The sequence below is a fragment of the Maritimibacter sp. 55A14 genome, assembly GCF_003122205.1.
In the GTDB taxonomy this organism is placed as follows: Bacteria; Pseudomonadota; Alphaproteobacteria; order Rhodobacterales; family Rhodobacteraceae; genus QEYE01.
This window is the reverse complement of the sequence record NZ_QEYE01000007.1, coordinates 1-57,671: the sequence shown is the minus strand read 5'-3', so window position 1 is coordinate 57,671 and position 57,671 is coordinate 1. Positions and strand designations below refer to the sequence as shown.

47 protein-coding genes (1 of these 47 running past the window's edge) are annotated in these 57,671 nt (G+C 63.7%); 27 read left to right on the top strand and 20 right to left on the bottom strand.

What is annotated here, in order from left to right:
- The 4 genes from DDZ14_RS07535 to DDZ14_RS07520 all read left to right on the top strand — a co-directional run.
- On the top strand, positions 1-229 hold the 3' end of the coding sequence (locus DDZ14_RS07535; protein WP_109424347.1) for a lysylphosphatidylglycerol synthase transmembrane domain-containing protein. 746 nt of this gene lie to the left of the window's left edge; the window shows 229 of its 975 coding nt (coding positions 747-975); the start codon falls outside the window, past its left edge; its stop codon occupies positions 227-229.
- Complete coding sequence (locus tag DDZ14_RS07530) at positions 226-1,674, top strand: NAD(P)/FAD-dependent oxidoreductase (RefSeq protein ID WP_158275481.1); 1,449 nt, start codon at positions 226-228, stop codon at positions 1,672-1,674. Before DDZ14_RS07535 ends, DDZ14_RS07530 begins: the two co-directional genes overlap by 4 nt.
- A 3-nt stretch (positions 1,675-1,677) precedes the next feature.
- Positions 1,678-2,451 carry a polysaccharide deacetylase family protein gene (locus tag DDZ14_RS07525; protein WP_109424345.1) on the top strand — a complete coding sequence of 258 codons (774 nt, stop codon included), beginning with the start codon at positions 1,678-1,680 and terminating at the stop codon, positions 2,449-2,451.
- 187 nt (positions 2,452-2,638) lie between these two features.
- Positions 2,639-4,009: a nucleotide sugar dehydrogenase gene (locus DDZ14_RS07520; RefSeq protein ID WP_109424344.1), complete on the top strand. Its 1,371-nt coding sequence runs from the start codon at positions 2,639-2,641 to the stop codon at positions 4,007-4,009.
- Between the two features lie 4 nt (positions 4,010-4,013).
- On the opposite strand, the gene DDZ14_RS07515 is transcribed toward DDZ14_RS07520, so the two are convergent.
- The 6 genes from DDZ14_RS07515 to DDZ14_RS07490 all read right to left on the bottom strand — a co-directional run bounded on the left by DDZ14_RS07515 (position 4,014) and on the right by DDZ14_RS07490 (position 10,543).
- Entirely contained in the window at positions 4,014-4,916 is a 903-nt protein-coding gene (locus DDZ14_RS07515) for a sulfotransferase domain-containing protein (protein WP_109424343.1), read from the bottom strand.
- Positions 4,917-4,934: 18 nt separating this feature from the next.
- Positions 4,935-5,963, bottom strand: coding sequence for a glycosyltransferase family 2 protein (locus DDZ14_RS07510; protein ID WP_109424342.1), 1,029 nt, complete (start codon positions 5,961-5,963; stop codon positions 4,935-4,937).
- Entirely contained in the window at positions 5,960-7,435 is a 1,476-nt protein-coding gene (locus DDZ14_RS07505; protein ID WP_146193106.1) for a hypothetical protein, read from the bottom strand. The genes DDZ14_RS07510 and DDZ14_RS07505 overlap by 4 nt, the downstream gene beginning before the upstream one ends.
- Positions 7,436-7,478: 43 nt before the next feature.
- Positions 7,479-8,210 carry an FkbM family methyltransferase gene (locus DDZ14_RS07500; RefSeq protein WP_109424340.1) on the bottom strand — a complete coding sequence of 244 codons (732 nt, stop codon included), beginning with the start codon at positions 8,208-8,210 and terminating at the stop codon, positions 7,479-7,481.
- Between the two features lie 597 nt (positions 8,211-8,807).
- Positions 8,808-9,851, bottom strand: a complete 1,044-nt coding sequence (locus DDZ14_RS07495) for a UDP-glucuronic acid decarboxylase family protein (RefSeq protein WP_109424339.1) — start codon at positions 9,849-9,851, stop codon at positions 8,808-8,810.
- Positions 9,852-10,315: 464 nt separating this feature from the next.
- Positions 10,316-10,543, bottom strand: a complete 228-nt coding sequence (locus tag DDZ14_RS07490; RefSeq protein ID WP_109424338.1) for a hypothetical protein — start codon at positions 10,541-10,543, stop codon at positions 10,316-10,318.
- Positions 10,544-10,953: 410 nt separating this feature from the next.
- On the opposite strand from DDZ14_RS07490, the gene DDZ14_RS07485 reads away from it, so the two are divergent.
- Positions 10,954-11,907, top strand: coding sequence for a lysylphosphatidylglycerol synthase transmembrane domain-containing protein (locus tag DDZ14_RS07485; RefSeq protein ID WP_109424337.1), 954 nt, complete (start codon positions 10,954-10,956; stop codon positions 11,905-11,907).
- A 20-nt stretch (positions 11,908-11,927) separates the two neighbouring features.
- Here the strand turns inward: DDZ14_RS07485 and DDZ14_RS07480 are convergent, their stop codons facing one another.
- From DDZ14_RS07480 to DDZ14_RS07470, 3 genes are all read right to left on the bottom strand, one after another.
- On the bottom strand, positions 11,928-13,373 hold the full coding sequence (locus tag DDZ14_RS07480) for a UbiA family prenyltransferase (protein ID WP_109424336.1): 1,446 nt from the start codon (positions 13,371-13,373) through the stop codon (positions 11,928-11,930).
- A gap of 117 nt (positions 13,374-13,490) precedes the next feature.
- A complete protein-coding gene (locus DDZ14_RS07475; protein WP_158275480.1) occupies positions 13,491-14,792 on the bottom strand; it encodes an arylsulfotransferase family protein in 1,302 nt (433 codons plus the stop codon).
- A gap of 19 nt (positions 14,793-14,811) precedes the next feature.
- A complete protein-coding gene (locus DDZ14_RS07470) occupies positions 14,812-16,149 on the bottom strand; it encodes a glycosyltransferase 87 family protein (RefSeq protein ID WP_109424334.1) in 1,338 nt (445 codons plus the stop codon).
- A 344-nt stretch (positions 16,150-16,493) separates the two neighbouring features.
- On the opposite strand from DDZ14_RS07470, the gene DDZ14_RS19650 reads away from it, so the two are divergent.
- From DDZ14_RS19650 to DDZ14_RS07460, 3 genes are all read left to right on the top strand, one after another.
- Entirely contained in the window at positions 16,494-16,637 is a 144-nt protein-coding gene (locus DDZ14_RS19650; RefSeq protein WP_158275479.1) for a hypothetical protein, read from the top strand.
- Positions 16,637-17,932: a glycosyltransferase family 87 protein gene (locus DDZ14_RS07465; RefSeq protein ID WP_109424333.1), complete on the top strand. Its 1,296-nt coding sequence runs from the start codon at positions 16,637-16,639 to the stop codon at positions 17,930-17,932. The genes DDZ14_RS19650 and DDZ14_RS07465 overlap by 1 nt, the downstream gene beginning before the upstream one ends.
- A gap of 250 nt (positions 17,933-18,182) precedes the next feature.
- Positions 18,183-19,664, top strand: a complete 1,482-nt coding sequence (locus DDZ14_RS07460) for an NAD(P)/FAD-dependent oxidoreductase (RefSeq protein WP_109424332.1) — start codon at positions 18,183-18,185, stop codon at positions 19,662-19,664.
- 6 nt (positions 19,665-19,670) lie between these two features.
- Here the strand turns inward: DDZ14_RS07460 and DDZ14_RS20180 are convergent, their stop codons facing one another.
- From DDZ14_RS20180 to DDZ14_RS07445, 3 genes are all read right to left on the bottom strand, one after another.
- Positions 19,671-20,732 (bottom strand): helix-turn-helix domain-containing protein, encoded by a 1,062-nt coding sequence (locus tag DDZ14_RS20180; RefSeq protein WP_109424331.1) that lies wholly within the window; start codon positions 20,730-20,732, stop codon positions 19,671-19,673.
- A 135-nt stretch (positions 20,733-20,867) separates the two neighbouring features.
- Positions 20,868-21,269, bottom strand: a complete 402-nt coding sequence (locus tag DDZ14_RS07450; RefSeq protein ID WP_109424330.1) for a type II toxin-antitoxin system VapC family toxin — start codon at positions 21,267-21,269, stop codon at positions 20,868-20,870.
- Positions 21,266-21,520 carry a type II toxin-antitoxin system Phd/YefM family antitoxin gene (locus DDZ14_RS07445; RefSeq protein WP_109424445.1) on the bottom strand — a complete coding sequence of 85 codons (255 nt, stop codon included), beginning with the start codon at positions 21,518-21,520 and terminating at the stop codon, positions 21,266-21,268. Before DDZ14_RS07445 ends, DDZ14_RS07450 begins: the two co-directional genes overlap by 4 nt.
- A gap of 66 nt (positions 21,521-21,586) precedes the next feature.
- Here DDZ14_RS07445 and DDZ14_RS07440 point away from each other — a divergent pair, with 66 nt between their 5' ends.
- A complete protein-coding gene (locus DDZ14_RS07440; protein WP_109424329.1) occupies positions 21,587-22,633 on the top strand; it encodes a tyrosine-type recombinase/integrase in 1,047 nt (348 codons plus the stop codon).
- A 469-nt stretch (positions 22,634-23,102) separates the two neighbouring features.
- Here the strand turns inward: DDZ14_RS07440 and DDZ14_RS07435 are convergent, their stop codons facing one another.
- Positions 23,103-24,209, bottom strand: a complete 1,107-nt coding sequence (locus tag DDZ14_RS07435) for a ParB N-terminal domain-containing protein (RefSeq protein ID WP_109424328.1) — start codon at positions 24,207-24,209, stop codon at positions 23,103-23,105.
- On the bottom strand, positions 24,187-25,611 hold the full coding sequence (locus tag DDZ14_RS07430) for an AAA family ATPase (protein ID WP_109424327.1): 1,425 nt from the start codon (positions 25,609-25,611) through the stop codon (positions 24,187-24,189). Before DDZ14_RS07430 ends, DDZ14_RS07435 begins: the two co-directional genes overlap by 23 nt.
- Positions 25,612-26,208: 597 nt before the next feature.
- On the opposite strand from DDZ14_RS07430, the gene DDZ14_RS07425 reads away from it, so the two are divergent.
- The 3 genes from DDZ14_RS07425 (at position 26,209) to DDZ14_RS07415 (ending at position 30,680) form a co-directional block, all read left to right on the top strand.
- Positions 26,209-27,480, top strand: coding sequence for a replication initiation protein (locus DDZ14_RS07425; protein WP_109424444.1), 1,272 nt, complete (start codon positions 26,209-26,211; stop codon positions 27,478-27,480).
- 120 nt (positions 27,481-27,600) lie between these two features.
- On the top strand, positions 27,601-29,352 hold the full coding sequence (locus tag DDZ14_RS07420; protein WP_158275478.1) for a type I secretion system permease/ATPase: 1,752 nt from the start codon (positions 27,601-27,603) through the stop codon (positions 29,350-29,352).
- Positions 29,349-30,680, top strand: coding sequence for an HlyD family type I secretion periplasmic adaptor subunit (locus DDZ14_RS07415; RefSeq protein WP_109424325.1), 1,332 nt, complete (start codon positions 29,349-29,351; stop codon positions 30,678-30,680). Before DDZ14_RS07420 ends, DDZ14_RS07415 begins: the two co-directional genes overlap by 4 nt.
- Before the next feature lie 13 nt (positions 30,681-30,693).
- On the opposite strand, the gene DDZ14_RS07410 is transcribed toward DDZ14_RS07415, so the two are convergent.
- Entirely contained in the window at positions 30,694-31,317 is a 624-nt protein-coding gene (locus DDZ14_RS07410) for a sulfotransferase family protein (protein WP_158275477.1), read from the bottom strand.
- A gap of 185 nt (positions 31,318-31,502) precedes the next feature.
- On the opposite strand from DDZ14_RS07410, the gene DDZ14_RS07405 reads away from it, so the two are divergent.
- The 12 genes from DDZ14_RS07405 to DDZ14_RS07350 all read left to right on the top strand — a co-directional run bounded on the left by DDZ14_RS07405 (position 31,503) and on the right by DDZ14_RS07350 (position 49,767).
- Entirely contained in the window at positions 31,503-32,381 is an 879-nt protein-coding gene (locus DDZ14_RS07405) for a PHB depolymerase family esterase (RefSeq protein ID WP_109424324.1), read from the top strand.
- Between the two features lie 253 nt (positions 32,382-32,634).
- Positions 32,635-32,955 carry a hypothetical protein gene (locus DDZ14_RS07400; protein WP_199221306.1) on the top strand — a complete coding sequence of 107 codons (321 nt, stop codon included), beginning with the start codon at positions 32,635-32,637 and terminating at the stop codon, positions 32,953-32,955.
- A 196-nt stretch (positions 32,956-33,151) separates the two neighbouring features.
- On the top strand, positions 33,152-35,596 hold the full coding sequence (gene ligD, locus DDZ14_RS07395; protein ID WP_109424323.1) for a DNA ligase D: 2,445 nt from the start codon (positions 33,152-33,154) through the stop codon (positions 35,594-35,596).
- A 423-nt stretch (positions 35,597-36,019) separates the two neighbouring features.
- A complete protein-coding gene (locus tag DDZ14_RS07390) occupies positions 36,020-36,382 on the top strand; it encodes an STAS/SEC14 domain-containing protein (RefSeq protein ID WP_109424322.1) in 363 nt (120 codons plus the stop codon).
- Positions 36,383-36,496: 114 nt separating this feature from the next.
- Positions 36,497-36,820: a rhodanese-like domain-containing protein gene (locus DDZ14_RS07385; RefSeq protein ID WP_109424321.1), complete on the top strand. Its 324-nt coding sequence runs from the start codon at positions 36,497-36,499 to the stop codon at positions 36,818-36,820.
- 247 nt (positions 36,821-37,067) lie between these two features.
- Positions 37,068-39,317 (top strand): acyl-CoA dehydrogenase, encoded by a 2,250-nt coding sequence (locus DDZ14_RS07380; RefSeq protein ID WP_109424320.1) that lies wholly within the window; start codon positions 37,068-37,070, stop codon positions 39,315-39,317.
- Positions 39,314-40,597 carry an acetyl-CoA C-acetyltransferase gene (locus DDZ14_RS07375; protein WP_109424319.1) on the top strand — a complete coding sequence of 428 codons (1,284 nt, stop codon included), beginning with the start codon at positions 39,314-39,316 and terminating at the stop codon, positions 40,595-40,597. Before DDZ14_RS07380 ends, DDZ14_RS07375 begins: the two co-directional genes overlap by 4 nt.
- Positions 40,594-42,654: a 3-hydroxyacyl-CoA dehydrogenase NAD-binding domain-containing protein gene (locus tag DDZ14_RS07370; RefSeq protein ID WP_109424318.1), complete on the top strand. Its 2,061-nt coding sequence runs from the start codon at positions 40,594-40,596 to the stop codon at positions 42,652-42,654. The genes DDZ14_RS07375 and DDZ14_RS07370 overlap by 4 nt, the downstream gene beginning before the upstream one ends.
- The gene (locus DDZ14_RS07365; RefSeq protein WP_109424317.1) at positions 42,647-44,461 is read left to right on the top strand and encodes an acetyl-CoA hydrolase/transferase C-terminal domain-containing protein; all 1,815 of its coding nucleotides are present in this window, start codon (positions 42,647-42,649) and stop codon (positions 44,459-44,461) included. Before DDZ14_RS07370 ends, DDZ14_RS07365 begins: the two co-directional genes overlap by 8 nt.
- A 483-nt stretch (positions 44,462-44,944) precedes the next feature.
- Positions 44,945-46,303 carry an efflux transporter outer membrane subunit gene (locus tag DDZ14_RS07360; protein ID WP_158275476.1) on the top strand — a complete coding sequence of 453 codons (1,359 nt, stop codon included), beginning with the start codon at positions 44,945-44,947 and terminating at the stop codon, positions 46,301-46,303.
- Positions 46,304-46,588: 285 nt separating this feature from the next.
- Complete coding sequence (locus tag DDZ14_RS07355) at positions 46,589-48,784, top strand: right-handed parallel beta-helix repeat-containing protein (RefSeq protein WP_109424315.1); 2,196 nt, start codon at positions 46,589-46,591, stop codon at positions 48,782-48,784.
- Positions 48,785-48,975: 191 nt separating this feature from the next.
- Positions 48,976-49,767, top strand: coding sequence for a sulfotransferase family 2 domain-containing protein (locus tag DDZ14_RS07350; RefSeq protein WP_109424314.1), 792 nt, complete (start codon positions 48,976-48,978; stop codon positions 49,765-49,767).
- Positions 49,768-49,799: 32 nt separating this feature from the next.
- Here DDZ14_RS07350 and DDZ14_RS20250 read toward each other — a convergent pair whose 3' ends face one another.
- The gene (locus DDZ14_RS20250; protein ID WP_369914695.1) at positions 49,800-50,603 is read right to left on the bottom strand and encodes a capsular polysaccharide synthesis protein; all 804 of its coding nucleotides are present in this window, start codon (positions 50,601-50,603) and stop codon (positions 49,800-49,802) included.
- A gap of 276 nt (positions 50,604-50,879) precedes the next feature.
- Here DDZ14_RS20250 and DDZ14_RS07340 point away from each other — a divergent pair, with 276 nt between their 5' ends.
- The 3 genes from DDZ14_RS07340 (at position 50,880) to DDZ14_RS19645 (ending at position 54,080) form a co-directional block, all read left to right on the top strand.
- Positions 50,880-51,599 carry a sulfotransferase family 2 domain-containing protein gene (locus DDZ14_RS07340; RefSeq protein ID WP_109424312.1) on the top strand — a complete coding sequence of 240 codons (720 nt, stop codon included), beginning with the start codon at positions 50,880-50,882 and terminating at the stop codon, positions 51,597-51,599.
- 115 nt (positions 51,600-51,714) lie between these two features.
- On the top strand, positions 51,715-53,169 hold the full coding sequence (locus DDZ14_RS07335) for an O-antigen ligase (protein ID WP_109424311.1): 1,455 nt from the start codon (positions 51,715-51,717) through the stop codon (positions 53,167-53,169).
- Between the two features lie 5 nt (positions 53,170-53,174).
- Entirely contained in the window at positions 53,175-54,080 is a 906-nt protein-coding gene (locus DDZ14_RS19645) for a sulfotransferase domain-containing protein (protein WP_109424310.1), read from the top strand.
- Positions 54,081-54,155: 75 nt separating this feature from the next.
- On the opposite strand, the gene DDZ14_RS07325 is transcribed toward DDZ14_RS19645, so the two are convergent.
- From DDZ14_RS07325 to DDZ14_RS19640, 4 genes are all read right to left on the bottom strand, one after another.
- Positions 54,156-55,481 carry an arylsulfotransferase family protein gene (locus DDZ14_RS07325; RefSeq protein ID WP_109424309.1) on the bottom strand — a complete coding sequence of 442 codons (1,326 nt, stop codon included), beginning with the start codon at positions 55,479-55,481 and terminating at the stop codon, positions 54,156-54,158.
- 164 nt (positions 55,482-55,645) lie between these two features.
- Complete coding sequence (locus DDZ14_RS07320) at positions 55,646-56,311, bottom strand: polysaccharide deacetylase family protein (protein ID WP_109424308.1); 666 nt, start codon at positions 56,309-56,311, stop codon at positions 55,646-55,648.
- The gene (locus DDZ14_RS07315; protein WP_109424307.1) at positions 56,308-57,348 is read right to left on the bottom strand and encodes a lipid II:glycine glycyltransferase FemX; all 1,041 of its coding nucleotides are present in this window, start codon (positions 57,346-57,348) and stop codon (positions 56,308-56,310) included. The genes DDZ14_RS07320 and DDZ14_RS07315 overlap by 4 nt, the downstream gene beginning before the upstream one ends.
- Positions 57,345-57,671, bottom strand: a 327-nt coding sequence (locus tag DDZ14_RS19640) for a hypothetical protein (RefSeq protein ID WP_158275473.1), incomplete at its 5' end; no start/stop codon positions are given. The genes DDZ14_RS19640 and DDZ14_RS07315, both read right to left, overlap by 4 nt.

Sequence of the window (57,671 nt, the reverse complement as noted above, 5' to 3'; positions counted from 1 at the left end):
CAAGATCGTCGCCGTGCTGCCGGTCTCGCTCAACGGGCTGGGCCTGCGCGAGGCCACGCTCGCCGCGTTCCTCGCGCCCTTCGGCGCCGACCCGGCCGTGATCGTCGCCGCCGGGCTGGTCTGGCAGGCGGTGCTCTTTGCGGCGGGCGGCATCGGGGCGCTGGTGCTGGCGCTGTCGGGCAGGTTCGTGACCACCCCTCCGACCGACGGAAAGGAAACCGCCAAGTGACGCACGAGCCGGACAGCAAGACCGCAGGCGACGGGCCGCGCATCATCATCCTGGGCGCCGGTCCGGCGGGGCTCGCGGCGGCGCATGCGCTCTCGCGCGCGGGCTACGGGCGTATCTCGGTGGTGGAACGCGCGCCGGTGGCGGGCGGCAATTCGGGCTCCTTCGAGGTCGAAGGCGTGACTTGCGATTTCGGCTCGCACCGCTTCCACCCGGCGGCGGAACCCGCGGTTATGGCGGATGTGAAGGCGCTTCTGGGCGACGATCTGCTGCTGCGCCCCCGGCACGGGCGCATCCGGCTGGGCGGGCGCTGGATCCATTTCCCGCTGAAACTGGGCGACGCGATGCTGCGCCTGCCCAAAGGCTTCGCGGCCTCGCTGATCGCAGACAGCGCGCTGAAGCCCCTGCGTCGCAAGACAAACGGTCCGCGCTCCTTCTCCAGCGTGCTCTATGACGGGCTGGGCCCCACTATTTCGGAAAGTTTTTACTTTCCCTACGTGCGCAAGCTCTGGGGGCTCGACCCCGACAAGCTGGCCGTGACGCTGGCCGAACGCCGCGTCTCCAGCGGCTCGGTGGGCAAGATCCTGATGAAGATGCTGCGCCTGCTGCCGGGTCTTCGCAACGAGACGGCCGGGCGGTTCTACTACCCGCGCGGCGGCTTCGGGCAGGTCTCGCAGGCGATGCTGGACCGCGCACGCGAGACCGGCGTCGAGTTCCGCTTCGAGACCGAGATCACGCGGTTGGAACGCGATGGAGAGCGCATCACCGCGATCCACACGCGCGACGGCGCGGGCGAACGGCGGGAGGAGGCCGACCTGATCCTCTCGACCATCCCGCTGACCGCGCTGACCCGGCTGATCGACACGCCGCCGCAGGATGTCACCGAAGCCGCGCGCGCGATCCGCTTCCGCGGCATGATCCTGCTCTACCTGGTGCTGGAGACCGACCGTTTCACCGAGTTCGACGCGCATTACTTCCCCGAACCCTCGGTGCCGATCAGCCGCATGTCGGAGCCAAAGAACTACTCCGCCGCGACCGAGCCGCGCGGCGTCACCGTGCTCTGCGCCGAACTGCCCTGCGATCCGGGCGAGCCCTGGTGGGAGATGCCGGACGAGGAACTGGGCGAGCGGTTCCAGGGTTGGCTGGGCGATCTGGGCCTGCCCGTCACGGTGCCGGTGCGGCGCTGCGAGACGCGGCGCCTGGGCTATGCCTACCCGGTCTACGATCTTGACTATCAGGACCGGTTCGCGAAGATCGACGACTGGCTCCTGGGTCTCGACGGGCTGCTCGTCTTCGGGCGGCAGGGGCTCTTTGCCCATGACAACACCCACCACGCCTTCGCGATGGCATATGGCGCGGTGGATTGCATCGACGGCGAAGGCCGCGTGGACCGCGCAAAATGGGACCGCTACCGCGCGGAATTCGCAACCCATACGGTGGAGGACTAGAACGTGGCGCCCGGCACCATCGACATCCTGATGTATCACGCCATCGCGGACGCGCCCGGCCCGACCTCGATCGCGCCGGATGTCTTCGCCGCGCAGATGGAGGCGCTGGCCGAGGCACAGGTGCCGGTCATCAACATGGACGACCTGCCCAACCATCGCGGCGGCCCGTCGCCCCATGCCGTCGCGATCACCTTCGATGACGGATTCTGCGACTTTGCCGAGACCGCCTGGCCGGTGATGAAGGAATACGGCTTCCAGCCCATCGTCTATCTGCCCACCGCGCTGGTGGGCCGGCGCGAGGACTGGCGCGACTGCAACGATCCGCCCCGCCCGCTCATGGATTGGGGCACCATCGGCGAGCTGGCGGCCGAGGGCGTGCTTTTCGGCAGCCATTCCGTCAGCCACGCCGACCTGACGCTGCTGGACGACGATGCGCTGGAGGCCGAACTCACCCGCTCGCGTGCGGAGATCGAGGAACGCCTCGCCCGCCCGGTGCCGCATTTCGCCCCGCCCTACGGCGCCACAAACCCGGCGGTCCGCGCGCAGATCGCGCGCTATTACAAAACCTCCGTGGGCACGCGGCTGGGCATCGTCAGTGCGGGTTCCGACCTGCATGACCTGCCACGGCTGGAGATGTTCTATTTCACCGATATCGCCCGCTGGCGCGCCCATCTCGCCGGGCGCGGCGCCGCCTATTTCGCCGGGCGGCGGATGCTGCGCACGATCCGTCAGGGCGCCACGCGCGGGCTTGGCCGCATTTCGGGCGGGGGGAAGTGATGGCACCTGAATTCGTGAACAATACGTGCATTTTACCCCCGATTGTTGTGCTTTCGGCCACAACCGGGATGCCACCACGCCTCAATCACGCAAAACTTGCGGATGCGCGGAATTCCACCCCGATCATGCTGAACTCCCGCCAGAATTGGCCGCCAGACTAGAGCCACAGAACAAAGACCTTTTCCGGATGACCGAAGAGACCATGGACAGCATTCCCCAACACTATTCCGCGTTGCAGGACCGTATTGCCCGGTTTGAGGCGCGGGTCGCAGTCGTCGGGCTGGGCTATGTCGGCCTGCCGCTGGCGCTGACCGCCTGCGAGACCGGCTTCGACACGACCGGGGTCGATGTCGACGCCGGGCGCGTGGCGCGCATCAACGCCGCCGAACACGTCATCTCCTACATGCCGGGCGACCGGATCACCCGCGCCGTCGAAGGCGGGCGGTTCCGCGCCAGCAGCGATCCCGCCGACCTGACGGCGGCAGATATCGTGCTGATCTGCGTGCCGACGCCGCTCGACGCGCAGAACGCGCCGGACCTGTCCTTTGTCACCGCCGCCGCGCGGGAGATCGCCCGCCGGCTGCGCCCCGGTCAGCTCGTGGTGCTGGAAAGCACGGTCTGGCCCGGCGCCACCGCCCAGGTGCTGCGCCCGATCCTGGAGGAAAGCGGCCTGCGCGCGGGGCGGGACTTCTTCCTCGGCTTCTCGCCCGAACGCGAGGATCCCGGCAATCACGACTTCAACACCCAGACCATTCCCAAGGTGGTGGGCGCCGACGACCCGCAATCGCTGGCGCTGGTCGAACAGTTCTACAACGCCATCGTGGCGCGCGCCGTGCCGGTCAGCTCCAGCGCCTGCGCCGAGGCGGTGAAGCTGGTGGAGAACAGCTTCCGCACCGTGAATATCGCGCTCGTCAACGAGATGAAGGTCGCGCTCGACGCGATGGGGGTGGACATCTGGGAAGTGGTCGCCGCGGCCTCCACCAAGCCCTTCGGCTACATGCCCTTCTATCCGGGGCCGGGGATCGGCGGGGCCTGCATCCCGGTTTCGCCCGCCTATCTCTCGTGGCGGGCAGGCGACGTGGGCTCGGCCACGCCGATGATCGACCTGGCGCGCAGCAGCAACGACGCGGTGCCCGGCGACCTGGCCGCACGCACCTGCCGCGAGCTGGGGCTGGACGCGGAAGGCGCCGCGCCGCTTGCGGGACGGCGCATCCTGCTTATGGGCATCGCCTACAAGCGCGATGTGGAGGACACCCGCCGCAGCCCGGCGCTGGCGCTTCTCGACCGGCTGGAGGAGATGGGTGCCCAGGTGGACTATCACGACCCCTATTTCCCGCGCATGGCCGAGGGCGGCGAATACCCGCATCTGGCCGGCCGCATGTCCGCCGACCTGACCGAGGCCGCGCTGGCCGGCTATGACGCGGTGATCGTGACCACCGACCATTCCGCGCCGGATTACGCGCTGGTCGCGCGCGCCGCGCCGCTGGTGCTCGACAGCCGCAACGTCTTCGCGAAACTGGGCCTCACGGTGGCACCGGGGCGGCTGGTCAAGGTCTGACGGCTCAAACCTTCCAGACGCTCAGATCGCGCTCGATCAGCGTCTCCAGCCGGTCGATTTCGGGCAGCAGCCGGTCGCGCAGGATCTGCCGGGCCTCCGGCGGCATCGCGGGATCGCGCCGGATATTGAGACCCGACAGGCGGTCGCGGATCTTCAGCCGCATCTCCTGCGGCATGACCTTCGCGATCAGCCCGGTGACAGGGTTGGGCTTCATCAGGAAGTCCTGGAAAAACTTGCTGCGCGGCACCCCGCCCGCATTGGGCTGATAGGACATGTCGGGGCGGAACGAGGTATCGGCGCCGATGAAGCCGGTGATCTCGTCGATCAGATCGCCCGGCGCGGTCTGCAAATCCTCATAGGTGCGCACGAGGATCTGGTCGCGGTCGAAGAGCTTGAAATACCGCTCCAGTTGCGCGGCGTAGCGCGGGAAGCGCGAATAGCCGAAAAGCGGCTGCCAGCCATCGGCCAGCCGCTTGTCCTCGGCCTGGAGCGCGGCGGTGAAATCGTCGATGGGCTCGATCCGCTGTTTGAGCGCATAGTGGAAATGCGACAGCGCCTGGTCGATCGGGTTGCGCAGGATCGCCACCATCCGCACCTGCGGGACATGGGCGTGGATACGCTCCGGCGCACGCGGCGCGTAGAGGTAGAGCGGCGAGGCCTCGCCACTGACCGCCCCCTCCGGCGCCCCCGCGAAGAGTGCCTTATAGGCGTCGAGCCGGGTGATCGAGTTGTTGATGTAGTCGGCGCCGGGGCCTTTGTAATCCAGCGCCTCTCCCTCATAGGCGAAGAAATTCGGCTCCTTGGCGCGGGGCATGAAGATCGACGGGTTCTGCCGCAGGTAGGAATAGACGGCGGTCGTACCGGACCGCGCCGCGCCGATGATCAGGAAATCGGGCAGCCGGCCCATCAGCTTCGCCCCCCGGCGCTAATCGCGTGCAACGCGCAGTTTTTTCTTCCGGCCGAGCACATGGTATTCGAACAGACACCAGACATAGACTACCCCGCAATAGACAAAGAAGAGCTGGTGATAGAGCAGGCCCGGCACCGCCACACGCAGGCCGCCGTTTTCATATAGCACCCGCGCCAGGCCCAGATTGCCCGCCACCGCCAGCGCCAGCAGCGCCAGCACCGCGGGCCAGAACGCCCCCGGCGCGAAGGGAAATGCCAGAACCGACAGCAGCAGCAGCCCCGCCACCACGGCCTTCAGCCGTTCGGTCGCGGCGGCGTTGAGGTCGTCGGTCAACCCCTCGCGGGCGATCATCAGCCGCGACCAGGGCAGCGCCCGGCGGAAGATGTCGGTGAACATCCCGTTGCGGATCGTCCATATCTTCAGGTGCTTGCCCAGCAATTCCGGCTCCACCAGGATGCGCCTCCCGCTGCCGACGATGCGGTAGCCCAGTTCGATATCCTCGATCGAGGGCACTTCGTAGGTTTCCACGTCGAAGCCGCCGACCTCCAGGAAGACATCCTTACGCACCGCCCCGCAACCCGCCCAGAAGGTCACCGCCTCGCGCTTGGCGGTCTGGTGGTGATAGCGGTGCAGAAGGTTCTTGTAGCGGGTGAACCAGGTGGTGCCCGCGGGCTCGGCATCGTAGGAGCCGAAGACCGCGCCGACATTCGGCTCGGCAAAGGCCGCGCGCAGCCGCGCCGGGCCGTCGGGCCAGGCGATCACGTCGGAATCGACGAACCACAGCACCTCGCCCTTCGCATGGTCGGCGGCCAGGTTGCGCGCCAGGCCCGGCCCGCCATTCTGCGGCGTGGTCAGCACCGTCGCGCCCATCTCGCGCGCCAGATCGGCGGTGTTGTCGGTGGACCGGTCGTCCACCACCAGCACCTCGGTCACTTCCCCCGCCTTCAGCATCTCGATAAGCGGCGTCAGCACGCGCGGCAGAAGATGCGCGGCGTTGTAGGCCGGCATCACGACACTGATCGTCACAGGCGCGTCCGCTGTCATCGGGAGCCTCCGCTGAGATTTGGCGCGGCGTCGCGCGCGGCGTGGAAACACAAGGCCAGGAAGGCCGCGGCATAGGGCAGAAGCCAGATCACCCGCGCGCCGTAGCGGTCCGCGGGCTGCGAGACCGCGCCGCAGACAAAGGCGTTCACGCCGAGCCCCAGCAGCAGGAACACGCCGAAGGCGCGCACCGGGCCGGGCAGCCGGCCGGGCCAAAGCAGCAGCACCACGACCGCCGCGAAGGAGATCGCATAGACCACCGACTGCACCTGCATGACGCCCGAAATCCAGCCCCGGCTTTCGGCCAGCGCCCCGCCCTCCAGCCCCGGCATCCGGGTCTGGTTGCGCACGCTCTCCATCACGCCGTCGGTCGGGATCGTCATGCCGATATCGTAGAACAGGAATTGCAGCAGGGTGTTCTTCGCGAAGGCCAGCCCGATGTCGAAGGGCCGCGCCGCCAGCACATCGAAGAAGAATTCGCGCTGCGCCGCCGCGACACGCTGCCGGTCCTCAGGCGGAAGCAGCCGGAAGGATCCCAGCTCGGGCGAGGTCTCGAAGATGATATGCGAGACGGTCAAGCGATAGGGATCGTCCGACCAGGACAGCGCCTCGTACAGTCGGCAGGTGGCAAGCGCCGGGTCCGGGCAGTGATCCTCCAGATAGGCGTATCCCGGCCCGTCCACGATCAGCCGCGCGGTGATATGCGGAGTATAAGTCACCTCCTTGTGGGCCACGGTCTTGGCTGCGATCCGGAACACCTCGCGCTCCGCCACGCCGGCCAGGAAGACCAGCAGCACCAGGAGCGGCGGCAGCCACCAGCGACGGCGCGACTGTATGAGCGCCCCCAGCAGCACGAGCGGCACCATCAGCCCGGCGATCGCCAGATGCGAGGGATGCGTGACCACCGCCAGCGACCCCAATGCCAGCGCGGCGAGAATCTCCAGCGGCCCCATCTGGCGGCTCATCGCGGCCAGCGCGGCGAAGACGAGGATCAGCACCGGCGCGAAAATGTCCGGCATCACATAGGCGATGTAGAAGGGCAGCGCCCCAAGCGCCCCGGCCAGCAGCGGCACCGCGACCAGCGCCGCGCGCCCCGGCGGTGCCGCGAAATGGTGAGACGCGGCCCGCGCCGCCAGCCAGGCCGCCAGCAGCACCGCGCCCAGATGCAGGATCGCCAGGCCCGACAGCGCATCCAGCCGCCAGAGCGCCGCCACGATCAGCGCATAGACCATGGACCGTGAGCCGACCACCGTGTCGTCATCCTCGATCCGGCCGCCCGCGCCCGCGCCGGCCCCTTCGGCATGCTCCGCGGGCAGAATGAGCGACAGTGCCGCGTCGCCCTGCTTGAAGTAGCTGCCGGAGTCGAAATAGTAGAGCGGGCCGGAATTCACGATCAGCGCGCCCAGGCACACCAGGACCGCGACCGAAAGCAGCGCGGCGGTCCGGAACCAGCCGCGCCGCGGCGGCGATTTCATGTCGGCGCCTCCGCTCATTTCGTCTTTTTTGTCACTGTACAAATCATGTGCTTCGATGCGGTGGCTTGTATGACAGTGTATTTAACATTTTTTGCTCGCTAGATGAAACCGCAACATACATTCCCTTTAAACCCTCATACTCGATAGAATAAGGTGAGAAATCAACGCCTTTAGGAAACAACCTCCCAACCTTGTAGTCAAATGACTCAAGCAATTTATAAAAATCATAGAGGAATACCCGAGCATTGAATGCATGAAAATTATACTCAAATTGAAGAAGTCTAATATTCTTATTTGATAGCATATCAGAGAAACCCTTTAGTACGGCGAAATCTGCGCCCTCGGTATCAACCTTAAGAAAGTCCAGCGAGTCCAGCCCGGCGTCAGAGCAAAACTCATCACCGGTTACAAATTTTGCACTTCGCTCTTCATGTGAATACTTGTTTGGTCTTACCGCTGGATCATAAAACATGGTGGTACCACTATGATTCCCAGCGCTATTGAAAAAATACTCGAAGTTTCCGCGCCTATCACTAAGTCCAATATTAACAACGGTGACCCTATTCTCATCTATAAACCGCTCGTTGAGTTTTTCGGAAATTTCTGAATCCATTTCGAATGCAAAGATCCTTGTATCTGGAAGAGCTGCAAGCATTTCTCCCGCATGATCACCGTCGTTTGCCCCAACATCAAAAGCAGTTTTTATTTGAGAGCCTTGAAGGGATCTTAGAAGAAAGAACTCTCCGTTCACTTCAGGATCAAAGGACGCGTTCATGTATTGATTCCAGTACTTCTTTGATAGACGGAAGAAGAACCTAGACCCAGGGCCGTGCAATCTCGCATGGTTTCCAAGTTTTTGCGCTAAGATTCTCCTTATTCTCGACGTCAAGTTTTTTCCCTTCTTAAAGGCGACACTAGGCCTTCATCCAGAATGTGCCTAGCCATGATGCTCCTATTAGCATACCGTAGACAACATTTTCCAATTGGTACAGGTATTCGCTGTTCGTGCCGGCTTAGTATCCATTAACTCTCCCCCTGCTACTCGGGTCGTGTAATTCAAGCTCCCAAAAAGAGAGAGAAGCGTACTGAGGAGGCACTTCTGGCCAACGGACCAGCCGATTGAGAGGCTTCGACCGTACTTCCGTTAGTCCCGAGGGCCGTTGACCAGTGGATGCTGAGCGGGGGATTCGGAGCACGGGCACGCCGCCCGCCCCGGCCCCTTCGCCATGCCTGTAGTAGCTTCCAGAGTCGAAATAGTAGAGCGGCCCGGAATTCACGATCAACGCGCCCAGGCACATCAGGATCGCCGCCAGAACCAGCGCGGCGGGCAGGAGCCGGCTGCGGGACGACGGCTGCATGTCGGCCCGTCCGCTCATTTACCCGCGATGGCCGCGGCTTCCGCCTGCGCGGTGGTCTTGTGGTCCAGCCGCTCGTTCACGCGCCGGAAATAGGCGATCGTCGAGTCCAGCCCGTCGGCCAGCGCGATTTGCGGCGTCCAGCCCAGATAGGTCTGCGCCCGCGTGATATCGGGCTTGCGCTTGATCGGATCGTCCTGCGGAAGGTCGCGGAACACCAGCTCGGATTTCGATCCGGTCTTCTCGATGATCGCCTCCGCCAAGCCGCGGATGGTCAGCTCCACCGGGTTACCCAGGTTGATCGGCCCGGTCACCTCGGGCGGCGTTTCCATCAGCCGGATCAACCCGTCGATCAGGTCCGATACGAAGCAGAAGGACCGGGTCTGGCTGCCGTCGCCATAGATCGTGATCGGCGTGCCGGCCAGCGCCTGCATGATGAAATTAGACACCACGCGCCCGTCGTCGGGATGCATCCGCGGCCCGTAGGTGTTGAAGATCCGCGCCACCTTGATGGCCATGCCGTGCTGCCGGTAATAGTCGAAGAAGAGCGTCTCGGCACAGCGTTTGCCCTCGTCATAGCAGGACCGCTTGCCGATCGGGTTGACGTTGCCGACATAGTCCTCGGTCTGCGGATGCACCTGCGGGTCGCCATAAACCTCCGAGGTGGACGCCTGCAGGATGCGTGCGCCCAGCCGTTTCGCCAGCCCCAGCATGTTGATCGCGCCGTGTACCGCCGTCTTGGTCGTCTGCACCGGATCGTGCTGGTAGTGGAAGGGCGAGGCCGGACAGGCCAGGTTGTAGATCTCGTCCACCTCCACGTAGAGCGGGAAGGTCACGTCGTGGCGCATTACCTCGAAGCGCGGGTTGTCCAGCAGATGCCCGACATTGGCCCGCCGCCCGGTGAAGAAATTGTCGACGCAAAGCACCTCATGCCCGCGGTTGAGCAGCGTCTCGCACAGGTGCGAGCCGAGAAACCCCGCCCCGCCCGTCACCAGTACGCGCTTGGACAGCAGGCTCAGATCGTCGTTCCATTGGTCCTTGGGTAATTCGGGTTTGGTCATCGCGATGCCCCGTCGCCTCCTGATACGCGGAAGGTTGTCCCTTCCGGAATATCACATAGCCGTGAATTTGCGAGATTTGACGGCCCAACCCGGACTTCTCTATGGCACGGATGCGTCATCGGGTGGCCGCGTGACGCCCGACCCCCGTTTTCGGTTGGAAAGATGAAGCCCGGCGTTGCGGCCTCGCAGCCGGCGGCAGCCAAGGTTGCCAGAATCGTACCCGTTCCCAAAATACCCTCCCCTCCGGCCCCAATCCGGGGAGCAAGACCTCCCGACCATCCGGGGTGTCAGGACGGGTGCCGCATACTACCGTTGAGCAGCCTACACGGTTTTTCCGGGACCGCGAAGCGCCGTGCGGTCGGAAAACCGCATTTTTGGGCATAAACGGCCGCGCCGCGGTCTGCGGGCGTGGAATCGAGGCAGATTTGGGAAGTGGGAGGCGGCGCGCCGCAGCGCGGACGCGATCAGTGGTCGCGCAGGCCCTGCTCGCCCATCGGGCCGTAGCAGGCATCCTCGTCGCCGGAGTGGAGCGCCCAGAACGCGCAAGTTGCCATCAGGCCGAGGATCGCCGCGGCGCATCCGATGCCGGAGTAAAGCGCCAGCGCCGTCCAGAAGGAATATCCCTGGACAAGAGCGGTGATCGCGCCGGCGGCGCCGAGGATCATTCCGAAGATGACAATCACGATGTTCAACGCTCTCTCCTGAGATTCTCTGCGCCTGGACAACACAACCTTAACGCGAAACACTCCATAGGCAACACAGCTTTTGAGGAAACACTGCCCTTCGTTTTGGGCAACAATAGGGCAAAAAACGTACCCGATTGCCAAAGATCCCTTTTCGATCCTCCAAAATAGCGGAAATCCGCCGTTTCAACGGTTGCCGTCATAAAACCGCAACCCGCCGCCAAACCGGAAATCAAATCGGCGTTGGTGACGGCAAAGTGACCGGCTCTCAACCAGCACTGGCAGCTATCGGTTTACAATCGGTGAATTTTTCGCGCCGCACTCGACCTGCCCGCACGTCGGGGCTAACCTTGATCCGCCCGCGTGTGTCACATTTTGACGCAACCACGCATCACCGGCAGGAAGGAGAGACCCCGAGCATGTTCCGGCGCTATCGCGGTCTGCTCTCCACGCTCCTGCTGCTGATCCTCTTCGGCGCCGGGATGGCGGGGGCGATTCTCTCCACCGGATGGGTAGAGGCCGGCGCGGGCGTCGCCCGGCTGGGTCCGGGCAAGCTGGCCCTGCTCCTGGCCCTGACCTGCGGGCATTTCGCGGTGCGCGCGGCGCGCTGGCACATCCTGGCGCGCGCCGCCGGCCTGCCCACGGGACTGCGCCAGAACCTGCGCCACTTCTTCGGCGGCTTTGCGATGACGGCGACGCCGGGCCGGCTGGGCGAACTGGTGCGCCTGCGCTGGATCGGCCGCGAGACCGGCTGGAGCCTCGAGCGCGCCGCGCCCATCGCCTTCGCCGACCGCGCGGTGGAACTGGCCGGGATGGTGCTGCCGATCGCCGTTGCGGTGAGCTTCTCCAACCTGGGCACCGGCGCGGTCTGGCCGCTGCTGCTGATCACCGCGATCCTCATCTGGATCTCCTGCCGCCCGAAGCTCATGACCCGGATGGTGGAAACCGCCTGGCGCATCTTGGGCCGGGGCGGGCGCAGCTTCGTGCGGCTGCGCCGGATGACCCGCGGCATGGCCTCCTTCACCGGGCCGGGCGTGCTCTTGCCCACCACGGCCATCAGCGTGCTGGGATGGTGTCTGGAGGGGCTGGCCTTCTATCTGCTCCTGTCATGGCTGGGCACGCCGATCCCGCTTTCCGCCGCCATCGCCATCTTCCTGACCGCGGTGCTCTCGGGCGCGCTTTCGGGCCTGCCGGGTGGCCTGGGCGGGACCGAAGCCGCCTGCGTCGGGCTGCTGCTCCTGCAGGGCGTGCCGGCGGAAACCGCGATCCTGGCCACCCTCGTCATCCGCGTCACGACGCTGTGGTTCACCGTGCTGGTCGGGCTCTGCGTCTTTCCGCTGTCAGAGATGCGCTCACGCCGGGCCGCCGCCTGACCCTGAGCCCGCGCCTGACCCTACATCACGGCGCCGCTGACCGCGAAAGCCATGATCAGCAGGAAACAGATCTGGCTGACCCGGTCCTTGACCGCGAAGACGATTGGATCGTCCGTCATGTTGCCGCGATGGGTGATCAGGTGGATGCGGCTCATCCAGTAGAGCAGCACCAGGCAGGTTCCCCAAAGGATGCGCGGCTCGGAATAGAGCTGATCGACCGCCGGCGAATAGAGGTAGAGCGCCAGCACCAGCACCGAGACATAGCCGGTGGAGACCGCCATCTGCCGCACCAGCGGCAGGTCCGAAACGCTGTAGCCCCGGCCCGCGGCCTCCGTGCGGCCATGCGCCTCGCAATCGACCAGTTCGGCTTGCCGCTTCACCGCGGCCAGCGAGAAGAAGAAGAAGACCGAGAAGGCCAGCACCCAGACTGAAAGGTGAATACCCGTTGCCGCCGCGCCCGCGACCATGCGCACCGTGTAGAGGCTGGCCAGCGTGCAGATGTCGATGATCGGCGCGCGTTTCAGGAACAGCGAATAGGCCGTGGTCACGACATAATAGCCAAGAAGCACGACGACGAATTTCCAGCCCAGGAAAACCGACAGCACGAAGCCCGCCGCCAGTGGCAGAAGCGCCAGCCAGGTGCTGTCGGCGATCGGAATGCTGCCCGAGGCCAGCGGCCGCAACCGTTTGCGCGGATGCGCCCGGTCGGCCGAGAGATCGAGCAGATCGTTGAGCACATAGACGCTGGAGGCCACGAGGCTGAAGGCGACGAAAGCGAAGACGGTTTGCAGGATCGTCACGCCGTGGATCTGGTGCGAGGCCAGCATCGGCAGGAAGATCAGGATGTTCTTGAGCCACTGATGCGGCCGGAGCGCGAGGAGATAGGGCTCCGACGACGGTACGCGCGAGGCGATATGCTCCACGTCGCGGCCCAGCTCCTCCGCCCCGGCGCGCACCGCGTGCGTGGCATTGACGGTGATCGCCTTGGCGGCCGTCTCCCAGACGAAGAAATCCGCCGTGTTGTCGCCCATATAGGCATAGCCCGTGTCGCCATATTGCGCGTCGAGGAAGCGCGCCTTGTTGGCGCCCTTCAGGTTGCTCGTGCCGTCCGAGCCGTGCACGTCGTCGAACAGGTCCAGATGTGCGGCGATCCGGTCGGCCAGCGCCTCCTCCGACGCCGTCACCAGCGCCGTGCGCCCGCCCGCCTCGCGCCAGCGTTTCACATAATCGAGCACCGCCTCGTTATAGGGAAGCACCGAAACATCGACCTGCGCCTCGGCGTTTAGCCAGCGCTTGAGCGCCGCCCGCCCGTGCCGCAGCGCCATGGCCGCACCGAAAGGCGTGGTCCAGCGCGCGGCGAAGGCGGCCCAGAACGTCTCATAAAGCATGTCGGTCTCAACGAGCGTGCCGTCGAGATCGACCACCAGAACCCCGTCCGGCCCGATATCCCCTTCCGCCACTACCATCCTCACTCACACTGCCGTCCCCACCCGGCCAACTACACCACGCTCATGCCCCGATCACCAAGCACGGAGTGCGGCGTACCGGTTGCCTCGGGCAGGCTCCGGGGCGTTTGCGCAACATCACTCTCCGGCGCATTCCGCCCTCCGCGCCTCAAAAAACGCCGCGTCGAAGCGCCGGGGCAGTCGCTGCGCGTCGTCGATCACGCCAAGCGTGCCGGGTGCGATGATGTTGAAATATTCCCACACAAGGCGCCCGTCCGGAGTCACCTCGAAGGCCCGTCCGGCGCGCGATTCGGTGATCAGCATGTTGCCGTTGTCCAGATACTGGTGCGTGCCAATGATGTCGCTGAAGAAGCGGCTCTCGCCCCGCCCCTCGAAGACGCGCGTCACGCGGTCCTGCCGCGCGTCCAGAACCGCGATCCGGCTCTGCAATCCCTGCGATAGCCGCTCACCGCTGGAATTGTCGAACCAGTCGTCCAGCAGGTTGTTGTTGTCGAAGATCGAGATCGTGTCGCCGTCCAGAAAATCCGGATCGTGCTGGCGCAGGACCCGCCCGGTGCTGACGAACCGAATCTTCAGCGTCTCGGGATCGAAGACCAGCACCGTGTTGATATTGCGCAGCGAGATCATCACGTCGCCATGCCGGAAGATCCCCTCCGGCAGGGTCTCGGGAAACACCTCCACATCGTTGAGATGCAGCGTGTCACCGCGTACTGTCATATTGGAATTGTCGATGGTCGAGAGGTAGAGCAGCGCCTTGAGTCCGTTCTTCTCCAGAAGTTCGGGCACCGATATCTCACGCAGGATCTTGCCATCGGGCGAGACCTCGAGGATCGTGAACTCGAGGAAAAACGGCTTGTGTGCCGGAAAATCCGAACTGCGTTCGAGATGCGCGATCTGACCGGGCACCCAGAAATCGCCATCGTCATCCACATACAGGGAATGATGCGTCTCTTTCGGCAATCGCCAGACGATCCCTCCACATGGCGACAGGCGGAACATGCCGCGTTCGGTGTAATTGAACACCAGATCGCCATCGGGAAGCAGCGCCACGCCCTGCACATGTTCCTGACCCTCGTCGATATCTTCGGGATCGAGATGCGGCGGATCGGGCCAGAGTTCGGACCAGTTTATGCGCCATCGATACACTTCGCGTCCGGTCGCATCGACGATGCGCACGATCCTGTCATCGCTGTCGGTGAAGCCACTGACAAGTGTCAGGCCCGGCATCATCACCTGCGGATCGTGCTGCTCCACCGGCGCCTTGCGATCATAGCGGAAATGCCCCCAGTGAAGCCGTTCCGTCTCGTATTTCAGGGCGGCGACCGCCTCGCGGATTTGCGGATAGGGAAAGACCCGGAAATGCACGGTGGCCGCGCCGATGGCATAGGCGATCACAATGCAGCCGAGAATGAAAAACATCCGTTCCCAAAAACTCATATCACGCATTCTTCCCTTTTGTCGGACCCTTTCCGGGAACCATGTCAATCTGCCGGAACCCCACGCGGCGCTCGTAGACTTCCGCAATAGGCCGCGCCCACACGGCAAAGGTCAGGGCTGTCAGGATCATCGGCAGCCCCTTCATGACCGCAACCGCAAAGAGGTTTCCCCAGCTTTCCATACCGAAACGGTCCACGACCCAGGTCACGACCAGCGGATTCTGGGCAAGCGACATCACCAGGGTGCAGACGACTGCCGCCCGTGCAAGCGGCGGCAACTGCCGCCAACCCGCCAGCAGCAAGGTCAGAGGCAGAAACAGGATTGCCAGCCGCTCGCCCGAGACGCTCACACTCAGAATAGGCTGCGCCATGATCGCCAGCAGGAAAACCGCGTGCCGCCAAGCCGCCGGGTCGGCGCGGCGGCGGAACGCCAAGCATAGCCACGCGAACCCGGCCACCGCGGCCAGCCGCAGAGCCAGTGCGAAAGCGGCAACGGTCAGCGGCGTGTCGTGCAAGGTGAAATAGTCCTCGCGCGACAACAACATAACCTCGACCCAGGTAAAGAGATTGCCGCTGAAATAGGGCATTTCGAGATGCCTGAACTCATAAACCATGCGCGTCACGAGGCTCAGATGGACGTCGATCCCGAAGAGCAGAACCGACAGCAACGCGAAACCGGCGATCATCGCGCCCGCAATCAAACGGAACCGCACACCCGCGAGCGCAAGTGGCAGCAAGAGCGCCAGTAGAAGCGGCGCAAGAAGCAGCCCCGCGATTGTCAGACAAGCGGCCGAGACGGCGAACCGCCCCCGCATATGTCCGATCAGCCCGACAACGCAGAGCAGGAACACGAAGGACATGTTGGACCCGCCGACAGCGTAGACCGCCCAGAGCGGTTGAAACATCAGCGCCGCGCCGAAGAAGGTCGCAAAGAAGTGGCTCCGCTCCGCCGGGCTGGCTCCGGCGAACTGCCGCATGTGCCGGTAGAGCAGCACCAACCCCGTCCAGAGGCACAAAGTGCCCGCGAGCTTGTAGAGCGTCATCGCCAGCCGGGGCTCGAACTGCGCCAGCGGCGTGAAAAGCAAGCTTGCCAGGGGCGTACCCGGATAGGTCGTGCGGCCCAGCGGGGTCTCGCCCCCAATCGGTGCCGCCGCATTGTAGAGATCGGCGGTTGCACCGGCCAGCACCCGCTGCCCCGCATCGTAGATCGCAGAAAAAGAAAAGCCCAGCCCGCGCTGCATTTCGATCCCTGCAAGGCTGCCCGCCAGGATGAGCGCAATTGCCAGATACCCCGCGAAACGCGACAATGCGGGGGATCTCTTTACAACGGATTCGATCATGGCGGCATCCAGGAAAACTTGCCCCCGTTCGGGCCCAAACAAGAAACGAAAGAAATTTTACAGCAACAACTTCCAATAGAGCCGGTTCGGCAGCCGCAGTTGAGCATGCGCAAACACTCTGGCGCAAGCATGGCGGCTTGGCGTTCGCAAAGGAAGAAAATCACGCCGGATTGGTGCATTTTCGCACTAAATGCCGTGGCTTGGGCACGGAATCATCGAAAGCGGACGACCAAAATCGTAATCTGGACTAGGATCGGGGCGCAGGATGCGCCGCTTGGCGGCGATGCTGCTGCTCGGGGGATCAGTACCCCGAGCTTGAATTGGATTGTTGGGTACGAGAGCCGATGAAGACGCCACAGCTTTCCATCGCAACCGACGCTGACATGTCCGGCGGCCACGCCAAGCAGGCCACCGCTCCGGTCGCGGGCGCGCCGGCATCACCCACCCTGCCCTGCCGGGCCGAGTTCTTCTGCGGCGGGGCTTTCTGATGCCGGCCGACGACAAGCTTGCCCCAGCGCCGGCCGTCCCGTCCCTGTCCCGTGCCACCCGGATCGCCCGCACTATCTGCCTGGGCATCGCCGCGGCGGCGCTGGCCTATCTGCTCTTCAAGACCTACCAGATGTCGGATCGGCCGGGCTATGACTTCCGCTATATCTGGGCGGCGGGCGATCTCTGGCTGCACGGGATCAACCCCTATGACGAAGTCTACCATCAGATCGCGGCCCACAAGATCGACGAGGGCCACAAGCCCGAAATGTGGGTCTATCCGCCGAACTGGTGGATCCTCTCCATCCCCTTCGGCCTGCTCGACCTGCGCGCGGCGAATGTCGTCTGGAACGTCGCCAACACCGCGCTGATCCTGGGGACGTGCAGCCTGCTCAGCACGGCCTATATCACCGCCTTTCCCGCCGCCGCACACGCGCTGCGCCACCGCATAGGCGTCAACCCGGCCATCGCCATTTTCAGCGCGCTTCTGTTCCTGACTGCCACGCTGGAGGCCACCGGCATCCTCTATTCGGTCGGGCAGACCACGCTGATCTCCACGTTCGGGATCGCCGTGATGCTGCGCGCGCGGGTCGACGGCAATACTTTGGCCGAGGCCGCGGGCCTGGCGCTGGTGCTCACCAAACCGCAGATCGGCCTGCAATTAGCGGTGCTGATGCTGCTGCTCGACGCCCGCTCGCGCCGGGTGCTGCTCTACGCGATGCTGATCTCGGCGCTTCTTTCCGTGCCCGCCAGCATCGTCGCGCCGACTGCGATCCTCGATTTCGTGCACAACGTCACAAACTATGACGGCTTCGCCAACAACGCGAACCTGCCGCAGTCGATGACCGGGCTGCGCCTGGCGCTGTGGGAGCTTTTCGCCCATGACACCGGCAACCTGATCGGCACCGCGCTCAGCCTCGCGGCGATGGTGCTGGCCTGCACGGGGCCGCTCAGGCTTTGCCGCGCGGCCGATCCGGCGGTGCAGGCCTGGCAGGTGCTCGGACTGGCCACCGCGATCGTCGTCGCGATCTCACCGCTGCACATCTACGACTTCGTTCTGATCGTCGTGGTCCTGCCGCTCCTGCTGCGCGCGGGGCCCGGCGCGCTGATCCTCGCGCTGATCGGCGCCGCGCTGATCTGGAGGTCGGAAAACCTGGCCGATTTCACCGGCTTCCATGCGCCGGGGGTGGATATATTCCCAGGCTCGCGCATCGCCATGATCGGGGCCTTCGCCTTCCTTCTCGCCGTTGCCGCCACCGTCCTGCGGCTGAACCGCGGCACGGGACCGGGAACCTGACCCTCACCCTGATGGCCAACGCCACGCGGGTCGCGGTCGAAGCCTTCTGAGGCCCCCGAACGTGGCCATATCGCTACAATCCGGGCGCCCGGCGTTTCGCATCCTTCGCCAATCGCCGCCTGATGCGCCGTTCGGGAAGGCCATCCCGAACAATCCTGCGGGTAGGTTTCAAGACTTCACGGAATCATTGTGATTCGATCACATCCTCTTGTATCGTGACACGCGGGGTAAGTGGTATGGGACGGGTAAATTGGAAAAAGAGTTACTTCCAGTCGTTGTGATCGGCGGTGGTCCCGCGGGGCTCACGGCCGCCTATGAATTGCAGAAACGCAGCGACGAGCACCGCCCGCTCGTGTTCGAGGGTTCGGACATGGTCGGCGGCATCGCACGCACCGAAACCAGCAACGGATACCGATTCGATATCGGCGGTCACCGGTTCTTCACCAAGGTTCGCGAGGTGGAGGCCATGTGGCATGAGGTGCTGGGCGACGATTTCATCACCGTCCGGCGGCTCAGCCGCATCTTCTACAAGGGGCGATTCTACGACTACCCGCTGCGCATCTTCAACGCGCTGGCCAATATCGGCCCGTATGAGACCTACCGGATCATCGGCAGCTACATCAAATGGAAGCTGCGCCCGAAAGCCCAGGAAGACACGTTCGAGGAATGGGTCATCAACCGGTTCGGCGGGCGGCTCTACATGCATTTCTTCCGCTCCTACACCGAAAAGGTCTGGGGCATCCCGCCGTCGCAGATCCGCGCCGACTGGGCCGCGCAGCGCATCAAAAACTTGTCGCTGGCCAAGGCGGTCTGGAACGCGATCTCCGGCTCCAACGACACCGCCAGCCTGATCGAGGAATTCCAGTATCCGCGGCTGGGCCCCGGCATGATGTGGGAACGCACGCGCGACCTGATCCGCGAAAAGGGCGGCGTCGTGCAGATGCGCTCCGAAGTGGTCAAGGTGAACCGCGACTCAATGCGCGTGAAATCCGTCGATATCCGCAGATGGGGCGAGGACGGAACCGACGAAGGGATCGAGCGCGTCGAGGGCGAGGAGTTCATCAACTCCATGGCCGTGCGCGACCTGATCCACGCCTTCGACCCGCCCCCGCCGCAGGAAATCATCGACGCCGCGGACCGGCTGAAATACCGCGACTTCCTGATCGTGACGCTGATCCTCGACCATGCCGACCCGTTCCCGGACAACTGGATCTATGTCCACAGCCCGAAGGTGAAGGTCGGCCGGATCCAGAATTTCCGCGCCTGGTCGGCCGAGATGCTGCCGCGCCAGGACACCGCCTCGATCGGGATGGAGTATTTCTGCCAGCATGGCGACGATCTGTGGGAAACCTCGGATGCCGACCTGCAGGATCTCGCCGGCCGCGAGCTGGAAGAGCTTGGCCTGGCCAAGGCCGAGGACGTGATCGGCTCCGCCATCATCCGGCAGCCCAAGGCCTATCCGGTCTATGACGGCGCCTACAAGGAAGCTCTCGACACCGTGGCCGAATGGCTCAAGCGGCTGGAGAATTTCCAGACCGTGGGCCGCAACGGGCTGCACCGTTACAACAACCAGGATCATTCGATGCTGACGGCGATGTTTGCCGCGCGCAATATCGTGGGCGAACAGAACGATGTCTGGGACGTGAACGTGGAGCGCTCCTATCACGAGGAGTTCGAGGCCAAGCCGAAGAAGCGCGGCAAGAAGGGCACCGCCGCGCGCGCCGCGCTCTGACCGGCCTCAAAGCTTCGCCGTCCAGAATCTGTAGCGTGCCTGCCCCGTGACCTCGCGGATCAGGCCTGCATTTTCCATCCATGAAAGATTGCGCTGCACGGCGGCGCGGCTGGCCCCCGTTTCGGCCTCTGCCATCGCGGCGGAAACCAGCGGCCAGCCCGCCATCAGCGCCACAAGCCGCCCCGGCGTCCGGCCCGACCGGCCCGCCAGCGCGGCCTCGGCGCGCCTCTCCCAATCCTCCAGCCCGTCGAGACGCCGCAGCGCGGCCAGCACCGCCTGATCGGCCCCCGCGATCCAGCGCGCCAGACGGTCGGGCATCGGCCCGCCGGGCCGCAGCCCCCCTGCCCCGCCCTGCGCCAGCGGCAGGAAAACCGCCCCGCCCGGCAGCCCCTCAACCGCCAGCCGCGCCGCGGCGACGGCGGCCTCGCCCCCGCCATCCCGGCCCGGCCCGGCGAGCCCCGCCAGCGGCCACAGGTGATAGCCGAAGGCCGCGCGGCTGACCGGGTGCAGCGCCCCGGCCTCGCGCATCCGTCCGCACCAGTCCGCCAATTGTCCCCTGAGCCCGTCTTCCGCCGCTGAGGAGCTGTCCACTCGGCCCAGGAAAGCCGTCATCGCCGCCGCCGATTCGGCCTCGGGCGGCGGCCCGCCCTGAAGCCTCCGCGCGGCCCAGCCGGCCCGGACAAGCGCCCGGTCATCGTCGCCGGTGATGCCGGTGCGCAACGCCAGCCAGAGTGCCAGCCGCTCCGTCCCGACGCGCTGGCCGTCGAGCCAGCTCAGTTCCGCCGCCTCGATCAGCGCCAGCCGCTGCCGCCAGCCCTCGGGCGCACGGCGCAGACGTTCATCCAATGCGCCCAGCCGCGCCGCGAGCCGCGCCAGCGGTCCCGCCAGCCCGGCCTCCGCCGTGGCCCATGCCGCCGGGTCGGCAACGGGCGCCGCCGGTCTCTCCGCCGCGCGCGCCCCGATGTCCAGCCGACCGGGCAGAAACCACAGATCATCCTCGTCCCCCGGCGCGGGATCATAGGGGCCGGGTTCGAAATGGCCGTGTTCAAATTCGGGGTCATCAACCATACTGCGCAAAATATGCGCGTTTTGCACAGTACCAAAGGGTTTTCTGGGGAATGCTTTTAAACATGATAAGGTTCCGTTATCATGTCTCTTGATTTACGCCTCGTTTACGGCCAGATTTCCGGCATGGGACGCCTGTCATCGCAGAGTTGGAAGCCCCTCGCCCGCCGCCGCTGCGGCCAGGTTGCGGTCGAGCGTCAGAAGCGGCGCCTGCCGCCTGAGCGCCAGTTCCAGGTAGAGCGCGTCATAGGCCGTCAACTCATAGACCCGCGCCAGGCCCATCACGTAATCGCCCTCGGGCGCGGTATCGAGGCGGACCCGGACAGCCGGCAGCAGGCTCACCGCCTCGACCATCATCGTCTCGGTCAACCGCTTGCGGCGCTCCGCCGCCAGCAGGATGTTGCGCGTCTCCGCCCAGAAGATCGAGGGCGCGTGCAACCGCACCCGCCCCAGGATTTCCACGGTCTTGTCCCCGGTGTCGGAAGGCAGCAGCCAGGACGCAACCACCGAGGCATCGACCACCACGTCGCGCTGCGTCATTTCCGGCCCTCGTCCCGCGCCGACAGGATATCCTCGGCGGTGAAAGGACCGGAATGCGCCGCGATCTCGCCCCGCAGCGCCGCCATCCGGCGCAGCAGGTCGTCACGCTCGGCCGAGCCGATCTCGCTGACCGGTACCAGCCGGGCCACGGGCTTGCCGCGCCGGGTGATGGTGATGCTCTCGCCGGCCTCCACGGCTTCCAGCAGGGCCGAGAGATGGGTTTTCGCCTCGAAGGCGCCCACTTCACGCATGATCTTGCCTTTCACAACTGGTTGGCAATCTAGTCTGTATGCTCATTTTAATCAAGATACCCCGTCATGCCCCTGATCCGTCCGTCCCCCCTGCCCGCGCTGACCGAGGCCGACGAGGCCGCGCTGACCGATCTCTATATTCGCGGCACCCCGGCCAACACGCTGCGCGCCTACGAGCGCGACCTAGTCTATATCACCGCCTGGAAACGCATGTCTCTCGGGGCCGCGCCCGCCTGGCCGGAGGCCGAGCCGGTGGCGCTGCGCTTCATCCTCGACCACGCCCGCGACCTGACCGACGCCGACCCGCAGGATCCCGCACGGATCACCGCCGAGGGGCTGATCGCGGCGGGGCTGCGCAAGTCGCTCGCCTGCCCGGCGCCCGCCACGCTCGACCGGCGCATCGCAAGCTGGCGGGCCTTCCACGCGATGAAGGACCTGGCCAGCCCGTTCGAGGCCCCGCTGGTCCGTCAGGCCCGCGCCAAGGCCCGGCGCGCGGCGGCAAGGCCCCCGGCCCCGAAATCCGGCCACCCCGTCACCCGCGACGTGCTGGAGGCGCTGCTGGTGGCCTGCGGCCCGTCGCTGCGCGGTACGCGGGATCGGGCGATCCTGGCGCTCGGCTGGGCCTCCGGCGGCCGCCGCCGGTCCGAGATCGTTTCGCTGCGACGCGAGGATGTCGGGCTGGAGGAGTTCGAGGCACGCGGCCTGATCAGGCTGAGCCTGCTGGAGACCAAGACCACCCGCGCGGGCCAGACGCCGCGACTGGTGCTCAAGGGCCGCGCCGCGCGCCTTGTGGTGGCCTGGATCGACGCGGGCGGGATCGACGGCGGGCCGCTTTTCCGCGCCATCAGCAAAGCCGACCGGGTGCTGGACCGCGGCCTGTCGCCCGACGCGGTCTACCAGATCCTGCGCCGCCGGCTGGTCGCGGCGGGCCTGCCCGCGGATTACGCCACGCCGCACGGGTTGCGGTCGGGCTTCCTGACCCAGGCGGCGCTGGACGGCGCGCCCATACAGGCGGCGATGCGGCTGAGCCTGCACCGCTCGATGGCGCAGGCACAGCGCTATTATGACGACGTGGAAGTCGCCGAGAACCCGGCAACGGGCCTTCTCGATTGACGCCCGTCGCAACCGGGAAAGGATTCGCAGGATTCCGGGCTCCGTTTCCCGATTGGGTACAGTGCGGGCCACACCCTCTTACCGCATCAGAGTTCGCAACACGGTACCACCCAAGGATGCCGAATCCCGGAAGATTTTGACAAGATCGTGGCAGGCTGGAACACTCCGTCACTGGTATAGGGTGTCCGTGCCGGATTGGCCGACCGCCGCGACACGCAAGAATGCGGACGCGCCGGTCCAGTTGGACGAGAGTGGGGAGTGGAGCATGATTTACATATTCGGTTTGCGGCGACTGGCGCTTCTGGCTTGTCGCGTTGGGACTGCGCCGCTGGCGATTGCCGTGCCCGCGCGGATTGCGGCTCGGGGGCCGCGCAAAGCCGCCTGACATCTACCTGGATCGAATACGAAGGGGCGGCGCCATTCGCGCCGCCCCTTGTTCGTTTCGCACGGGTGGTTTCGCGTGCGAAACCTAGTCCACCGGCTCCAGCAGGCGCTGGATTTCGGCCATGACGGTGTCGAGCAGGTCGCTGTCCACGGCCTCGCCGAAGAAGCGGATGGCATAGCCGCGATCGTCCACCTGTTTCTCGATCGCCATGCCGTTGGCCAGCGCGATACGCCCGTGGCGTTCGGTCTGGACGGGGGCCGATTTCGGGCGGCCGCCGCGGCTGGGATCGCGCGCCGCGACCTCGGCCCGGCGGATGAGCGGCTCCATTAGTGTCCATTCCTCCTCCGGCCCGGTGCCCTGCCCGCTTGCCAGCACGCCGCGCAGTTCCGGCCCCGCCCCGACCCGGAGCGCCTGCGCCAGCCGCAACCCATTGCGCTCGCTGAGCTGGGTGGGAAAGGCCAGCATGTCGCCAAGTTCTTCGTGGATCAGCGCGAAGCTGCGGATCTTCGACCGCTTCGCCTTAGAGGCCGAGGAAAAGAGCCCGTCCACCGCCGCCTCGACCCCGTCATAGGCGCCCTGCCCGGCGGCCAGAACCGCGATGCGCCCGCGCTCGTACTGGCTGAGATCGGCGCGGACCTCGTTCTCCTCGACCATCGCGACATAGGCCGCGGTGATGCCCGTATGCCGCCGGACCAGCGCCCGGATCGTGGCATAGGCGGCATCGGCGGTTTCCGCGTGCAGCGCCTGGACCGCGGCCAGCCGCCGATAGCCGGAGATCAGACCGTAATGCCGGCCGGCGTCAGGCTCGGGCAACTCGAAGACCTCGACCGGCAGACGCAGCCCATGTGCGGCGATGGAGCTTTTCAGCTCGGCCATCTCGGCGGGGTCCATCGCGATGCGGTCGCGGGTCAGCTCGTCGGCCACGATCTCGGCGACCGGCAGCTCACGCAGGATCAGCCCCTTCTCGGCCGCCGCGCGGAAGCGCCCTGCATCGGCGGCGTCCCGGGCCTGCGCGGTGCGGTCCTCCACCGATCCGGCGGTGGCGTGGGCGGCGGCGTCCCCGGCCACCTGCGCGATGGGCGGCGGGCGCAAATCCATCGGGTCGCGATGCGGGGTTTCGCGCGCGAAACCTTCCTCCAGTTCCTTCAGCTCATCGGCCGAGGGGGCTTCAAGCCGTCTGCGCTTCGCCATGACCGGCCTCCTGTGCTTCCTGCGCTTCCTGTTCCTGCATCTGCTGATCGCGCCACCAGGCGCCGATCAGAATCTCCTTGAACTCCGCATAGGTGCGGTCGAACGCCTCGCGCCCGCGGGCATAGGTGTCGCGGTTGAAGTCCCGGTAATCAGCCTCGTAGATGCCGTTCACCTGCTCGCCCGCCTGACCCACCAGCGCGGTGTAATCCTGCCGGTAGGCGTTCATGAAATCGCCCAGATAAGCCTGGATGACATTGGCCAGATCGGTCTGCTGGTTGGCGTCGAACCGGGTGATGAGCGCGCGCACCACATCCCATTCGAAGCGCATCTCGGGCAGCCCGGCGCGGCGGCGCGCAGCGTTCTCGCCATCCTCGATGGAGGCGAAGGTCGAATAGAGCATGTCGAAGAAGCGGCCGGTGGAATCGAACTCCAGGAAGCTCGCGCCGAGCGGCACCAGCAGGATGTCGGCGGCGGCCAGCGCGTTGATGGTCAGGTAGCCGAGGGCAGGGGGCGTATCCAGCAGCACGATATCGTAGGCGTCGAGCACGCCCTCGCGCTCCAGGAACCCCGTCAGCGCGTCCCAGAGCGGCCAGTTGCGCAGGCCCATCCGCCAGACCGGCACCTGGAACTCGGCCCAGTAGAGATTGAGCTGCGCGCCGATCAGGTCGATATTGGGCCAGTGGGTCTTCTGGATAACATCCGCCGCGGTGATCGAAAGCGCCTCGGTCAGGGTCTCGTCGAGGGGCAGGGGGGGCTCGCCGCGGGCGGCGCGCACCTCATTCTCCTGGCTCAGATGGGTGGCGTAGTCCTTGGCCATCAGCGGAAAGACCGTGTGCCATTCGTCGGGCACGGTGCCGCCCATGATCGAGGTCATGGAGCCCTGGCTGTCGAGGTCGATGACCAGCACGCGGTAGCCGTCGAGCGCGGCGGACATGGCCAGATGGGCGCAGGTCGAGGTCTTGCCGACGCCGCCCTTGAAATTCGCCACGGCGGCGACCTTGGCGGGCAGACCCTTCGGCCGGTAGGGGCGGTATTCTTTGGTGCTGACGCCTTCCTCGGCGAAGTGGTCGCGCAGCGCCAGCACGTCCTCCAGCGTGAACCATTTGGACCCGCCGGAGCCTTCGCCCTGCGGCAGGTCGGGATGGGTCTTGAGCACCCGCCGCAGATGGGCGGGGGCAACCGGGATCAGGTAGCGGCAGATCTCCCAGGTGGAGAACTTGCGCAGCCGCTTGCGGCCGTCGGGCGCATAGCCGCGGCGGGCGAGGTCGTCACGCCCGCGGCCGCAGAACGCGGCGGCTTTTGCGAATCGGGCGGTGTCGATAGGTTGTCCCAGCTTCTGCGCCGCCTTCTCCGGGTCGAGATTGAGATAGGGGGGCAGGGTCTGGTCGGGTTTTCTGGTCATATGCTCGATACCTCAGGTCATGTCGCCTGTTTCGGTGCTTGTACCGGGAAACATCGCACATCTTGTGCGCTGAGTGAATCCCTTATCGGAGGCGGTCCCGAACGGGCAAAGCGACAGGGGTTTCGCGTGCGAAACCCTGAAAAAGCCAATGAAATCGACAGGAGAACACGACGTAAAGATGTAGAATCTTTAGGACTCTTTGAGATCTTTGGCAATAATTCATCTTGTATTGTCAATCGGTTAGCCATCCTTCGGTGCCCGTTTCCGGGCTGAAGGGCACCCGTTTGCAGGGGCATCGGTACCCGTTTACGGGAGCATCGGTACCCGGATGCGGGAGCGCGGGAACCCGACTCCGGGAGGCCCGAAAACACGCATTTCAGCGCCCGATTCGGCCGAAAAACGCCTAACGGAGTCCCAAGAGTGCGCGCTTTGCAAGGCGTGGGTCGGCAACAGGCAGGGCAGGGGGTGTATAGGTACCCGTCTACGGGAGTCCGGAGGGCCGGAGCACCGGCACCCGCAAAAGACTTGAGCGCGGGTGCCTTTTCTGAGACCATGCGCTCGCGCCACCAAGAGCGCCAAGAGACAGAGGGCAGCAGTATGAGCGAGGCGGGTGTTTCCCGTGCGGCGCTGACAGGGGCGCTGAAGCGGTCATCGGTGAAAAAGCACGTGGCCGCGATCCACGTTTCCGGCAAGCTGACGCTCTTGCAGCGGAAACTTTCGAACGTCCTCCTCCTCAACGCCTATGACAGCCTGACCACGCGGCAGAGCCATTCCATCGACGCGCGCACGCTCTGCCTGATGATCGGCTACAACTCCAACGACATGGAGACGCTGAAAGCCTCGCTCCGCAGCCTGGCGGAGACGGTGGCGGAATGGGACATGCTCGACGAGGCGGGCAAGCAGGAATGGGGCGTCAGCGCGCTGCTCTCCTATGCCAAGCTGAAGGGCGGGGTCTGCGAATACGCCTATTCGCCGGCGCTGGCCGAGAAGCTGCACGACCCCAAGGTCTTCGCGCTGATCAATCTCAACATCCAGCGGCGGTTCACCAGCGGGCATGCGCTGGCGCTCTACGAGAACTGCTATCGCTTCGTGCGCACCGGCTCCACCGGGTGGTGGCCGCTGGAGCTGTTTCGCCGGCTGATGGGGGTGGATGGCAGCGCCTATTACGAGACCTACAAGCATCTCAACGCCAAGATCATCAAACCGGCGGTGGCCGAGGTCAACAAGACGTCGAATATCGAGGTGACGCCGGAGGTGCGCAAGAAGGGCAGGGCGGTGACGGATATCCGGTTCCTGATCCGCGAGAACCCGCAGCTTGCGATGTTCGACATCGACGATGGCGAGGGGGTGCGCAACGCCGCGACCTACAAGCGGCTAGTAGCGCTGGGGGTCAGCGACCGGCTGGCGCGGCAATGGATCGCCGAACATGGCGAGGGCTACGTGGCCGACAAGCTCGACTACGTGGCCGGGCAAAAGGATGTCGAAAGCCCGGTGCGCTATCTGACGGCGGCGATCCGCGACGGCTACGAGGCGAAGGCCGCCGCGCCGGAGCCGTCGCCCGAGGCCGCCGCGCGGCTTGCCGAACGCCGCGCCGAGGCCGAGGCACGCGATGAAGCGGAGGCCGCGCGCGAGGCCGAGATCGCGCGCGAGCGGGGCGCGCGGGCGCGGCGGCTGGCGCGGGTGCGCGAGGTGGCCGAGGCACGCAACCCGACGCAGCGCGACGCCGACCGAAGGCTGTTCCTGTCGCAGCTCGAGGGCGATCTGGAGCGCGAGGATTTCCGCCGCCACGGCTGGGCCTCGGGGCTGAACGCCACGGCGATCTTCGCCTTCTGGGAAGAACTGGAGCCGGGGATGTTCGATGAGCCGTAATCAGCCGATGGGGCCGAGGCAGCCAGATCGGGCTGGGAATCGTGTCGCGGATGACAGATGGAGAGGCCGCGCGGGCCGCATCGCCACTGGCGGCCGCGCGAGCAAGGAATGCGAGGGACGATGAAAAAGCGCAGCGAACATGCGCCCAACCCCTATACCGATGCGCTGCGGGGGATGCGCAAGACGATCATCATCGTCGGTCTGGTCAGCGCGGCGATCAACCTGCTGATGCTGACCGGGCCGATCTACATGCTCCAGATCTACGACCGGGTGCTGGGCAGCGGCTCGGTGGCGACGTTGCAGGGCCTCTTCATCATCGTGGTCGTGCTCTATGCCTTCCTGGGCTTCTACCAGTTCCTGCGGTCCCGGCTGCTGTCGCGGGCGAGCTACCGGCTGGACAAGCTGGTGGGCGATGAGGCGATGGGCTACTGGATCCGCGCCGGCGTCGAACGCGAGGACAACCCCCACCATCCGGTCCGCGACCTGGCCGCGACGCGCAGCTTCATCTCGGGGCCCGCGATCGTGGGGCTGTTCGATCTGCCCTGGATCCCGATCTTCCTGATAATCGTCTTCTTCATCCATCCCTGGCTTGGCTACCTGACGGTGGCCGGCGCGTCGGTGGTGGTGATCGCGGCGGTGCTCAACCAGGTGACGACGCGCGGCGACATGTCCGAGGCGATGGCGCGCGACAGCGCCGACCGGGATTTCATAGAGAAGACCCGGCGCAATGCCGAATCGGTGATGACGCTGGGGATGCTGGATGCGGTGGTGGAACGGTGGCGCGGCCAGCATGACGCGGCGATGGCCAAGGGGCAGGAGGCCGGCGACCGGACCGAGGTCTTCGCCTCCTTCTCGCGCTCCTTCCGGATGCTGCTGCAATCGGCGCTGCTGACGCTGGGCGCCTTCCTGGCGCTGAATCAGGAGATCACGCCGGGTGCGATCATCGCGGCCTCGATCATCGCGGGCCGGGCGCTGGCGCCGGTCGATCAGGTGATCGGGCAATGGCGTGCGATTGCGCGCGGGCTGGATGCGCACAAGCGGCTGAAGGCGGCCTTCGATGCGATGCCGGCGGAGAAGCCGCGCATCGCGCTGCCGCCGCCCAAGGGCGAAATCAAGGTCAAGGGGCTGACCAAGCTGATGCCCGACCGGATGAACGGGCAGGGGCGGGTGCGTATCCTCGATCAGGTGACATTCGCGCTCTCGCCCGGCGACGGGCTGGGGGTGATCGGCCAGAGCGCGGCGGGCAAGTCGAGCCTGGGGCGCTGCCTGGTGGGCGTGTGGCAGCCGGACGCGGGCGAGGTGCGGATGGATGGCGCGACGCTCGACCAATGGGTGCCCAGGGACCTGGGCCGCCATATCGGCTATCTGCCGCAGACGCTGGAGATGCTGCCGGGCACCATCGCCGAGAACATCGCGCGGTTCGATGCGGACGCTACCGACGCGAAGGTGATCGAGGCGGCGAAGATCGCCGGCGTGCACGAGATGATCCTGAGTTTCCCGGACGGCTATGCCACGAGGATCGGGGATCACAAGCAGCCGCTTTCCAGCGGGCAGATACAGCAACTCGGCCTGGCGCGCGCGATCTATGGCATCCCGACGCTGATCGTGCTGGACGAGCCCAATTCCAACCTCGACGCCAATGGCGACGATGCGCTGTCGGAGGCGATCCAGACCCTGCGCGCGATGGGCAGCGTGGTGGTGGTGATGGCCCACCGTCCCAGCGCCATCGCGGCGGTAAACAAGATCATGGTGCTGCACAAGGGCCGGGTGGCGCAGTTCGGTGACAAGGAGAAAGCCTTCGGCAACCAGCCCGCGCCGCAGGTGGAACCCAAATCCGTGGCCACGCCCTTCAAGACCGGGAGGCAGATATGATCCGCAAGCGCAAGGCCAGACCCGCCCCCGACGCGCCCGGCGCGCGGACCGGGCTGACGGGACCGGCGCGGATCACCGTGGTCGGCAGCCTGCTGCTGATGGTGGTGCTGGTGGGCTGGGCGCATTTCACGCTGATCAACGGGGCGGTCATCGCCTCGGGTCAGGCGGTGGTGCGCGGCAAGCCGAAAGTGGTGCAGAGCCTCGATGGCGGCGTGGTGGCCGAGATCCGGGTGAAGGACGGCGACGTGGTCGAGACCGGCGATCTGCTGATGAGGCTCGACCCGACGCTCCTGCGCATCAACCGCGACATCCTGCGCAAGCGGCTGGCCGCGACCATCGCCCATGAGAGCCGGTTGGAGGCCGAGTATCTGGGCCTGGAGAGTGTGCCGCGCAAGACCGACGCCTCGGAGCATGTGGAGGGGCTGTCGCTGGACCGGCACTATGCCGGGCAGGAGGAGATTTTCGAGACCCGCCGCGAGGTGCAGCGCGGCCGCGAGGAGCAGCTCAAGGAGCGCATCCTGCAATTCGGCAACCAGATCTCCGGCGTCGAGGGGCAGATCGAGTCGAAGCGCAACCAGCTCAAATTCATCGAGAAGGAATTGCAGAGCGCGCGAAACCTGAACGCGCAGGGGCTGGCGCGCGAGAGCCAGGTTTTGGAGTTGCAGCGCGCGCAGGCGTCGCTGCTGGGCGAGTTGGCGGAACACCAGTCCACGCTGGCGCGCATCCAGAATTCGATTCGCGACACGCAGCTTGAAATCCTGCAGTCAGACCGGGAGTTCAAGGAACAGGTGGTCACCGAACTGCGCGAGGTCACCAGCCGCCACGAAGAGCTGATCCTGGAGATCGTGACCATCGAGAAGCAGTTGGAGCGAGTGGATATCCTGGCCCCGGCGAACGGGATCATCCACGAATTGCAGGTCTCGACCGTGGGCGGGGTGGTGGCGCCCGAAGCCACCATCCTCCAGATCGTGCCGGTTTCCGAAGGGGTGGAGTTCGAGGTCCGGGTCGATCCCAACTCCATCGACCAGATATTCGTCGGCCAGAGAGCCAAGGTGCAGTTCCCGGCCTTCGACATGAAGACCGCGCCCGTGCTTTACGGCTCGCTCGCGGGTATCTCGCCCAGCACGGTGAAGGACCCGGCGACGGGACGCGCCTATTACCGGGTGCAGCTTGTCCTGCCGCCCGAGGAGCTGGAACGGCTGGGTGCGGTCCACCTGGTGCCGGGGATGCCTGTGCAGGCCTTCATGCAGACCGGCGCGCGGTCGGTGCTGAGCTACCTGACCAAGCCGCTCTCCGACCAGCTTGACCTGGCCTTCCGGGAAGGCTGACGCGCCCGGCGCCTCACCCCTCGCCGGCCAGCAGGGCGAAGAATTCCTCGCGCGAGTTGGAGCGTGGATAGGGCGTGTCGGGCACCTCCTTGCCGAGGAAGGCGCAGAGCGGTTCCCACCCGTCGCGCGCCTCGAAGACGAGCAGCCTGTCGGCCGGGACCGCCGCCCTGACCGCGGCTTCATGGGCCTTGAAGGTGGCGATAGCCGCTTCCGGGTCGGTCCGTCCGCCGAGGCTGCGGTCGATCACGACGCGGGAGACCATGTCGAGCCAGTCCTTCTGGTCGGGCGGCCATTTCTCGGGCGCGGCGAGCACGGCCAGGATGGTCTGGGAAATGCTAGCATACCAGCTTTCGGGGCTGCGCGTGGAGAGGATGATCTTTGCCTCCGGGAAGGCGTCGAGCAACTCGGTATGGAAGGCGGCGGTCGGCCAGTCCACGGCCGAGGCGAAGCCCGCATAGGTTGCGTCCCAGTCGGGCTGGCCATCGAGCGCCGCGTTCCAGTGCGGCACCCGGCCGGTCATGTCTTCGAGAACCGTCTCCATGTGATAGCAGGGCCCGAGGCCGATCTCCTCGAGCGCCATGCGCAGCGACATCGTCGCGGTCCGGCCGAAGCCGAAGCTGATAACCTGAAGTGACATGATTTCCCCCTTGGCTGCGCGCCCGGAGATCATCCTACACCGACATGGGCCTTACGTCTCATGTTTTGCGGGGGCATGCGGGCGGGCCGTGACCACGGCGCACGGTTCGGCGTCGAAATTGATTATCGGCCCGGTTTGGCGCATGGTCGACACAGCGTTCCCATGATCCGTGGAAGGATCGCGCGATGTGGCGTCTGGCGACGTTAACCGGCTACCTGTTGCTGATCGTCGCCCTTGGCGGCCCCGGTTGGGCGGACCGGACCTGCGGCGCGCCGGACCGGGCGTGCGAGGTCGCAGGCGGGGCGTATCATGTGGCGTTGCCGGCAAATCCGCAGGGCGCGCCTGTCGTGCTCTGGCTGCACGGGTACGGGCGTTCCGGGCATGGCGTCCTCGCCAACACGGCCTTTGTCGCCGGCTTCACGACCCGTGGCTATGCCGTTCTGGCGCCGGACGGGCAGCCGGACATCGCGAATGCCAGGAACCTGGATTGGGCGGTCAATGACGGCCATGACTGGCCGCGCGGCGATGTGCGTTTCCTCAACGCGGTTCTGACGGATGCGGTGGCGCGCTTCAGGCTCGACGGTGGCCGGGTGCTGGTCGCCGGTTTCTCGCGCGGCGGGTCGATGGTCTGGGATTTCGCCTGTGCGTCGCCGGGCAGTGCTGCGGCTTTCGCGGCCGTGTCGGGCGGTTTTTGGGAGCCGATGCACGAAAGCTGCGCCGGCCCGGTGCATCTGCTGCACACGCATGGATTCGGCGACCGGCTGGTGCCGGTGGAAGGCCGCGAGGTGACATTCAACGGCCTGGATTTCGTGCAGGGCAATCTCTTCAAGGCGCTGGATCTGTGGCGGCGGGTCAACGGGTGCATGGTGAGCGCATCGGAGAACCGCACCACGGGAAATATCTGGCAGAAGAGCTGGGAAAATTGCCGGTCCGGTTCGGTCACCTTGTGGCTGACGGCAGGCGGGCACGGCGTTCCCAAGACGTGGAGCGCAGATGCGCTCGACTGGTTCGAGTCCGTCGTTGCCCTGCGAGCGGAGGGGAACGAGGCGGCTGAGGCCGAATGACATGCCTTCATGGGCGGGGCATGGGCGCAACCCGGATTCGCTCTCCGGGTGATTTCGTCGATGCGCCAATGCCGGTTCGTTTCGGACGGTGCCGATCCGGCGTCGCGAGCGGGAACACGGCTGCACCAAGCTGGTATCCGCCAGTTTCCCTCGACCAAGAGCCGGAATCTTGCGCTGGCATGACGCCACCAAATAAGGGGGGGCGGTACTTGCCGGCGCACGCGCCGGTGTTCGCAGACGAGATGGATCGGTCATGGCACGTGTCGTCGTCTTTGCTTTCGACCTCAACGAGGCGTCGCAGATCCGCCGTATCCGCAGCTTGCTGCAGCTCGGCCACGACGTGCAAAGTCTGGCGTTTCGGCGCGGCAACATGAACGCGGGCTTCGTGCCGAACTGGGCGAACACCGACCTGGGGTGCGTGCCGAACGAGAGCTACGGCAAACGGCTGCTTGGCCTCGTGCGGGCGCTTCGGCCCGCCTACGGGGCGCGACGCGATCTCAAGTCTGCGGACGTCATCGTGGCCCGAAACTTCGATCTACTGATCCTGGCCTGGCTGGCGCGCGACTTCGTCTGATCCTGGCGGAGGGGGCGCGGGAACCGCACCGCGCCAGCGCGCGTTGACGGTGACATGGCAGATACGGATGTGCTCGACACGCCCGCTCCACGGCGCGAGACTGAAACCGTCACCCCCCGCAGAATCTGCACGCGGTGAAAAAGAGCCTTGAGCAAAGCAAGGACGGCACGTCCGGCGGACGTCGCAGGAAGGCCCGATGAGATCGCTGGAAACTTACGAGAAGAAGCGCGACTTCGACGTCACCCCCGAACCCCGCGCCGAGTTGATCGGGGCCGGCGGCGACCGGCTGTGCTTCGTGGTTCAAAAGCATGACGCGAGCCGTCTGCACTTCGACTTCCGGCTGGAATGGAACGGCGTGCTGTTGTCCTGGGCGGTGACAAAGGGGCCGTCGGCGAACCCGTCCGAAAAGCGCCTGTCGGTCCGGACGGAGGATCACCCGGTATCCTACGGCGGGTTCGAAGGCACGATCCCGAAAGACGAATACGGCGGCGGCACCGTCATGCTATGGGACGATGGCTGGTGGGAGCCGCTGCACGATCCCGAAGAGGGGTTGAAGGCAGGCAAACTGCATTTCCGCCTGCATGGCGCACGGATGAAGGGCGGCTGGGCGCTGATCCGGATGCGCGGCAAGAGCGGCGAGGAACGCGAGAACTGGCTGCTGATAAAGGAGCGTGACGAATTCGCCGGGCGCAGCGACGATGCGCTGGTCAACAAACACAAGACAAGCGTGACCACCGGGCGCGGAATGCGCGCCATCGCGCAGGACCACGCGCCCGCGAGGCCCGCCGAGCACGCCAAGCCGCTGCCCCGGTTCCGCGCGGTGCAACTGGCCACGCTGAAGGACGCCCCGCCCGAGGGCGACGCCTGGCAGCACGAGCCGAAGTTCGACGGCTATCGCTGTCTGATGGCCATCGGCAAGGGCGGCGTGCGGCTGTACTCCCGGAATGGCAAGGACTGGTCGGACCGGTTCGGCGTACTTTGCGCGCCCGCCGCGGCGCTGGACTGCGCCGCGGCGCTGATCGACGGCGAGGTCATCGCAGGCCGCGGAGGCGGCGATTTCTCGACCCTGCAAAAGGCGCTGAAGGCGGGCGATCCGCTGACCTTCTACGCCTTCGACTGTCTGGCGCTGGACGGCGACAACCTGACGGACGAGCCCCTGTCCGACCGGCGCAAGGCGCTGGAGGCGCTGTTCGGTGGCCTGCCGCCGCGCGGGCCGCTGCGCCTGAGCCCGGTGATCGAGGGTGACGGCGCCGCCGCGCTGGACGCCATGTGCGAAGCGGGCGGCGAGGGGATCGTGTCGAAACGCATCGACGCGCCATATCGCGGTGGCCGGGGCACAAGCTGGATCAAGTCCAAATGTGTCCGCCGGGCGGAATTCGTGGTGGCGGGCTGGTCGCCTTCGGACAAGAAGGGCCGGCCGTTCTCGTCCCTGATCCTGGGCAGTTACGAGGGCGGGGACCTGGTCTATCGCGGCCGGGTCGGGTCCGGGTTCGACGAGGACGATTTCGACGCCCTGCACGCCGCGCTGAAGCGGCTGGCGCGCAAGACGACACCGTTCGACGGCGATTTGCCGTCCGAGACGAAGGGCGCACACTGGGTCACGCCCCGGCTTGTGGTCGAGGCGGACTACACCGAATTCACCAGCGAAGGCCGGATTCGCCACGGCGTCTACCGGGGCCTGCGCGAAGACAAGGAGGCCCGCGACGTGAGTGCAAAGGCGGAGGCAGAGACCGACACCGAGGGTGGGGAGCAATGGATCGGCGGGGTGCGTGTGTCCAGCACGGGCCGCACCGTCTATCCCGATGCCGGTCTAAGCAAGGGTGACGTTGCCGACTATTACGCGACCGTGGCGGACCGGATGCTGGAGCACTCCGGCGACAGGCCCCTGTCCTTGCTGCGCTGCCCCGCCGGCATCGAGGACGAATGCTTCTTTCAGAAACACGCGGGCAAGGGCTTCCCCGACGACGTGAAAACCATGCCGATCGAGGAAAAGGACGGCGAAACGGCGGATTACATGTATGTCAGTTCCGCCGCGGGGCTGATCGGCGCGGCGCAGATGGGGACGCTGGAATTCCACATCTGGGGCGCAGCGCGCGACCGGATCGAGCGGCCGGACCGCATGGTCTTCGATCTGGACCCCGACGAGGGACTCGGATTTTCCGATGTCGTGGCGGCCGCGCAGGACGTGCGCGAGGGGCTTTCGGCGGTGGGGCTGGACTGTGCACCGATGGTGACCGGCGGCAAGGGCATCCACGTGATCGTTCCGCTGCGCCGGATCGCGGGCTGGGAGCCGGTGAAGAACTTTTCCCGCGCCTTCGCCCAAAGCCTCGTGGACCGTCACCCCGACCGCTATACCGCCACCATGTCTAAATCCAAGCGCAAGGGCCGCGTCTTCATCGACTGGCTGCGCAACGAGCGCGGCGCCACGGCCATCGCGCCCTATTCGCTGCGCGCCCGTCCCGGCGCTGCCATTGCGGTACCGGTGACCTGGGACGAACTGGGCAAGCTCGACCGGCCCGATGGCTTTCATGTCGGCGACATCGGGGATCGTCTGTCCCGGCCCTGTCCGCTGGATCGGGCAGAGGTCAGCGGCGTCGGGTCCGGCGTGGTCGAGAAGCTGGAGGACTGGTCAAAAAGCTAGGCGCCGGCCCATCGCCTTGTCGCTGCCGCTTTGTCCAGCCGGACCACTGGCGTGATTTGCGCCGGCAGTGGGCTTCTCGCACTTGCCCGGCGCCGATGAGCGACGCCCTGGGCAACTCCAGGTGACTTCCAGCGCCACCTAGGCCGCACGCGTGACCGTGCGTGACGATATCGTTATCCAACTGCCATCGGGCGCGCGAAGGCGTTTCATGACATAGCGTTCGACATCCCGCCAACCTCTACGTTTCCAAACGACCAACGCCAATGGACAAGGAAGGTTCCGGCCGGAACCACGGTCACCGGGGACGCTCAGGACGAGGGCGCACGGACGCTCGGTGATTGATCGCACGGTTCGATAGGATGGAACACATGCGACTTTGCGGAGTTTCCGATAAAGAGACGGACTGATGAAGGGAGCTTCCTGATGATCGAGATCGGACAAGAACCAGCACATAATCTCGTTACAATGCGTATCGGCGGCGAGCTGTCGCCGGAGGATCAAGACGCCGCGACTCCCGAACTGGAGCAACTCATCGAGGGCGCAGACGGCGCCCTGAATGCGGTGATCATCCTCGACGATCAGAAAAGTTGGAAACTGGAGGCGCTTTGGAAGGCCCTGAAATTCGATGTCCGCCATCACAATGACTTCAGGCGGGTTGCGGTGGTCGGGCAAACGGATGGCGAAAAAGCCGGCGTCGGTGCGTCACGGAAACTGACCGGCGCCGAGGTCGAGTTCTTTCTGATGGATGAGCTCGACGATGCGCGCGCATGGGCCATTGCCACCTGACACGACCGGTTGATCCCGCATCCGGCAGGCAACGGCATGGCTCGCTCATGCCGCCAATAGCACCGCCGGAGGAATTCCACAGCGACTGGCCTGAACCTGAAAGGAGAAAACGCGATGAAGACCATAGACCGCGACGGGCTGAAGCAGAAGATTTACAACCACGAACCGATGAAATTGATCGAGGTGCTTCCGCAGGAAAGTTTCGAGGATTTCCACCTGCCGGGGGCGATCAACATCCCCGTCGGTTCTGAGAAATTCGAGGAACGCGTCCAGGCTGCCGCCGAAAAGGATGAGCAGGTGATCGTGTATTGCATGAACGAGGAGTGCGACGCCTCGCCCAAGGCGGCGAAACGGATGGAGGCTCTCGGGTTTACCAACGTGCTCGACTATGCCGCTGGAAAGGAGGATTGGCGTTCCGCCGATTTGCCGGTCGAGTAGCATGGCGTCGGACGGGGATACCCCGATGACGGGCAGGATCGGCACCCGTCCCGCGGCGCAGGGCTGCGGGGCGCATTGAAAGACCTTCACCATACCGGTCACCTCGGTTGGCGGTGGGTTGCCGCCTTCGTGAATCCGCGCAAGTGTCGGGCGATCGCGCTTTGGCACAGCGGCCCTGACCATCACGTGCGCAAAAGGAACAAGTGACCGGAGTCGCGTGTTACAGTACGGAGGAGGAGGAGGCCCTGTGTCGTTTCGCAAAACCTATCTCACCAAACCCGTCTTCAACTGGGCACGGGGTGTGCTGCCAACCCTGTCGGATACCGAGTCCGAGGCGATCACCTCGGGTGATGTTCATTTCGAGGCCGAGTTGTTCTCCGGCAACCCGGATTGGACCATGCTGCGCTCCATGCGGGCGCCCCGCCTCACGGAGGAAGAGCAGGCCTTTATCGACGGGCTGTGCCGCGAATTCTGCGACATTCTCGACGAATGGGATATCAACACACGCACCGCCGACCTGCCGCCGCGCGCATGGGATTTTCTGCGCGAGAACGGATTTTTCGGCATGATCATCCCCAAGGAACATGGTGGCCTCGGGTTCTCGGCCTATGCCCATTCCGAAGTGGTGCGTTACATCTCCAGCCATTCCGTGGTGGGCGCCGTGACCGTCATGGTGCCAAATTCGCTCGGGCCGGGGGAGCTGATCCTTCAGTTCGGCACCGAGGCCCAGCGGCAGCACTGGCTGCCCCGCCTCGCGCGGGGCGAGGAATTGCCCGCCTTCGGCCTGACCAGCGAGGAAGCGGGCTCCGACGCGTCGGCGATGGTTGATGACGGTGTGGTTTGCAAGGGCAAGTGGAAGGGCAAGACCGTGTTGGGCATCCGGCTCAACTGGTCCAAGCGGTACATTACCCTGGCCCCGGTTTGCACGGTGCTGGGACTTGCTTTCAAGCTGCGCGATCCCGATGGTCTGTTGGGGGAACAGGATGAGATCGGCATCACCTGTGCCCTCGTGCCCACCGATCTGCCCGGCGTCGAGATCGGGCGCCGCCATCTGCCTTCGGGCTCGATGTTCATGAACGGGCCGACCTCGGGCAAGGACGTGTTCATCCCTGTCGATCATATCATTGGCGGTGCCGAATACGCCGGGCGCGGCTGGATGATGCTGATGAGCGCGCTTGCCGCTGGACGCGGCATTTCGCTGCCCTCGCTCTCGGCGGCTGGTGCGGCCCTGTCAGCGCATACCACCGGCGCCTACGCCCGGATTCGCAAACAATTCGACCTGCCGATCGGCCTCTTCGGGGGGGTACAGGAACCGATGGCACGCATCGCCGCCCATGCGTACACCATCGACGCCGGGCGTCGCCTGACCACCGCCGCGCTCGACGAAGGGCACAAGCTGGCGGTGATTTCGGCGATCATGAAATACCATGCCACCACGCGGATGCGCGAGGCGATTGGCGACGCGATGGATGTTCACTCGGGCAAGGCGGTGATCGACGGTCGGTTGAACTACCTGCAAAACCACTACCGCGCGCTTCCCATCGGAATCACGGTGGAAGGGGCCAACATCGTGACCCGCACCCTGATCATTTTCGGTCAGGGTGCGATCCGCGCCCATCCCTATCTGCTGGACGAAATGCAGGCATTGAGCGAGCCGGACCCCGACAAATCGCTCGACGCCTTTGACCGCCATTTCTGGGCGCATGTCGGCCATTCCACCCGCACTTTCTTTCGCGCCTGGTGGACTGCCTGGACAGGGCGTGGACGGGTGCCCGAGAACGCGGGCGACGTTGGCCCTATCTATGCGCGTCTTTCACGCTGGTCTGCGGCCTTTGCCGTCACCGCCGACATGGCGCTTCTGACCCTCGGGGGCGCGCTCAAGCGCAAGGAAATGATCTCGGGGCGGCTTGGGGACGCGCTGTCTGAGATGTACTTGCTCGCCGCCGTTCTCAAACGTTGGGAGGATGACGGGCGCCACTCCGAGGATTTGCCGTTGGTGCGCTATGCGGCGGAAACCGGCTTTGCGCGGATCGGCAGGGCGCTGGACGAGACCATCGCCAATCTGCCCGCCCGATGGGTCGGTTGGCTGCTGCGACCGTTGCTGCGACCGGGAGCGCATGGCTGCGGCCCCACCGATGATCTGACCGAGGCCTGCGCGATGATGATCTACCACCCCTCGGCCACACGGGATCGGTTGATCGGGCAGCTTCATCGCGCGGCCGAGGACAGTGGCCCTGGACGTCTCGCAACCGCCTATCAACAGGTCGTCGAGGCGGAACCACTTGCCAAACGTCTGCGGGATCTCGGCACATCACTGGACAAGGCGCGCGAGGCCGGGGTGTTGTCGGACGCGGAATATGACCAGCTCCAGCGCGCCGAAGAGGCCGTGCAGAAAGTCGTGGCGGTTGACGAATTCACGCCCGAAGAGCTTGCCCGGCTCTTTCCCGATCTGGAGCGTGCGCCTGACATCTCAGTCCAAAAGGAGGTCGCGGAATGAGCCGACCGGTCTATCTCGTCGACGGTGCCCGAACGCCGTTTCTGAAGGCCCGTGGCAGGCCCGGCCCCTTCACGCCGGTCGATCTTGCCGTGCAATGCGGACGGCCCTTGCTGATGCGCCAGCCCTTTGCACCCACCGCCTTTGATCTGGTCCTTCTGGGCTGCGTCAATGTACTTCAGGACGAGATGAACCCGGCCCGCGTTGCGGCCCTGCGCCTTGGTCTGGGCGAAGATCAGGTGGCCTGGACGGTTCAGATCAACTGCGGATCGGGGATGCAGAGCATCGACACCGCCTATCGCTACATCCGGTCGGGCAGTCACGAGATGATCCTTGCGGGCGGGGCCGAGGCCCTGAGCCACGCCCCGCTGATCTATAGCCGCGAGGCGACGGAATGGTTTGGCGGCATGGCACAGGCCAAAGGGCCGCTCGACAAGGCGCAAAAGCTGTCGGAGATACGCCCGAATTTCTTTTCGCCCGTCATCGGGCTGGAACGGGGTCTGACAGATCCGATCACAGCGCTGAACATGGGGCAGACGGCCGAAGTTCTGGCGCATCGGTTCGGCATCGACCGGACCACCGCCGATGCCTATGCCGTGGAGAGCCACAAGCGCCTTGCCGCAGCCCAGGAGTCGGGAGGTTTGAAGGGCGAGGTGCTGCCCGCCTTCGACCGGGACGGCATGGCATATGAGCGGGACGACGGTGTGCGCCCCGACAGTTCCATCGAGAAACTGGCCAGGCTCGATCCGGCTTTCGAGAAGCCCTTTGGCAAGGTCACGCCCGGCAACTCCAGCCAGATCACTGACGGGGCATCCTGGGTCATCGTGGCGTCGGAAACCGCGGTCGAGGCGCATGGGCTGACACCGATCGCACGGATCGTCGACAGCGACTGGGCCGCGCTCGATCCGGCGATCATGGGGCTGGGCCCGGTGCTGGCCGCAACGCCCCTTGCACAGCGGCATGGGTTGACCTGCGATGACATTGACCTTTGGGAAATCAACGAGGCTTTTGCCGCGCAGGTGCTTGCCTGCCTTGCCGCCTGGCAGAACGAGGAGTTCTGCCGCGAGGTGCTGGGGTATGATGAGCCGTTCGGGCGTATCGACCGCGACCGGCTGAACGTGGATGGCGGGGCAATCGGCCTTGGCCACCCGGTTGGAACCAGCGGCAACCGGATCGTCCTGCACCTCGCCAACGCGATGCGGGCCGGTGGCCACCGCCGTGGGATCGCCACCGAATGCATCGGCGGCGGACTGGGCGGCGCAATGCTACTGGAGGCAGCATGACGAATATCATGGAACAGATCACTCCGGACACGGCCACCGAGGCCAGCAAGCCGCCGCAGGCCGAACATTGGCGCCTTGAGACAAAGGACGACATCGCCCGCCTGTGGCTCGATTGCGCGGATACCGGGACCAACGTCATTTCCGAGGCCGTGCTGCGCGAGCTTGACGCGCTGATCGACCATGTGCAGGCAACCGCCCCCACGGCGCTTGTGCTGCGGTCCGCCAAGCCGGGCGGTTTTGCCGCCGGGGCGGATATTGACGGGTTCGCCAATCTCGGCCGGCAAGAGGCCGAGGATAAACTGCGAGCCGGTCACGCGGTTCTCGACAAACTCGCCGCTTTGCACTGTCCGACCATCGCGGTGGTCCACGGGCATACGCTCGGTGGCGGTCTGGAACTGGCCTTGGCCTGCACCCACCGGATCGGCGTCGAGGGCGTCAAGACCGCCTTTCCCGAGATCACCCTTGGCCTGCATCCCGGCCTTGGCGGCACCTTTCGGCTGACGTCGCTGATCGACCCGCTCGAGGCCATGCAGATGATGTTGACGGGAAAATCGGCACATGACCGCAAGGCGCGAAAACTGGGCATTCTCGACGCGCTCATTCCAGAACGCCATGTCGAGGCGGCGATTCGCGCGGCTGCTGCGGGTAAGCTCGATCCCGGCGACAGCGGCCTGCGCGCCACGGCCCTGCGCACCGGCGCGGCCCGTAGCCTTGCCGCGACACACATGCGGACGGAGAGCGAGAAACAGGCACCCGTCGCGCATTACCCGGCGCCCGCCGCGCTGATCGAACTGTGGCAGACCCATGGCGGCGACCGCGCCGCGTTGCAGGAGGCCGAGATCACGTCCTTTGCCGCGCTCCTGCACAGCGCCACGGCGCAGAACCTGATCCGCGCCTTCTTTCTGCGCCGCAAGCTCAAGGATGCCGGCAAGGGTCAGAGCGGGATCAACCATGTCCATGTGATCGGTGCCGGGGCCATGGGCGCAGAGATCGCGGCCTGGTGCGCCATGCAGGGCAAGCGCGTGACGCTGGAAGACGTGGCACTGGAACCCCTGGGCGAGGCGATCCGGCTAGCGACCGGGATCTACGACAAGAAGCACCTGAACAGCCGCGCGGCGCGTGACGCGCTTGACCGGCTGATGCCTGACCCGGACGGGCTGGGCCGGGCGCGGGCCGATCTGGTGATCGAGGCGGTGCCGGAAGATTTCGAGCTGAAGGAAAAGGTCTATGCCTCGCTGGCGGGCGTGATGAAGCCCGACGCAATTCTTGCCAGCAATACCTCCAGCCTTCGCCTTGCCGATCTGGTGAATACCACTGGCGATCGCGGTCGCTTTGCCGGGCTGCATTTTTTCAACCCGGTCTCCAGGATGCAGCTTGTCGAGGTGGTCTCGCATGAGATGGTGCAGGAGGAAACGCTGGACCGGCTGGCCGCCTTCACCAACGAGATCGACCGGCTGCCAGCGCGCGTCCGCGACTATCCCGGTTTCCTCGTCAACCGCATCCTCGCCCCCTACCTGATGGAAGCGATGGTGATGCTCGACGAAGGCTGGACCAAGGAAGAGATCGACCGTGCCGCGCTTGCCTTCGGGATGCCGATGGGGCCGGTGACACTGGCCGACCGGGTCGGGCTCGACGTCTGCCTCGAGGTCGCGGCGTCGATGCGAAAAGGTCTGGATCGCCCGGTAGCCGAAACGCCGGACTGGCTGTCGAAGATGGTCGAGGAGGGGCGCACGGGGCACAAGGCGGGCAGGGGTCTCTACGATTACGAGACCGAAGAGCCGCCCGAGAGCCCCGCGGATGATCCTTCGCAAGACCTCGTGGACAGGTTGATTCTGCCGATGTGCGACGCGGGCATCGAATGCCTGCGCAAGGGTGTTGCCCCGGACGCCGGCACCGTGGATGCGGCGGCGATCTTCGGCACCGGTTGGGCGCCGTTCCGTGGCGGGCCGATGCAGTACGCGCGGGTGCGCCGCGACGTGCCGGACGTTCTGCGCCGGCTGGCCACGCGGCACGGCGCGCGGTTCGATCCTGATCCCGGTTGGTCCGACCGTGGCTGAGGCCCGGTCCGCCGAGGCGATCGCCGCCGCAATCATCGAGCGCACCGGCGGCGATATCCGGCTGGCCCTGCCGCTTGGTCTTGGTAAACCGGTGACACTCGTCAACGCGCTGACGCGGGCCGTGGCCGCGCGCCCCGATACCCGGCTTTCGATTCTCACAGCACTGACACTGGAACGGCCGGACATGTCCGAAGGCATGAGCCGCCGCCTTCTCGAACCGGCGGCGGACCGGCTCTTCGGGGCCTATCCCGCGTTTGACTATGCCCGCCTGCTGCGACGTGGGGAATTGCCGGATAATATCGAGATATCGGAGTTTTTCCTGCTCGCAGGCCGGTGGATCGGCGTACCTGAGGCACAGCGGCATTACATCCCGGCCAATTATACCCATGCCTACCAAGTCCTGCGCGACTGGCAACCCAACGTGGTCCTCCAATTGCTGAGCTGCGCCGCGGACGGAACGCTTGGCATGTCCTGCAATACCGACATCTCCGCCGATCTCATCAAGGACCGGCAGGCGGGCCGTCTGGATTTTCTGCTGGCCGGAGAGATCAACCGCAACCTGCCTGACATGCCGGGCCCCGATGCCACGCTGCACCGGGACGAGGTGCAGCTCTTGCTCGAGGAGGACCAGCCTTTCGAGCTTTTCTCGGTCGTCAAGCGCCCGGTCGGGCCGGTCGAGCATGCCATCGGGCTGCATGTGGCGCGGCTGGTGCGGGACGGCGGCACGCTGCAAATCGGGATCGGGTCGATCGGTGACGCTGTGGCCCATGCGCTCCGCCTGCGTCAGACCGGCGACACGGCGCAGATACACGCGTCCTGTCCTTTCGGTGGCGATGGCTTTGACGCGGACGGACCTTTTGACATCGGGCTATATGCAGTGACGGAAATGCTGGTGGACGGCCTTCTGCACCTCTTCGAGATGGGGATCGTCAGACGAAAGGTAGACGGGGCCGCCATCCATGCCGGCTTCTTCGTCGATTGTCGCGACTTCTACAAACGGTTGCGCGCCCTGCTGGAGGAGGAGCGCGCCCGCATCCAGATGAAACCGGTTTCCTTCACCAATCAGCTCTATGGCGATGAAGCCGCCAAACGAGCAGCCCGCACCGATGCGCGTTTCATAAATTCCGCGATGAAGGTCACGATGCTTGGCGGGGTGGTCAGTGATGTAACCTCCGGCGCGCAGGAGGTGAGTGGAATCGGCGGTCAGTTCAACTTTGTCGAGCAGGCCTTTGCGCTGGACGGTGCGCGTTCGGTCATCACCCTTCCGGCCACGCGCACGCGACAGGGCCGGACGACATCGAATATCGTTTGGGAGCATCCGCATGAAAGCATCCCCCGCGCCTATCGTGACATCGTCGTGACTGAATACGGTATCGCCGACCTGCGCGGGCGGCGTGACGAGGACGCGGTGGCACAAATGCTCCGTATCACGGACAGCCGCTTTCAGGATGAATTGCTGCACCGGGCGACAGCCGCGAACAAGATTTCGAAAGGTTTCGAGATCCCAAGGGAGTGGCGCCGCAACACGCCCGAGCATCTGGCCGATTGGCTGGCGCCCGTCGGTCTTCCGGCCTTTCCCTTCGGGACGGATTTCGACGAGACCGAACAGCGCCTCCTGCCTGCCCTCGATCTGCTGCGACAGACGCAGGGCAGCACGCGCGGCATGGCACGGTTGATTCTCGGTGGCATGTTGGCCGGCAAGTCCGAGCAGGCTTGTGTTGACCGGATGGACCTCGGATCGCCCGGCACTTGGCGTGAACGTATCGAGGCCTGGGCGCTTCGCGGTGCCTTGGCCCGCACAGACTGAGCTCCTCGCCACATCAACTGCCCTCCCCTTCAGGAACCTGCGCTGCGAACCAACGGGCGAGCACACGTTCATCTCGTGTCGGTTTGCCGCTGGATCCGGGGTTTATCGCGCTGAGCATCGCAAAGCCCGATTTTCTTGTGTTCCAACCCGAGGTCGCGCAGGAACCGCCAGACCGAGACGCGGTGGATGGTGATGCCGTGGCGATCTGTTGCGACAGGTGCCAAAGGTGTTCCTCTGCGCCGTCGCACTGGCCGCGACCGTCATGCTCTGGCTTTGAAAATCAATGAGCCCGGAACCTGGGCGAAGGGTACGAATGCCACACCCGATAGAAACAGGTTGACCAATTTGTTGTTTGATATGCGACTTTATGGCATTGTTCGCAAAAGCGTGAACCCGCCGGGTAAGAATGGTGGGGGCGCAGGCAGGATGGGCAGTGTAATGGCAGGACAACTGTGTCGGTTCCGGCCGGTAACGGGGTGGGTGTTGGGATTATCCCTGACGCTTTCGGCCTGTTCCCGCGACATTGACTACGATGCGCCGGTCTTTCCTTTCATGAGTTCCTACAAGGCGGCCCGAAGTGGCGCGCCGGTGCTGCTGACCAATGCCGACTGGTGGAAGACCCTGAAGGACCCCACGCTAAACGCGCTGGTCGATACGGCGCTGAGCGGCAACCTGGATATCGAGCTGGCCAAGGAGCGTCTCGTGGAGGCGCGGGAGAATGTCGGCGCCGTGCCGGGCGAGGCGGAGCTGGAACCCGAGGCCCGCGCGCAGGTCGAGGGCGGCTCGGCGGTGCGCGACGACGAGGGCGCGGAGGCGTCGCTGGGCCTGAGCTGGCTTCTGGACATCTATGGCGCGCGCTACCGGCGCGTGGAGGCCGCGCGCGCGCGGGCGGCCGCCGCGGATGCGGAAGTGAACGCGGCGCGGCTGCTGCTGCTCTCCAGCATGGCGAATGCCTATATCGACCTGCGCTTCAACCAGCGGTCCCTGCAATTGCGGCAGCGGCAGTTGCAATCGCGCCTGCAATCGCTGGACCTGACACGCCGGCTTTTCGAGCAGGATGCGGTGACGCGGCTCGACATCGTGCGGACCGAGGCGCTGGTGACCGAGACCCGCGCGCAGATCCCGCCGCTGCGCGCCGCGGTCGAGTCCAGCAAGTATCGAATCGCGGTGCTGGCGGGCGTGACGCCGGGCCGGCTGGGCGTCGACCTGGACAGCGGGGCGCGGCAGCTTCGTCCCACCATGTCGCCGGAAATCGGCATCCCGCCCGACCTGCTGCGCAACCGCCCCGACATTTTCATTGCCGAGCGCGAATACTATGCCGCGGTGGCCGAGGTGGGCGTGGTGCGCGCCGATCTCTATCCGCAGCTCACGCTGAGCGGGCTGATCACGCTGACCTCCATCGGCGGGGCGTCGGGCACCGCCTATCAGGCCGGCCCGGCCGTCACCTTCCCCTCGCTCTTCTCGGGCGACACGCGCGCGGCGACCCGCGCGGCGGAATCGCGCGCGCGCCAGGCCTATACTCGGTGGAAGCGCACGGTGCTGGAAGCGGTTCTGGACGTGGAGACGGCGCTGGCGGGCTATTCGGGCAACCGGGCCTCGGTCCAGGCGTCACAGCGTACGGCGCGGCTTTTCCGGGAAGCGTCGGACCTGACGCGGGAGCTCATCATCTCGGGCGGGGCGACGGTTCTGGACCTGGTCGATGCCGAACAATCGGTGGCGACGGCGGATATCGCGTTGGCAACAACACTGCGCGATCTGGCCCGCAGTTACGTAGAAGTGAACGTGAATCTCGGATCTGGGCATAATTTGGGCAAAGTCACGCCTACGGAAAATCCAGACTGAGCGAACCTTCGCCACGCTGATCGCCTCCTGGTGTTTCACTGTTGCGCATGACGGGACAGAGCGACAAAAGTCCCGCCACGAGTAATGAGGCAGAAACAAGTTTCCCAGAAACAAGCCACTTCCGGCGGAAAGTCGCGCATATGCGGGGGCATTGTCTTCGATATCCGGAATTACCAAAGGGCAGCCACATTTCGGCCGCGCAAATGCCACGCGCGACCGGCTGATTTGTGGTGGGGCAAGGCTTAAGTGCGCGTCCAGCGTACAGAAATCTAGAGAAGGTTCACGATGGCAAATACGATTGTAACAGTCTCGAGTTCGTCCGAGCTGGATGCCGCGCTACAAAACGCGACCGGCGGTGAGACGATCCTGCTGACGGCAGGGGACTATGGACGGCTGAACATGAAGGGCGGGGCTTATCAATATGCCTCGACGGTCACGATCAAGTCGGCGGACACGACGACGCCCGCGACGATCTCGGAGTTGCGCGTCGACGGGGCGTCGAACATCACCTTCCAGGGGTTGAATTTCGACTATACGTTCAGCTCGGGCGATGCGACCAGTCACACTCCGTTTCTGGTCGATAACAGTGTGAACGTAACAATTGCGGAATCGGTTTTTTCTGGCGATGTCGCTCAGGGCGTATCGACCAGTTCAGATGGGTACGGTACTGGCAGAGGCATCGCAGTGCGCAATTCTTCTGAAGTCGCGCTGGTGGATAATGAGTTTTTTGACTGGTGGAAGGCACTCGGTGTCAGCAACTCGAATGATATACTTGTATCTGGAAACAATGTTCATTCCAACAGATCTGATGGCATGATATTTGGCAATGTTGATCAGGTTGTTATAGAAGGGAACTATATTCACGATTTTTTGAGGTCGCCCACTTCGGGAGATCATGCGGACATGATCCAGTTCACGCGAAATAGTGGAACTAGCTCAAATATAACTATTCAAAATAATATCTTGGATATTGGTTCCGGGGACTTCACGCAATCAATTTTCATGGGCAATGGTGGTACCAGCGACTCTGACCCGTCGCAGTTCTATCAAAATGTATTGATCGACAACAATGTCATCTACAACTCGCAAGCGCATGGCATCACAGTATCAAGTGCGAATAATATCGCGATAACAAACAATTCGGTCATCGCGGTGGATATTGGCCTTACCGGTGGTGTTGCTATTCCGAAGATAAATGTTGGGGGCGCGTCTACGAATGTGACGCTCCAACAAAATGTAGTTTCAAACGTTGTAGGATATTCTGGCCAATCTGACTGGAATGTGTCTAACAACGTGACCGCTGGCAAGGCCGAGTATCCGGCATTACTGACGATGTATGCGTCGACGCAGGCGGACGGCTACAATCAGTACGGGGTTCAGTCAGGCGGCCTGATCGACCAGATGGGCGCCGGGTCCGACATCGTCTACAACTACCCGTTCGCGCCGGACAGCTACACCACGCTGGCCACCTCCAGCGGCACGACGGGAAGCACTTCTACGGGCACGACAGGCACGACAACCACCGACACGTCCGGGACGACTACGGACACTTCGGGCAGCACGAGCACGGATACGTCGGGCAGTACAACGACGGATACGTCGGACTCAACGACCACGACGGATACATCGAGCAGCACAAGTACGGACACCTCCACGACCACGGCATCCGACACGTCCGGCGCCACCTCCACCGATACGTCGGCAAGCACGGATACGTCCGGCACCACGACCACCGACACATCGGGCGGCGAGACCACCGCGGAGGCCTCGACGGGCACGAGTGCGAACACGTCTACGGAGACCTCGGGTACCTCCACCGACACCTCCGGCGCGACGGCGGGCAATGCGACGGGGGGCACGACGAGCTCGTCGCCCCTCGTGCTCGACGACTATGTGCTCGACTTCGCCGCGATCGAGGCGGCAGGGGGCGAAGTCCTCAACGACGACGCGCAGGTGGTGCATTACGCGACGCATGATGCGATCCACGTGGACGGCCAGAAGGACTATGTCGATCTGGGCCGCCTGCAGGAATTCGAGCAGTCCGACAAGATCGCCTTCTCGGTGGAGTTCGCGCGCGATCAGGCCGATGGCAGCGACCAACGAATCGTCTGGAACCACAAGAAGTTCGGGATCACGCTGGAAGACGACGGGCTGCGCGTCCATGTGGCTAACGAAGACGCGGCGTTCCACAAGGGGTTCCAGATCGCGGACCTGGGGTTGAACGACACCGACAGCCATGAGATTTCGGTGATCGTCGATCAGACGGTCGACCGGCTGCAAGTGATCGTGGATGACCAGCTTGTGCTGGACGAGACCGGCACCGATTTCGACTTCGTCGGTGCTGGCGGCCGCGAATGGGGCTGGGCGCTCGGCGCGCCGTGGGGCCGGTTTGCGGAGGGCGAGTACACGGATTTCCGGGTCGACGACGACGCCGATTTCGTGGACCTGCCGCTCGTCCAGGACGACGCGCTGGTCTCGTAAAGGCCGGCGGGATGGTATAGACTTCGATCATCGGGATAGGCTTTCGTTTTCGGAGGCAAATCAAGAAGCTGAAAGATGATCGAAGTTTTCCATCCGGGCCGCGTAGCCATGTTCGAACCGATAAGCGGGGCCGCCGATCCGGCGGTCAGGCTTTTTTCCGAATCCGGCGGCTGGCGGCGGGGAGCCGCGTGATGATTGTATCCGACCGTTTCGGTTTCATCTTCATCCACATTCCGAAATGCGCTGGCACCTCGGTGCGCCGCGCGCTGGAGGATTTCCATGACGGCGCGCCGCATTTCGTTGAGAGCTTGGGCCATCACCCGGCCCATGGCGAGTTGGATTTCACGCATCTCCCGCTCAACCTGCTGGCCGAGATCGACCCGGATGTGTTCGCCAAACTCCGCAGCTACGCGACCTTCGCGATCGTGCGCGACCCAATGCAGCGGTTCCAGTCCGCCATGGCGCAGCGCGCCAAGATGTACCTGAAGTCCGAGATCGCGCAGTTGGGCGAAGCGGACATCGCCGCCGAGCTTGACCGCGTGATGTCTTATCTTCGGTCCGTGCCGCAGGTCACCGCGCCCGAGTTCATCCATTTTTCGCGGCAGTCGGATTTTGTGTTCATGGACGGCGAGAGACTTGTGCAGACCATATTTCCGGTCGAGCGACTGGACGACCTGGCTGCCGCGATCGGCGATACGATCGGCGGCACCGAACTGGCCTTCGGCCATGCCAACCAAACCACCGTTTTCCGTTATCCGCATCTCAGGCAGATCGCGCAGACGGGCAGCCAGCAAGCCAAGCGCTTGATGCCCGAGCCGCTACATCGCTGGGTCCGGAAATCCGCGCGTCGAATGATGATGAAGCCCAAGGCGCAGGCGCTGCTGCCGGCTTTCGACACGGCTGGTGTGCGCGATTTCGTGGCCGAGTATTACGCGAGCGATTACGATCTTCACCGCGGTGCCCTGCAACGGGCATGCGCGTGACCGGCGGGACAGCGTAAGTTCTGTGCAATGAACTATATAGTCTGATTGGAAAGCAACATTTTTGCTCTCTCTACTTGTTCATCGCTCCAGTCCCACCGCAACTTTTGAACTGGCGCAACGCCGCTCAGTAATACCTTTCTCACGATACCTTCATCCCTGCTGCGCGTTACGCAATCGTGTACAATATGTGAACCATAACAGCCAATTTTTGGGATTGACGCGTAGCTTTTCCGGAATCGAACACGCAACAAAGTAAGTACTTCAAACAAAAGGTGTGGCCAAAAGTAAATGTGAGGTTTCTTCCGATTCTCCCAATAGGCGAAACTATACATCTCCCACTGAGAAATTATCTCCCCTTGGGTCTCAGACGCCAAAAACCAGTTTGTCAAAGAGCGCCGGACTCCTGGCCAGATGAACCACCGATCAGTTGGTGTCCAAGTGAAGGCAAAGAACCCTCTCTGCGCAACAAGTGGAAGCCAGCAATCAAGAGGTTGGACACAGTAGGTTGTGGCATCCGCCCAAACTCCTCCCATCTGCCTCAGCAACCGAAGTCGCAGGAGGTCGGCGTAAGACTGGACAGGAATATCCGTAGCGCCTATCGGCATATCCACCATGTTGCCAGCGGTTGAAGCGTCAAGCACTGTGACATCCCAAGTCGGGTTCATGATTCGCCACGAAGCGATACACATCTGGACAAGTTCAGGAGCGGATGACTCGCCCGCGTCCCAGTACATCCAGACCGTCTTGGGGATTTGCCTTGGTACCGTGGTGTCGAAGTGATCCGGCTTGTGGCCCGTGACTTTTCTGTACGCACGACGGCAAAAACTAGCTAACATCTTGATTTGTATAAATAACACAAAGATAAGGAGCCAAAAGGGATACGATCGCATCATTCGTCCTCTTGCTTTGCATGTTGGGCGCATGGTTTTACTTGGAGCAGGATAAGGCATTGGGTCTTGGGCAGCATCGGATCGACACCTTTGGTGAACAGAGCCAGTAGCATTTTGACGTTGTAGGCCAGCTACGCAACGCCTGTTTCATCATCCACCGTTGCTAGGTTTTTTGCCGTGCTCTAAGATACTTAGGTGGGGCGCTGTGCAAGCGGGGTGCAGATGGTAGTGTTGGCGAAATCAATACAACTAGCCTATTTTGACGTAACAAAAGTAGGTAGCACGAGTGTCAAGGAAACACTGTGGGAGATGGAGTTTGGGCGCCCTTTCCGCGGTAAAGGTATTGATCGACTACTTCATCACATCCGCTGGCAACTCGCGCGCCGAAAACTAGCCAAGCCACGAAACATTCATGAAGTCGAGGGATTTCGATGTACAGTATTTGGCCTGGATGAAGTGCCGGAGATGTTCACGAAAATCGCAATAGTCCGAGATCCTGCTTCGAGAATTAGATCGGCATGGAGGGATAAAATACACGAGAGACAGTTTCGTTGGCGTTCTGAGGAACTCGACGTCGAAAACGAAGGGCTCCCGCTAAATCCAACATTCGGAGAATTTATCGATCATTTTGAGGAATATCGCTCAATCAGCAGGCCCGCACGTGTCCACACAACCCCTTACGTATGGCATCTTGGCGGTGATCTGACGTATTTTGACAGAACATTTACATTGGAGAGGTTTGACGATTTTGAGTCATTTCTTCGGGAGCAATCTTGCCGGAAAGTGAATCTGAAACACGCTAATGTAGCGCCATCCGAAAAGCGGGATGACAGTCTAACGAGTAACCAGGTGGATAAACTGTTTGAAGTGACGCGGCAAGACTACGATCTGCTTTCAAGTATTTACGATATCAAAAAAGCAAAACGCCGGTTTCAGCTATAGCGCGTTCCTGTAATGCAGTGCAGGCGTCGTAAATACAGAGAGAGAAGCAGAAGCAAGGCATGTTGTAGGAGGACAAAGTAAATGCAGAGGGAAATTATGAGCGTCGACTTGCTTCGTGCTGAAAGTACTGCATATTCTGATCCTGCGCATAAGTTTGGAAGCGGCCATGCTTACTGATGCCGCGGCCCCAAAAGGCTCCATCCAACGCCAGTCTCTAGGCAAGGCGAAACGACACCCGATCCTCGTTGCCATTTTAATGATGTCGTTTGTGATGCCATTTTATTTTGACGTTTTCGGTCTGAGAATGAGCATCTACAGGTCGATTCTGGTCGCTGCGTTTATCCCAGTGCTTTTCCTCTGTTTGACAGGTCGGTACAATGGTGTGAAATCAATTGATTTATTGGTTGTATTGCATGCATTTTGGAGTTCAGCCGCCATTGCCGTGAATCATGGTGTGGGGAGTCAGTGGGAGTTCATAGGTATCAGGATAATTGAAACTCTCGCTCCTTATTTTATTGCGAGAGCCATGATTAGATCCCCGGAATCTTTTAGGCATTTCTGCTACTGGTTTTTCGTGTCCGTAGTGATTATGGTGCCATTCAGTCTGTATCAAAACATTTATGATCGCTCAATACTTATCGATGTATTCGGAAACTTCATGAATGTTTACAGGGAAGTGCATCAAGAACCGAGACTTGGATTGTACCGAGCCCAGGGTTCGATGCCACATCCGATTCTTTACGGGGTATATTGTGCCTCGGCTTTCTCACTTTCCTGGCTCGTTCTTGGGGGCAGTAAGAAGTTATTTTCAAGATTGTTTTCGACTGGACTAGTAACTATTGCGGTGTTTTCATCCCTTTCGTCCGGCGCATTTCTCGCTGTTGCTGTGCAAATTGGATTGATGGTGTGGCGTAAAATTTTTGATTTTGTCCAGAAGCGTTGGAACCTTCTCATATGGGGGTTTATTGGCTGCTACGTTTTCATTGAGATATTTTCAAATCGATCTCCTGCGCAGATTTTTGCTGCCTATCTTACATTAAAATCATCGACGGCCTGGAATAGGATTCATATTTTCGAGAACGCCTCTGATGATGTAATGCGGAACCCGATTTTCGGGATAGGTTTGGGTGACTGGACTCGCCCACCGTGGATGCTGTCAAGTATTGATAATTTTTGGCTCGTGGTTGCGCTTCGGTACGGGCTTCCAGCTTTTATATTCTTGCTTTTGGCTGTGGTAATTAGTTTTCGTAAGGTTGGAGGTTCCCAATTGAAAGGCGACCTTGCCAAATTTCGACTCGGATATCTGTTTTCACTTTCTGGTTTCTGCATTGCAGCGATCACTGTGCACGTTTGGGATGCCACATTTTGCTTATTTATGTTCTTGTTGGGCAGTGGTATATGGCTAATTGATTCGAACGATGAAGACTTTGATGATGTGCATGGCGAAGTGGGTTCTGGAAAAGATAGAACAATTCGTTATACAAGGTTTGGTCATATGAGCTCGCATCAGGATAGTTTAAGTCACACGTCTGGTGGAGCGAAGGGACGGGATAATGCGAGCACGGATTAGATGAAATGGATGCAAGTGAAGAAAAAATCGTAACAAGCGCGGGTATGGGTGTGCCTTCTCGACGATCGAGGATGGCGAAGATGGTCAGGCAAGTTCCTATCTCAGTACGGAAAAATTATGGGCTTGTGAGAAACCCTGAATTTTGGATCATGTTACCATATTTAGCCAAGTGTCGTTATGGAAGAAATGAGTTTAACACGCCGCCAAAATGCTTGTTTGTTGCCACTCATCACAAGAGCATGACGACATATTTTAAGGCGGTTCTTAGGTTCCTTGCATTGGGTTTGAATGTATCATTTGAGGACGTGCCAAAGGATGTCCCACGGCCTGGTACAAGAGTCTTCCTGTCCACCCACAGCCGTACGCCTTGGGCGGAGATCGGCCCCTATCGCGGCATTCACATCATGCGCGATCCGCGCGACATGATCGTGTCCTCCTACCATTATCATCTCTGGACCAACGAGCTCTGGGTTCATGTCCCCGACGAGAACGGCGTCACCTATCAGGAAAAGCTGCGCGCGGTTGACAAGACCGAGGGGCTCTTCATGACGATCCGGCATTTCATCTTCTTCAGCCGGGAAATTCTGGATAACTGGGACCTGGACGATCCCGATATCCTGGAGGTTTCCTATGACGAGTTGATGGGCGAGGATCGCGACGCCTGCTATGCGCGCATGTTCAGCTTCCTGGGGCTGGAGGGCGAGGCGCATGACCTGGGCGTGCGGCTGATGCGGCTCTTCGAGGCGGGCAAGCGCAGCCGGGTGTCGAAGGACAAGCCCAACGAACGGTCGCATATCCGCAGCGGTAGGAGCGGCCAGTGGAAGGCGGAGTTGGAGCCTGAGCATCTTGCATTCATTGACAAGGAGCTGGGCCACATCCTTGACAAATTCGGATATGATAGGAGTTCCTGAGTTCAGTATGATTTTGCTCTGGAAATTAAGAAATGGCGCAACTACTTAATGGGACGTCTTTGGAAATGGCTCCGGTTATTGTTTTGTGCAGAGTTCGAATGTGCCTGGATGAAAATAATTAACCGGTAGGCGTTTTGCTTCAGAAACAAGAAATCGGCGATTGTTTGATCTCTGAAAATTATTTACGAGCTCCATGCGTACATTCCCGTCCCTATCAATCTCAAGTACTCGGCCTTGCTGCGGAATGGAGAAAAGCACGGCATTTCCGCCGTCGGTCAATTGGTGCTTTCCCTGTATCCAGCTATAGAATTCTACGTCTTCACCCTTGATGATTGTCTCGGAATGCTGAGGTTCTGGGGGGCGTAATTGTATTATCCGGCTTGAATTGCGGTGCATCCTGTTGTCGTAGATTGTGATGGTGCCGTCGGGCTCCCAGTCAGGATCATGCTGCCGGCGCATCTGGCCGTAGCTGTACCATTTGACCTTCTGCGTCTCGGGATCCACTGCGGTGACGAGGTTGAGCCCGCGGAAGCTCATCAGAAGGTCGCCCGGCGCGAAATCCGGGAAGGCCCCGGCCAGCGCCGCGGGCAGCGGGTCGATGTCGTTGGGATGCATCGGATCTCTAATCCATGAATAACCATGCTTCGTCTCGTCCATCTGGCGCGCGCCGAAGAGATCGAGCGTCGGGTTCGCCCGGATCACGTCGCGGACCGTGAAGGATGCGTCGATGGAGCCGTCCGCCACGCCGATCTTGTGGGCACCGGCGCGGCGCGCCTCGTCGCGGGGGTCCTCCGGAACGGGGTCGTGATTGATGAGGGTCCAGACATGGCGGCGGTCGCCGGTCAGCGTGACGCTGTGGTGGTAGGCGCCCTCCACCGCCCAGACGGGCCGGCTGCAGGCGTCGAATTTCTGTAGCGACACGCCACCGTCGAAGGCGAAGATGACCGAGCCGTCGGGCATGACTTCGAAACCGTGCGGGAACTTGTAGGGCGTATCGCGCCGCTCCGCGGTGGCGATGGCGTCCTCGTTCAGGACCCAGTGATGCACGACGCGCCCGGTCTCGTCAAAGAGCAGCGCGGCATGTTCGACGGTGCCCAGATCGAAGGTACCCAGCACCAGCGTATAGCCCGAGATCGGGCCGGGAAAGCTCACCCGCGGGACCGAGGCGCCGAAGAGACCGGCCGGTTCGACGGGCGCCAGATCGGGCAGCGACCGGCTGTCATCGGTCAGCACCAGCCTGTCCGTCCGTCCCATCAGGTCGCTCAACACGAAGGACAACTCGTCCTTGATGAAGCGCAGCTCGGTATAAGGCCACATCCGGTAGACGCCGATGCCCACGCCATAGGCGATACCGCCGATGGCCGTCAGGAAGAGAATCGAACCGAAAAACAGGTACTTCATGAAACTCCCATCGCGCGGGCCGGCCGGCTTCCGGCACTTATCCACAACCAGATGTCCTCCAACCCCGAGGTTCAGTCAACCAATTGCGGGACGCTTCGCGCGGCGAGGCTGGCAAGGCTGCCACAGGAGCCAACGGAACAATGAAGGATACACCCCTTTTCGTATCATGGCAGCCATCTGCGGCGTGCCATACCGATCTGTCGGCGAATTGTACGTGGGGGCCCGGAAAGCACGCTCATCAAGCTCTCAATGCTCATGTCACACGTAAGAGATGTGCGCGGTCTTAAAAAAGCTTCCCTATCCATCGACCCGGTGTCGCTCGTGTACGCAGCCGTATACCCCGCATGGCGCAGCTGTCTGAGGACTCGCGCGGTGTATTTGCCAAAGGGAATGCCGGCCTCCGTTACTGGTTGACCGCAGATTTCTTCGAGAACCTCGCGAGATTCAGACAGTTCTTCCCATAGCTCTTCGCCGTCCAGTTCTGACCAAGCGCGATGGGAGACACCGTGGCTGCCAATGGTCATACCGGCATCGCGGAGCGCACGAATCTGTGTGGCATCAAGGAAACCAGGCACTCCTATACGCCCGGAAAGCACGAAAAAGGATGCGTGAAGACCCCTTGCGATAAGTTCAGGGAGGGCGATTTCGTAGTCGGATGAATTGCCGTCATCGAAGGTGACCACGTACTCTATCCCGCTACTCCCGTTAGTAATCTGATCAAGAGCGGCCTGGAATTTTTCAATGCTGAGCCAATATGGAACCTCATCTGCTTCAACATCCCTTTTCGGCGTGCCGATGCCGTGGAATATGATCCCGACCGCACGCGTCATCGCCGCGCCCTCAGCTTGGCATGGACCGTCTCGGCCAGGCCGACCAGCGCCGCGCCAGGCCCGGTAGGACGCGCCTCATAGGGGCCGGGGGCGGTGACTTCGGCGCCGCCGGTGCGCCGCTTGAAGCGGGTGACGGTGGGGTTGGCCTCGGCGTCGATCCCGCCCAGGTCGAGGCAGTGCATACCGCGCGCGCGGGCGTGCAGCATCGCCTGCCACATCAGGAAATGCCCGGCATTGAGCTTGCGCCCCGCCTCCGCCGTCGCCCCGAAGAGATAGACCGCCGTGCCGCCCGCAAGCCCGAGCGTAAACCCGCCCAGATCGGTGCCGTCCTTGCGCGCGATCAGCACGCCATGGGCAAAATCCGGCCCCTCCAGATCGTAATAGAATTCCGGCGGGATCTCGGGGTTGAAACCCTTGGCGGCCTGAACCTGCCGGTAGAGCGCGTCGAATCGCCCGGACATCTCGGCAATCGGCCCGGTCTCCAGCTCCAGCCCCGCCTTGAGCGCGCCGCGCAGCGGATTGCGCCACTTGCCGTGCAGCCCGGCCAGCAGCGCGTCCTCGTCCTGCTTCAGGTCGATGGCGACGCTGCGATAGGCGGCGGCGCGGGTCGAGGGATGGAAGCCCGCGCGTGCCGCCGCCTCGTCCATGGTCTGCGGGTCGTGCCCGGCGGTGGCGGGCAGGCGCAGCCGCAGGATGTGCCCCGCCTGCGTGACATGGGCCCGCAGCGCGGCGAGAATTGCCTGTATTTGCGCGGGCTCGGGCGGCGGTGCGCCGGTCCCGCACATCAGCGGACCCGCGGCGATCCAGGCGATCCCCCGTCCCAGCCCCGGCACGCGCTTGAGGCGCAGGCAGGCGGCGGCCACGGGGGTTCCGCCCTCATCATCGAGCGCAAGGAACTGCGTCTCCGCCCCGATCCGCCGCGCCGCGGCCTGGCCATAGGTGAGGGTCTGCTCGAAGGTCAGGTCGCGGAATGCCTGGCTGACGGCGGGCCAGTCGGCGGGCGTGACCGCGCGCGGAAGCAGCGCCGCGCCAGTCATGCCGAGACCCCCAGCGCGGCCAGTTGCGCCTGAAGCCGGGCCTCGCGATCGGCCTCCAGCGGGCGGGAAGGGTGCAGCGCGAAGGCACCGGGCACCCCGGCGCGGGGCGCGGCGGGAAGCCCGTGGCGTTCGAGATATTCCGCGACCGCGGCGAGGGTGCGTTCCGGCGCGGCGCAAAGCGCTTCGTAATCGACGCTGCAAAGCCGGTCCTGCCCGATATGTGCGCAGTCGCGGGCGATGTCGGCGGCGACGCCTGCGACCTGGCGGCAGGCGCGCTCGACCAGATCCGCGCCGCCCGCGTCGGAGGGGCGCACCGACCACCA

Coding starts and splice junctions, on each gene's coding strand:
- DDZ14_RS07520 (WP_109424344.1), top strand. CDS start 2,639: ATGACCGAAGAGACCATGGACAGCATTCCCCAACACTATTCCGCGTTG.
- DDZ14_RS20180 (WP_109424331.1), bottom strand. CDS start 20,732: ATGGTTGATGACCCCGAATTTGAACACGGCCATTTCGAACCCGGCCCC.
- DDZ14_RS07390 (WP_109424322.1), top strand. CDS start 36,020: ATGATCGAGATCGGACAAGAACCAGCACATAATCTCGTTACAATGCGT.
- DDZ14_RS07420 (WP_158275478.1), top strand. CDS start 27,601: ATGAAAAAGCGCAGCGAACATGCGCCCAACCCCTATACCGATGCGCTG.
- DDZ14_RS07325 (WP_109424309.1), bottom strand. CDS start 55,481: ATGAAGTACCTGTTTTTCGGTTCGATTCTCTTCCTGACGGCCATCGGC.
- DDZ14_RS07410 (WP_158275477.1), bottom strand. CDS start 31,317: ATGTCACTTCAGGTTATCAGCTTCGGCTTCGGCCGGACCGCGACGATG.
- DDZ14_RS07475 (WP_158275480.1), bottom strand. CDS start 14,792: ATGTTTTTCATTCTCGGCTGCATTGTGATCGCCTATGCCATCGGCGCG.
- DDZ14_RS07495 (WP_109424339.1), bottom strand. CDS start 9,851: ATGACCAAACCCGAATTACCCAAGGACCAATGGAACGACGATCTGAGC.
- DDZ14_RS19650 (WP_158275479.1), top strand. CDS start 16,494: ATGAAGACGCCACAGCTTTCCATCGCAACCGACGCTGACATGTCCGGC.
- DDZ14_RS07355 (WP_109424315.1), top strand. CDS start 46,589: ATGGCAAATACGATTGTAACAGTCTCGAGTTCGTCCGAGCTGGATGCC.
- DDZ14_RS19645 (WP_109424310.1), top strand. CDS start 53,175: ATGGATGCAAGTGAAGAAAAAATCGTAACAAGCGCGGGTATGGGTGTG.
- DDZ14_RS07505 (WP_146193106.1), bottom strand. CDS start 7,435: ATGAAATCGCCGCCGCGGCGCGGCTGGTTCCGGACCGCCGCGCTGCTT.
- DDZ14_RS07470 (WP_109424334.1), bottom strand. CDS start 16,149: ATGATCGAATCCGTTGTAAAGAGATCCCCCGCATTGTCGCGTTTCGCG.
- DDZ14_RS07445 (WP_109424445.1), bottom strand. CDS start 21,520: ATGCGTGAAGTGGGCGCCTTCGAGGCGAAAACCCATCTCTCGGCCCTG.
- DDZ14_RS07315 (WP_109424307.1), bottom strand. CDS start 57,348: ATGACTGGCGCGGCGCTGCTTCCGCGCGCGGTCACGCCCGCCGACTGG.
- DDZ14_RS07515 (WP_109424343.1), bottom strand. CDS start 4,916: ATGGGCCGGCTGCCCGATTTCCTGATCATCGGCGCGGCGCGGTCCGGT.
- DDZ14_RS07415 (WP_109424325.1), top strand. CDS start 29,349: ATGATCCGCAAGCGCAAGGCCAGACCCGCCCCCGACGCGCCCGGCGCG.
- DDZ14_RS07370 (WP_109424318.1), top strand. CDS start 40,594: ATGACGAATATCATGGAACAGATCACTCCGGACACGGCCACCGAGGCC.
- DDZ14_RS07430 (WP_109424327.1), bottom strand. CDS start 25,611: ATGACCAGAAAACCCGACCAGACCCTGCCCCCCTATCTCAATCTCGAC.
- ligD (WP_109424323.1), top strand. CDS start 33,152: ATGAGATCGCTGGAAACTTACGAGAAGAAGCGCGACTTCGACGTCACC.
- DDZ14_RS07375 (WP_109424319.1), top strand. CDS start 39,314: ATGAGCCGACCGGTCTATCTCGTCGACGGTGCCCGAACGCCGTTTCTG.
- DDZ14_RS07440 (WP_109424329.1), top strand. CDS start 21,587: ATGCCCCTGATCCGTCCGTCCCCCCTGCCCGCGCTGACCGAGGCCGAC.
- DDZ14_RS07400 (WP_199221306.1), top strand. CDS start 32,635: ATGGCACGTGTCGTCGTCTTTGCTTTCGACCTCAACGAGGCGTCGCAG.
- DDZ14_RS07500 (WP_109424340.1), bottom strand. CDS start 8,210: ATGAACGCGTCCTTTGATCCTGAAGTGAACGGAGAGTTCTTTCTTCTA.
- DDZ14_RS07405 (WP_109424324.1), top strand. CDS start 31,503: ATGTGGCGTCTGGCGACGTTAACCGGCTACCTGTTGCTGATCGTCGCC.
- DDZ14_RS07450 (WP_109424330.1), bottom strand. CDS start 21,269: ATGACGCAGCGCGACGTGGTGGTCGATGCCTCGGTGGTTGCGTCCTGG.
- DDZ14_RS07350 (WP_109424314.1), top strand. CDS start 48,976: ATGATTGTATCCGACCGTTTCGGTTTCATCTTCATCCACATTCCGAAA.
- DDZ14_RS20250 (WP_369914695.1), bottom strand. CDS start 50,603: ATGTTAGCTAGTTTTTGCCGTCGTGCGTACAGAAAAGTCACGGGCCAC.
- DDZ14_RS07480 (WP_109424336.1), bottom strand. CDS start 13,373: ATGGTAGTGGCGGAAGGGGATATCGGGCCGGACGGGGTTCTGGTGGTC.
- DDZ14_RS07385 (WP_109424321.1), top strand. CDS start 36,497: ATGAAGACCATAGACCGCGACGGGCTGAAGCAGAAGATTTACAACCAC.
- DDZ14_RS07435 (WP_109424328.1), bottom strand. CDS start 24,209: ATGGCGAAGCGCAGACGGCTTGAAGCCCCCTCGGCCGATGAGCTGAAG.
- DDZ14_RS07320 (WP_109424308.1), bottom strand. CDS start 56,311: ATGACGCGTGCGGTCGGGATCATATTCCACGGCATCGGCACGCCGAAA.
- DDZ14_RS07485 (WP_109424337.1), top strand. CDS start 10,954: ATGTTCCGGCGCTATCGCGGTCTGCTCTCCACGCTCCTGCTGCTGATC.
- DDZ14_RS07340 (WP_109424312.1), top strand. CDS start 50,880: ATGGTAGTGTTGGCGAAATCAATACAACTAGCCTATTTTGACGTAACA.
- DDZ14_RS07425 (WP_109424444.1), top strand. CDS start 26,209: ATGAGCGAGGCGGGTGTTTCCCGTGCGGCGCTGACAGGGGCGCTGAAG.
- DDZ14_RS07510 (WP_109424342.1), bottom strand. CDS start 5,963: ATGACAGCGGACGCGCCTGTGACGATCAGTGTCGTGATGCCGGCCTAC.
- DDZ14_RS07465 (WP_109424333.1), top strand. CDS start 16,637: ATGCCGGCCGACGACAAGCTTGCCCCAGCGCCGGCCGTCCCGTCCCTG.